This is a genomic window from Streptomyces sp. PKU-EA00015, assembly GCF_013387495.1.
In the GTDB taxonomy this organism is placed as follows: domain Bacteria; phylum Actinomycetota; class Actinomycetes; order Streptomycetales; family Streptomycetaceae; genus Streptomyces.
On sequence record NZ_JABZEE010000017.1, the window covers coordinates 1 to 46,169 of the forward strand.

The window sequence follows — 46,169 nt, forward strand, 5'->3', positions numbered from 1 at the left end:
CGTCCCGGCGGAGCGCGCGGCCTCCGAGACCACGCCTCCCGCCGACGCGACGGCGTCCGCCGCGCGCAGCGGGGCCGTCATGGCCGCCGGGTCCGTCGTGTCGCGGGCCACCGGGTTCGTGCGGTCCGCCGTCGTCGCCGCCGGGCTCGGGGTCGGGGCCGCCGCCGACGGGTACGCCGTCGGCAACTCCGTCCCCACCATCGTCTACATGCTCCTCCTCGGCGGCGCCCTCAACGCCGTCTTCGTGCCCGAGCTCGTCAAGGCCGCCAAGGAGCATCCCGACGGCGGCGCCGCCTACACCGACCGGCTCCTCACCGTCTGTGTGCTCGCCCTGCTCGGCCTCACCGCCGCCGCCGTGTGGGCCGCACCCGCGATCGTCGACGTGTACACGGACTACCGCGGCGAACAGGCGGCCATGACCGTCGCGTTCGCCCGGTACTGCCTGCCGCAGATCTTCTTCCTCGGCGTGTTCACCCTGCTCGGGCAGGTACTGGGCGCCCGCGGCCGGTTCGGTGCCATGATGTGGACGCCCGTCCTCAACAACCTCGTCGTCATCGCCGTCTTCGGCCTGTACCTCGCGGCCGGCGACGGCGGCACGCTGACTCCCGCCGAGACCGCCCTCCTCGGCTGGGGCACCACCGCGGGCATAGCCGTCCAGGCGCTCGCCCTGCTGCCGTTCCTGCGCGCCGCCGGGTTCCGGTTCCGTCCCCGCTTCGACTGGCGCGGCAGCGGACTCACCCGCCCCCTGCGCTCCGCGGGCTGGCTCGTCCTGCTCGTGCTGACCAACCAGGCCGCCTACTGGGTCACCACCAGACTCGCCACCGCCGCCGGCGCGCGGGCCGCCGCCGCGCACATCGACGGCGCCGGGTTCAGCGCGTACAACAACGCCTACATGCTGTGGGCCGTGCCGCACGGCATCGTCACCGTCTCCCTCGTGACCGCGCTCATGCCCCGTATGAGCGGCTCCGCCGCCGACGGCGACACCGCCGCGGTGCGCCGGGACGTCGCGTACGCGCTGCGCACCAGCGCCGCCCTGATCGTCCCCGCCGCGTGCGCGCTGTTCGCCCTCGCGGGGCCCGTGATGACGCTCGTCTTCCAGTACGGCGCCGTCGAGGCCGACGACACCGCCGTCATGGCGGGCATCCTGATGGCCTTCGCACCCGGACTCGTCGCCTTCTCCGGCCAGTACGTCCTCTCGCGCGCCTTCTACGCCCTGTCCGACACCCGCACCCCCTTCCTCCTCAACCTCGTGATCGCCGGCCTCAACGCGGCACTGTCCGCGACCGCGTACGCCCTGCTGCCCGCGCGCTGGGCCGTCACCGGTATCGCCGGTGCGTACTCGCTGGCCCTGTTCACGGGCTGGGCCGTCACGGCGTACGTCCTGCATCGCAGGCTCGCGGGCGGCAGCGGCGCCCTGTGGCGTTCGGCGACCCTGCGCGGGCAGCTGCGGCTGCTCGCCGCCGCCGCGCTCGCCACGGCCGCCGCTCATCTCGCCGTCCGCTGGGCCGCCCCGGCCGGCGCGCTCGCCGCCACCGGCGCGGGCGTCCTCGTGATCGCGGCCGTCATCGTCCTGCTCGCCCGGCCCCTGCGGCTGGACGCGACCACCGCGCTGCTGGCCGGGGCCACGGCGCGGCTCCGCCGCCGCACCGTCCGACGCTGACCACGACCTGGAGACACCCCGCCCATGCCACGCGTCCTCCTCATCGAAGACGATCCCTCGGTACGCGAGGGGGTCGAACTCGGGCTGCGCCGCCGGGGCCACGAGGTCCGCACCGCCGCCACCGGCGAGGCCGGACTCGACGCCCTGCACGCCTTCCGGCCCGACCTGCTGCTGCTCGACCTGATGCTGCCCGGCATGAACGGCGTCCAGGTCTGCCGCCGCGTACGGGAGAACAGCCAGCTGCCCATCATCATGCTCACCGCCCGCGGCGACGACTTCGACGTCGTCGTCGGCCTGGAGGCGGGCGCGGACGACTACATCGTCAAACCGGCCAGGACCGAGGTGATCGAGGCCCGCATCCGGGCCGTGCTGCGCCGCATCGAGGGGCCGGGGGCCGGCAAGCCCGCCGTCGAGTCCCACGGCGAACTCGCCATCGACCGCGCCGGTCTCACCGTCACCAAGGCCGGCCGGCCGCTCGCCCTCGCCCCCTCGGAGCTGAAGCTGCTGCTCCACCTGTCCGCGGCCCCGGAGCAGGTGTTCAGCCGCCAGCAATTGCTGGAGCACGTGTGGGAGCACAGCTACCACGGCGACGCACGGCTCGTCGACGCGTGCGTACGGCGGCTGCGGACCAAGATCGAGGACGGCTCGGGCGCCCCTCGGTACATCCAGACCCTGCGGGGCTTCGGCTACCGCTTCGGGCCCCTGTGAGACGCCCGGGGAGCGGCGGCCGGGGCCGTATCGCCGCGTTCGGACTGCGTACCCGGCTGGTCATCGCCTTCCTGCTGGTGGCCGTCGTCAGCGCCGGGACGACCGCCGCGCTCACCTACCGCGAGGCGCGCAACGCGGTCCTCGCCAGCGCCCAGGACACGGCGGTGGAGTCCTTCCGCGAGCAGGTCCAGACACTCGGCGTCGGGCTGCCCATGGACCGTACCGTGCTGCAGGAGCTGCTGCGCGGAATCGCGCGCAAGGCCAAACCGCACCCCTGGGTCGTCTTCGCCGAGTACGGCTCGCTGCGGGCCTCCTCCGGCACGAGCCCCACCTCGACCGTGATCACCGAGGAGCTGCGCCGCACCGCCCGCGAAGGCTCCCCGCACGGCAGCTTCGAACGCGTCGTCAAGGACGGAGTGCCGTACCTGACCATCGCCATGCCCGTGGTGGTGAAGGTCGGCGCGGGCGGAACGCTGCCCACCGGGTTCGTGCTGTACGCCGTGATGCGGATGTCGGACGAACAGGCGAACATCGACGCCCTGGTCGCCGCGGCCCGGGACGGCGCACTGCCCGGCCTCGCCATCGCGCTCGTACCCGCGCTGATCGCCGCGCGCAGCGTCCTGCGGCCGGTCCGTGAACTGCGGGAGGCCGCCCGCTCCATGGGCAGCGGCCGGCTCGACACCCGCATCCGCGCCCGGGGCCGCGACGAACTCGCCGACCTGGCGAGCACGTTCAACGAGTCGGCGGCCCAACTGGAGAGATCCGTCGACGAACTGCAGAAGGCCGAGGCGCGCGCCCGCCGCTTCGCCTCCGACGTCTCGCACGAACTGCGCACCCCGCTCGCCGGGATGCTCGCCGTCACCGAGGTTCTCGACGAGGACGCGGACACCCTCGACCCGGACACCGCGCGGGCCGTGCGGCTGATCAGCGCGGAGACGGGCAAGCTCGCCGTCCTCGTCGAGGACCTGATGGAGATCTCCCGCTTCGACGCCCGTGCCGCCGAGCTCCACACCGACGAGGTCGACGCCGCGGAGACCATACGCAAGACCCTGCAGAACCGGCACTGGACCGACCGGGTCCGCACCGACCTGCCCGACGGCATCCGCTTCCGCCTCGACCCCCGCCGCTTCGACGTCGTCGTCGCCAACCTCGTCGGCAACGCGCTGCGCCACGGCGGCGCGCCCGTCACCGTGGCGCTTCGGACCACGACGGCGGCGGACGGCACACCGCTGCTGGTCACCGAGGTCACGGACAGCGGGCCCGGTATCCGCCCGGACGCGCTGCCGCACATCTTCGACCGCTTCTACAAGGCGGACGCGGCCCGTACCCGGTCGGCGGGCAGCGGACTGGGGCTCGCGATCACCCAGGAGAACGTACGGCTGCACGGCGGCACGATCCGCGCGGCCAACGGACCAGGGGGCGGGGCGGTGTTCACCGTCGAGATCCCGGCGGACCACGGAAGGCGGGGGTGAGGGCATGAGCACGGGGAAGCGCGTACGCGCCGCCCTGGCGGGCCTGGCGGCCGCGGTGTCGCTCACGGCATGCGGCATCCAGGAGTCCGACGTCATCGAGGCCGGCGGCCCGGCGACCGTCGACGTGCTTCCCGCGCGCGAGGTGCGGATGCTCCTGTTCTTCTACTCGCCGGAGGGCACGCTGATGCCGGTGAGCCGTTACACGGGCGAGGCCTTGGGCGACTCCGCCGTCGAGCGCACCCGGGTGTCGACCGCCAAGACCGTCGCCGCGCTGCTGGACGGACCGAACGCGGAGGAGGACGGGTACGGGCTCCGCAGCGCCGTTGCCCTGCCGGCCCTCGCGCCGAAGGTCGAACCGGGCCGGGGCACGGTGGCCGTCACGATGGCCGCCCCCGTCCGCGGCCTGACCGGGCCCGCGCGGCGGCAGCTCGTCTGCACGATCGCCTATGCCGAGGACGCCGACGGGCAGACGGAGGTGACCCTGCGGGGAGTGGACGGCACGCTCGATCCGGCCCGCTGCGACGCGGGGTCGGGCCCCGTGGCGACGGACGAGCCGCGCGGGGCGGACCCCGAACCGGAGCAGGACCCCTGGGGCTCGGTCCGCCGGAGCACTCCTGCCGGCGAGACCCCCGCGGCCACCTCTAGCGACGCACCTCCGCCAGCACCGCGTCCGTGAACGCCGGCCACGCCTCGATCGCCCAGGGCCCGAACGCCCGGTCCGTGAGCGCCACGCACGCGGCCCGCGCGTCCGGGTCGATCCACAGGAAGGTGCCGGACTGGCCGAAGTGGCCGAAGGTGCGCGGCGAGGACGAGGCGCCCGTCCAGTGCGGCGACTTGGAGTCGCGGATCTCGAAGCCGAGGCCCCAGTCGTTGGGCTTCTGGTGGCCGTAACCCGGCAGGATCCCGGACAGCCCCGGGTGCACGACCGACATGGCCTCCAGGACCGTGCGCGGATCCAGCAGCCGCGGCGCCTGCACCTCGGCCGCGAACCGCACCAGATCGTCGACCGTCGAGACGCCGTCCTTGGCCGGCGAGCCCTCCAGCGTGGTGGACGTCATGCCGAGCGGCTCCAGCACGGCCTGGTGCAGATACTCGGCGAACGGGATCTCGGTCGCCTTGGCGATGTGGTCGCCGAGCACCTCGAACCCCGCGTTCGAGTAGATCCGGCGCGTGCCGGGCGCGGCCGCCGCGCGGTGCTCGTCGAAGGCGAGCCCCGAGGTGTGGGCGAGCAGATGACGGACGGTCGCGCCGTCGGGCCCGGCCGGCTCGTCGAACTCGATCGCGCCCTCCTCGTACGCGACCAGCGCCGCGTAGGCCGCGAGCGGCTTGGTGACGGAGGCGAGCGGGAAACGGCGGTCGGTCGGGCCGTGGGAACCGGCCACGGTCCCGTCGGCGCGCACGACGGCGGCCGCCGCGGTCGGTACCGGCCAGTTCTCGATCATCGCCAGGCTCTGCATGCGTACGAGCCTAGACGGTGCTACATGCTGAGCCGCATGGCCGGGTCCGGAGTGCGGACGAAGCCGAGCGACGCGTACAGCGGCTCGCCGTCCGAGGAGGCGCGCAGATCGATCTTGCGCACGTCCCGCTCGCGGAACCAGCCGAGCAGGCCCTCCATGCAGGCGCGGGAGAGGCCGCGCCGGCGCATGTCCTCGTCTGTGGCGACGCTGAACACGTAGCCGGTGGTGCCCTGAGGGTTGCCCGGACCGCCCAGCCTGTACTCGATCGTGCCCACCGCACAGGCGGCGAGCCCGCCGCCGGGCCGGTCGACGACGTACGCGGCCAGGTCGCCGGACCGGTCCGCCAGCCGGTCGCGCAGCGTCGCCACGGCGGCGGGCTGCCAGCTCACATCCGGGTTCGGGCCGTGGCAGGAGTCCTGCATCACCTTGCGGAGGCGGACCAGTTCTTCGGCGTCGGCGGGGACGGCGGGGCGTGCGGGGCTCATGGTCCGGGAGGCTAGTGCGGGCTCCGTCCGGATCGCCACGGGATTGTGCTTGCTTCGAGTGCACTCCAGGGTTTTAGCGTGGAGCGCATGACGGTGATCGAGAGCACGACCCCGACCGCCCGGACCGATCTCTGCAAGGCCCCACCCCGCGCGCATCCGCGCCCCGACGGCCACGACCGCTACACGATCAGCGAGGTCGTCTCCTTCACCGGACTCAGCGCGCACACCCTGCGCTGGTACGAGCGGATCGGACTGATGCCGCACGTCGACCGCTCGCACACCGGGCAGCGCCGCTTCAGCAACCGCGACCTGGACTGGCTCACCTTCGTCGGCAAGCTCCGGCTGACCGGGATGTCCGTCGCGGACATGGTCAGGTACGCCGAGCTGGTCCGCGAGGGCGAGCACACCTTCGAGGCCCGCGCGGAGCTGCTGGAGCGCACCCGTCGTGACGTCGTCGACCGGATCGCCGAACTCCGGGACACGCTCGCGGTGCTGGACCACAAGATTCACTTCTACGCGGACGCCCGCACGGCGTCGGAGAGGGACTGACCCCGATGAGCAACAACAGGATCCCGCAGGTGCCGCTCGGGACGGACGGCCCGCTGGTCGGCGTCCAGGGCCTCGGCTGCATGGGCATGAGCGAGTTCTACGGCGACACGGACGAGGCCGCGGCGCGGCAGACCCTGGAGGCGGCGCTCGCCGAGGGCGTCACGCTCCTCGACACGGCGGACGTGTACGGGCGGGGCGCCAACGAGGAGTTCCTCGCCCCGTTCGTCGCCGCGCACCGCGACGAGGTCACGCTGGCCACGAAGTTCGCGATCGAGCGCACCGACGACCCGCACTACCGGGGCATACGCAACGACCCCGCGTACATCCGGCGTGCCGTCGAGGACAGCCTGCGCCGGCTCGGCGTCGACGTCATCGACCTCTACTACATGCACCGCCGCGACCCGGCCGTGCCGCTGGCCGAGTCCGTCGGCGCGATGGCGGAGCTGGTGGAGCGCGGCTTTGTCAGGCACCTCGGCCTGAGCGAGGTCACCGGTGCCGAGCTGCGCGAGGCGCACGCCGTGCACCCCATCGCCGCGCTCCAGTCCGAGTGGTCGCTGTTCAGCCGGGACGTCGAACGCAGCGCGGTCGGCGCGGCGGCGGAGCTGGGTGTGGCGCTCGTGCCGTACTCGCCGCTCGGACGGGGCTTCCTCACGGGCGCGTTCACGGACGCGGGCGCCCTGTCGGAGGGGGACTTCCGCCGGCACCAGCCGCGCTTCACCGGCGAGAACGCGCGGACGAACGCGGCGCTGCTGGAGCCCGTCCACAAGATCGCCGCCGCGCACGGGGTGACGGCGGCGCAGGTGGCCCTGGCCTGGGTCCACCAGCGCGCCGAGGTCCACGGACTGACGGTGATCCCGATCCCCGGCACGCGCCGGACCACGCGCCTGCGGGAGAACCTGGCGGCGGTGGGGCTGACGCTCGGTGCGGAGGAACTGGCGGCACTGGAGCCGATCGCGGGGCGGGTGGCGGGGGACCGCTACCCGGACATGTCGTCGACGGCGACGGTACGGGAGTGACGGGCGCGGGCTCTTCGCCTACCCGCCCCTTCCCGAACTGGGGCTGTGCCCCGGACTCCGTACCGTGCTTCGCGCTGTGTCCTCAATCGCCGGACAGGCTGCCCAGCAGCCCCGCCGGCGTCTGAGGCGCGGGGGCGGAGCCCTGACGAGGCCGGCACGCTCAGAGCTCCGCCAGCAGCTCCGCCTTCTTCTTCGTGAACTCCTCGTCCGTCACCAGTCCCGCCAGGTGCAGGTCCCCCAAGTGCCGTATCCGGTCCGCGATGTCCGCCGGGTCGCGGCGGGCAGGGGGCGCCGTCAGGGCGGGAGCGGGGGACTGGGCGCGGACGGACTCCAGTACCGCCGCCGCGAACGGCAGCGACTCGTGCACCGGGCCGTAGCCCAGCCCGAACACCACGGCCGCCGGATCCTGGTCCGCCTGCGAGGCGGGCGGGGCCGCGGGGGCGCACGCGCCGGGGCGCGGCAGCAGGCGCAGATAGCCGTCGAACGCCTCCGGGGAGCGCCACTCCACCCCCGTCAGCTCGGACACCGCGAAACTCTGGTCCCCCGCGTTCCACTTGGCCGTCGACGCCGCCGTGCGCGACCAGCGGAATCTCACGCGCGAGCCGTCGAAGGACGCCTTCCCGTCGTACGCCTTGAAGCCCAGCGGCGCCGGGGGCGCGGTGACCGTGTACCGCTCGGCGGGACGGTCCGCGTCCGGGCCGAGCGCCTCGCGCAGCGCGTCCGCGTAGTACTCGGCGAGCGTCTCGCGCTCCGCCGGCAGCACCAGCCGGTACGGATCACTGGCGTCCTTGAGCTGACCCGCCGCCGCGTCCATCAGCGGGTCGGCCCCGGGTCTCGGCACGGCATGCAGGACGACGGTCCCGGCCTTGCCGGGCGTGAGCGTCACCGCGGCCAACGCCTCGTGGGGGACGCGCCGTTCACGCAGGGCGGAGAAGAGCTTCGGCCTGCGGATCCCCCGATCGAAGCGGATGAGCACGGAGTCGGTCTCGAACTCCCAGGTGGCTTGAATACCCGCCAGCACATCACCCATGTGCCTCATCGTATGCGGCCGACGCCTGTCCGTCGCCCCTCGGTCACAAGCCCGTTCCCCGACGCTCTACGCGCGTTGGCCCGCGCCCTCGCCGTAAATACCACTGCGGCACGTGTCGGTGTCGCCTGTGCAGCTGATGCCCTCGTACGAACCCACGCCGATCTCGGCGAAGTTGTCCACGCTCTCCGTACCCGGCTCGAAATAGCCGGTGTGTCCCGTCGCGCGCTCCGCGGAGACGACCCGCGCCCCGAACTCCGGCACCACGGGGTCCTCGCCGTGCCCGAGCCCGCCGACCGCCAGGTGCGGCACGTCCTGGATCCAGTCGTCGCTGTCGCGCGTGGCCCAGACACGGGCGCTGGTCCCGAGCTCGGAGACGTTCTGGGCGCGCATCCCGGGGCTGCCGGCGACCGCGATGTCCTCGACCCGCTCGGGCAGGTTCCGGGCGGCGACCCCGCAGACCACGGAGCCGTAGCTGTGGCAGAACAGTGCGACCCTGGAGTCGCCGGGCAGCGCTTCGGTGAGGGCGTTCAGCCGCACGGCGCCGCTCTCGGCGAGCCGCCCGATCGCGGAGTCCATGCCGACGCCGACCGGCGAGGTGTAGTCGGCCCAGGCGACGACGGCGGTGCGCACGCCGGGCGCGGCGGCCCGCTGGGCGGCGTACAGCGACTGCGCCATGCCGACCGGCGCGGTGTACTTGCGGGCCGTCTTCTGGAACGTGAGCAGGTTCGTGTCGACGCCGGGGACGATCACCGACACCCGCTCGGCGCGGTCGAGGTCGCCGAAGACCTCGGCGACCCGGCCCGGTCCCGTCGGGTCGAAGGCCAGGATCTGCCGGCCGGTGTCCATCAGCGCGCGGAACCGGTGCATCCGCCGGACCGCCTCGTGATGGCCTTCCGCGGTGAGTTCCGGGTCGGCGACCCGCCGCCGTTCGGCGGCCAGGGACGTGGCGAGCGCCTGCCGGTTCGCCCGGTAACGCAGGGTGACAGGCGCGCCGTTGAGATTGCCCACCACATGGGGGAAGTCGGCGGCGAGCCGCTTGCCCCGGGCGCTGCCGATCGACGCGAAGAACGCGGCGAGCCGGGCGGGCGCGGAGTCCGGCGCGGGCAGCGCCTCGGCTCCGATCCGGGCCTTGCGCCAGCCCGCCAGTTCGGCGGCCAGCGCGGTGCGCGGGCCGCCCTGATCTCGTATGGCGGTCCATCCGGTGGTCGCGAGCATCATGAAGACCACCATCAGGGCGAGCAGGGCACGCCAGACGGTCGGGGCGGGGGAGGCGTCGAAAGAAGTCACTGCGGGACACCCTAGGAGAAGGGTGGCCGCGGGCGCGAAGAGGGTGAGGCAGATCACGTGTGAAGGGGGAATGAAGGGGCACGAGGGTGACGTTCCGTGCGCGCGGCGTACGCATCGACGCAACTCGCGCGCCCTCGCGCCTGGTTGACGCGCCCCGCGCCGGACCCGGCCGAGCCCGACACCGTGCCCCGCGCCCGCGCGTGCCACCGGACACCCGCTGTCCTGCCGGGCGTTGCGCCATGTCGCGCCGAGCGCCACAGGCGCCGCTGTCCCGCCGGCCGTGTGCCCCCATGCGCCGCGAGCCGCCGCACACCGGGCCCACTGCCCCGTCGGTGGCGCGTGCACCCATCTGCCGCCCCTGCCTTCGGCGGTCTCGTGCGTGCGCCGAGCATCGCGCCGCGAGCCGCCGCCCGCCGGGCGTCGCGCCGTGCCCGGTGGAGTGGGCCGCCAGGTGCACCAGGGCGCCCGTGCGGGCAGTTCAGGCGCCGGTGCGCCAGTTGCCCGCCAGGGACGGGCCCAGGTGGTCGAGGTAGGCCTCGGTCAGTGCGCGGATCGCCTCCACGCTCGGGTCCTCGCCCCGGCCCCACAGGCGGCCGGTCACCCGCATGACCCCGCCGAACGCCGCCACCGCCACCCGCGGCCGCGGATCGGCGTCCACGTCCAGACCCTCGCGTTCGGCGATCAGCCGGGCGAGCAGGTCCTCCATGTCCGCGGAGCGCCGCAGGTGGGCCGCGAGCAGCGCCGGGGTCGACTCGATCATCAGGAAGCCGCGCATGTACAGGTCGAGCGGGACGATCTCCTCGATGGCGAGCCCGATGGTGTCCCAGGACGCGGAGACGGCGTTGCGCATCGCCTCGAACGGGCCTTCCTCGGCGGGTCGTTCGCGCAGGGCGGCGACGTAGTGCGACTCCGCCAGCTCCTGGACGGCGAACGCGACCTCCTCCTTGCTGGCGAAGTACCGGAAGAAGGTGCGCTGGGACACCTCGACCGCGTCGACGATCTCGTCGACCGTCGTCCTCTCGTACCCCTGCGTGGTGAACAGCTCGAGGGCCGCGCGCACCAGGGCGTCGCGGGTGCGCTGCTTCTTGCGGGCGCGCAGTCCGGTCGGCTCGACCGTCACGTCATCGTCCTCTTTCCCCAGCGTTCGTCCAGCTCAGCGTACCTGCGAGCGGTGTGACAGCTACCGACTGGTGAACTCGTTTGTCAACTGTCAGTCGCTGACATTAGCCTCGCCGTATGACTAGTCAGACCACCGTCGCAAAGGCGCCGAGAGACCCCGGAGGTCCCCAGGACTCCGCCCAGGCGCCCGTCAAGGGGCTGCGCGGCCACCCCTGGCTGACCCTGTTCGCCGTCGCCATCGGTGTGATGATGGTCGCGCTCGACGGCACGATCGTCGCGATCGCCAACCCGGCGATCCAGAAGGACCTCGGCGCATCCCTGTCCCAGGTCCAGTGGATCACCAACGGCTACCTGCTCGCCCTCGCCGTCGCTCTGATCACGGCGGGCAAGCTCGGTGACCGCTTCGGCCACCGCCAGACGTTCCTGATCGGCATCGCGGGCTTCGCCGCGGCCTCCGCGGCGATCGGCCTGTCCGACTCCATCGCCCTCGTCATCCTGTTCCGCGTCTTCCAGGGCCTGTTCGGCGCGCTGCTCATGCCGGCCGCGCTCGGCCTGCTGCGCGCCACGTTCCCCGCCGAGAAGCTGAACATGGCCATCGGCATCTGGGGCATGGTCATCGGCGCCTCCACGGCGGGCGGCCCGATCCTCGGCGGTCTGCTCGTCGAGCACGTCAGCTGGCAGTCGGTGTTCTTCATCAACGTGCCCGTCGGCGTCGTCGCCCTCGTCTTCGGCCTGGTGATCCTCAGGGACCACCGCGCCGAGAACGCGCCGCGCTCGTTCGACATCCCCGGCATCCTGCTGCTCTCGGGAGCCATGGGCGCGCTGGTCTACGGCCTGATCAAGGCGGGCGAGTCCTGGGGCTGGGGCGGTGGCCGGACCTGGCTCTGCCTCGGCGGCGCGATCCTCCTCTTCGCCCTCTTCGCCTTCTGGGAGACGAAGGTCGATGAGCCGCTGATCCCGCTCGGCCTCTTCCGCTCCGTCCCCCTCGCCGCGGGCACGGTCCTGATGGTGCTGATGGCCTTCGCCTTCATGGGCGGCCTGTTCTTCGTGACGTTCTACCTCCAGGGCGTCAAGGGCCTCAGCCCGGTCGACAGCGGCCTGCGGCTGCTGCCCCTGACGGCGATGATGATCGTGTCCTCGCCGCTGGCGGGCGCGCTGATCACCAAGTTCGGACCGCGCGTCCCGCTTGTCGGCGGCATGGTCTGCACGGCGGTCGCGATGTTCGGGATGACCGCCCTGACCGAGGGCACCGGCACGTTCGTGATGTCCCTCTGGTTCGCCCTGCTGGGTCTCGGTCTCGCGCCGGTCATGGTGGGCGCCACCGAGGTCATCGTCGGCAACGCGCCGCTGGAGCTCTCCGGTGTCGCAGGCGGCCTCCAGCAGGCGGCCATGCAGGTCGGCGGCGCGCTCGGCACCGCCGTACTGGGTGCCGTCATGTCCTCCAAGGTGAGCGCCGAGTTCGCGGACAACTGGCGGGGCGCGGGCATCCCCGTCCCGCCGGACCCGCGGCTGGAGGAGGCCGCCGAGTTCGGCGCCGTCCCCGCGGAACTGGCGAAGGCGCCCGGCATGACGCCGGATCTCGTCACCAGGATCGGTGACGTCATCCATGACACGTTCATGTCCGGCATGGGCCTGGCGTTCACCGTCGCCGGTGCCGTCGCGGTCGTCGCCGCCCTGGTCGCCACGCTCACCAAGCGCGGCGAGAACGCGGAGGCCGGTGCGGGCGGCGCCCACATCTGACGTCAACGCGGCGCCTGCGAGAGCCCCGACCGACAGCCCCGCCGGGGCTCTCGCCTATCCGGGTGATCATGCGACCGCCCTCTTCCGTTGGCGTGTCACCGCAGGTCAGGCTGCGGCCAAGTGATCCACACGACACGGGGGACGATCCGTATGCGTACGACTGTGTTCGCGGCGGCCGCGCTGGCCGCCACCGCCCTGCTCGCACCTGCCGCCGCGTCCGCGGCCCCGGCGGCAGCGCCACCGCGTCTCGGGGCCTGTGCCGCCGGTGAGTTGTGCCTCTGGGCGAAGAGCGGCTTCCAGGGCGCCCGCGCGGCCCATGAACTCGCCGGCACCGACATCGACAGCTGTGTGCCGCTCCCGGCCGGCACCACCGCGGTCTCGCTCGCCAACCGGACGGGCCGCCCGGTGACCACGTACCAGTCCGCGGAGTGCGCGGAGACGGGCGAGTTCGAGACCTACCCCGGCGGCGGCACCTGGGTGCCCGAATCGCCGTACCGGGTACGGGCGTTCAAGATCTGGGAGAACTAGAGGGAGCGGCTGCCTGCCCGGGCACGGAAGCACCCGCCTCCGTGCCCGACAGCCGCGCCACCTCCGCGCGGAGCTGCTTCACCTCGGTCGTCAGCGCCTCCAGCAGCGCGGTCTGCCGGCGCTCCTCGGCGTCGTCCCTCTCGAAGCGGGAGATGAACCAGGCCGCGATGTTCGCCGTCACCACACCGAGCAGGGCGATGCCCGAGATCATCAGTCCGACCGCCAGCAGCCGGCCGAGGCCCGTCGTCGGCGCGTGGTCCCCGTAGCCGACCGTCGTCATCGTCGTGAACGACCACCACACCGCGTCGCCGAGCGTCTTGATGTTGCCACCCGGCGCGTCCCGCTCCACCCGCAGCACGGCGAGCGAGCCGAACATCATCAGCCCCACCACCGCTCCGCCCACATAGGTCGTCAGCGTGATCTGCGGGGCCATCCGGGCCCGCCGCCCCACCAGCAGCAGCGTGGAGACCAGCCGCAGCAGCCGCAGCGGCTGCACCAGCGGCAGGGCCACCGCGAGCAGGTCCAGCGGGTGGCTGCGCACGAACAGCCACCTGCCCGGCGCCAGGGCCAGTCGTACGAGATAGTCCGCCGCGAACGCCGCCCACACGGCCCACTCGGTCACCGTGCACAGCCTGTGCACCCACGTGTCCGCGCCGGGCGCCACGATCGGCACCGAATACGCGACGGCGAACGCCACGGCGAGACTCAGCAGCGGCCCCTGGGTGCGCGCCTCCCAGCGCATCTGCGCCGTTCGTTCCTTCATGGGGCGCATCGTAAAGGGGGTGCGCGGGGACGAACCCCGCACACCCCCAGGAACGGGAGCGGCTACGCGTCGCCGCCGGCCGCGCCGGGGTCCGCCGCCGACACGTCGAGCAGCTGGTAGCGGTCCACCGCCTGCTTCAGCACGCTGCGGTCCACCTTGCCCTCACGCGCCAGCTCGGTGAGCACCGCCAGCACGATCGACTGCGCGTCGATGTGGAAGTACCGGCGGGCCGCACCGCGCGTGTCCGCGAAGCCGAAGCCGTCGGCGCCCAGCGAGGAGTACGTGCCCGGCACCCAGCGGGAGATCTGGTCCGGTACGGAGCGCATCCAGTCCGAGACCGCGACGAACGGACCCTCGACGCCGGACAGCTTCTGCGTCACGTACGGAACGCGCTGCTCCTCCTCGGGGTGGAGCAGGTTGTGCTCCTCGGCCGCGACGGCGTCGCGCCGCAGCTCGTTCCACGAGGTCGCCGACCACACGTCGGCGCGTACGTTCCACTCCTCGGCGAGGATCCGCTGCGCCTCGACCGCCCACGGCACGGCCACACCCGACGCCATGATCTGCGCCGGGATCGCGCCCTGCTCGCCGCGGCGGAAGCGGTGGATGCCCTTGAGGATGCCCTCGACGTCCACGTCGGCCGGCTCGGCCGGGTGCTGGATGGGCTCGTTGTACACGGTGAGGTAGTAGAAGACGTCCTCGCCGTGCGGGTGCTCGGCGTCGCCGCCGTACATCCGGCGCAGACCGTCCTGGACGATGTGCGCGATCTCGAAGCCGAACGCCGGGTCGTAGGCGACACAGCCCGGGTTGGTGGACGCGAGCAGCTGGGAGTGGCCGTCCGCGTGCTGCAGGCCCTCGCCGGTCAGCGTGGTGCGGCCGGCCGTCGCGCCCAGCACGAAGCCGCGCGCCAGCTGGTCGGCCATCTGCCAGAACTGGTCGCCGGTGCGCTGGAAGCCGAACATCGAGTAGAAGACGTAGACCGGGATGAGCGGCTCGCCGTGCGTCGCGTATGCCGAACCGGCCGCGATGAGGGAGGCCGTGCAGCCCGCCTCCGAGATGCCGTCGTGCAGCATCTGCCCGGTCGGCGACTCCTTGTACGCGAGCAGCAGCTCGCGGTCCACGGCCTCGTACTGCTGGCCCAGCGGGTTGTAGATCTTCGCGCTCGGGAAGAAAGAGTCCATGCCGAAGGTGCGGTACTCGTCGGGCGCGATCAGCACGAACCGCTTGCCGATCTCCTTGTCCCGCATGAGGTCCTTCAGCAGCCTGACGAACGCCATGGTGGTGGCGATCGACTGCTGACCGGAGCCCTTCTTCACAGCCGCGTACGTCTTGTCGTCGGGCAGCACGAGCGGCTGGGAGCGCACGACGCGGGTGGGCACGTAACCGCCGAGCGCCTTGCGGCGGTCGTGCATGTACTGGATCTCCTCCGACTCCGGGCCCGGGTGGTAGTACGGCGGAAGGCCGGACTCCAGCTGGGCGTCGGTGATCGGGATGTGGAGGCGGTCGCGGAAGCCCTTGAGGTCGTCGACCGTCAGCTTCTTCATCTGGTGCGTGGCGTTGCGGCCCTCGAAGTTCGGGCCGAGCGTCCAGCCCTTGACCGTCTGGGCGAGGATCACGGTCGGCTGGCCCTTGTGCGCGCGCGCCGCCGCGTACGCCGCGTAGATCTTCCGGTGGTCGTGGCCGCCGCGGCCCAGCATGAGGATCTGGTGGTCGCTCATGTTCTCGACCATGGCGCGCAGTCGGTGGTCGTCGCCGAAGAAGTGCTGCCGGATGTACGCGCCGGTCTCGGTGGCGTACGTCTGGAACTGGCCGTCCGGCGTGGTGTTCAGCTTGTTGACCAGCACGCCGTCGCGGTCCTGCGCGAGCAGCGGGTCCCAGGTGCGGTCCCACACCAGCTTGATCACGTTCCAGCCGGCGCCGCGGAACTGCGACTCCAGCTCCTGGATGATCTTGCCGTTGCCGCGGACCGGGCCGTCGAGGCGCTGCAGGTTGCAGTTGACGACGAAGGTCAGGTTGTCCAGGCCCTCGCGGGCGGCGATGGACAGCTGGCCCAGCGACTCGGGCTCGTCCATCTCGCCGTCGCCGAGGTAGGCCCACACGTGCGAGTCGGAGGTGTCGGCGATGCCGCGGGCCTCCATGTAGCGGTTCATCCGCGCCTGGTAGATCGCGCCGAGCGGGCCGAGGCCCATCGAGACGGTCGGGAACTCCCAGAAGTCCGGCATCAGCCGCGGGTGCGGGTAGCTGGACAGGCCGTACGGCGCCTTCGACTTCTCCTGGCGGAACGCGTCGAGCTGCCGCTCGGAGAGCCGGTCCAGCAGGAACGCGCGGGCGTAGATACCGGGGGAGGCGTGCCCCTGGAAGAAGATCTGGTCACCGCCCTTGCCGTCGTCCTTGCCGCGGAAGAAGTGGTTGAAGCCCACGTCGTACAGGGAGGCGGAGGAGGCGAACGTGGCGATGTGGCCGCCGACGCCGATGCCGGGGCGCTGCGCGCGGGAGACCATCACCGCGGCGTTCCAGCGCGTGGCGTTGAGGATCTTGCGCTCGATCTCCTCGTTGCCGGGGAAGAACGGCTCGTCCTTGGTGGCGATGGTGTTGACGTAGTCCGTGCTGCGCATCTCGGGCACGGCCACGCGCTTCTCGCGCGCCCGCTCGATCAGGCGGAGCATCAGGTAGCGGGCGCGCTCGCGGCCCCGCTCGTCGACGGCGGCGTCGAGAGAGTCCAGCCACTCCTTGGTCTCTTCGGGATCGAAGTCCGGGACCTGGCTGGGAAGGCCGCCAATGATGATCGGGTTGCGATCGGATCCGGAAGCCACGCTATTCCTTCGCTGTTCGGGGGTCTGCCGCGACGAGATGACGGGAAGACGCGCTGACGTGATGTCGGGGAAGCTGTCGCACCGCCTCCATCGTGTACCGCAGGGAGGCGTACGTCACCTCTACCGAGGGGTAACCCCCGGACTTCGTGACATCGGGCCAGGACCCCGGGTGCCGGCCCGGCCAAATCGCAACCATACGCTCAACCCGTCCAAGCGTTTCGTTCGGTCGTTCGGTTCGATTGTGGGATCGAGGGTAGGAATGCGGCAAAGATGGCCAAAAGGCGTGGCACCCTTCATGCACGGGTCACCGGGCGCTGCCTGGAGTTGCGCCGAGACGGCCGCAAACGTCACCGTTTCGGCGGTCCGTACGGCCGGGTACTTGCGCGATCCGTCCCGCCCGTGTGGACTACGGCCAATGCCACGCGTGCGCGCGTGGCCTCAAGGCATTCCCAAAGAACAAGATCAGGAGGCAAGCCGTGAGCGCGACCGCGGACCACGCGGAGACGAACCTGGCCGCAAGGCTGGGTTTCCAGCCCGACCAGGTGGTCCAGGAGATCGGCTACGACGAGGATGTCGACCAGGAGCTCCGCGAGGCCATCGAAGAGGTCACCGGCACCGAGCTCGTCGACGAGGACTACGACGACGTGGCCGATGCCGTGGTGCTCTGGTTCCGTGAGGACGACGGGGACCTGACCGATGCGCTGGTGGATGCCATCGCGTACATGGAGGAAGGCGGCCAGATCCTGCTGCTGACGCCGAAGACCGGCCGCGACGGCTACGTCGAGCCCAGCGAGATCGGCGAGGCTGCCACCACAGCGGGCCTGTCGCAGACCAAGAGCATCAGCGCCGGCAAGGACTGGGCCGGCACCCGTCTGGTGACGCCGAAGGCCGCGGCGAAGAAGCGCTAGCCGCGAGGAAGCGCCGGCCGCGGCGCCGGGTGCGATCCGACACAGCATCGCGAGGCCCCCGCCGACCACCTCCCACGACCCGGTGGGAGCAGTCGGCGGGGGCCTCGCGCATGGGGCCCGCGCCTTCTGCGTAGGGTGGTCGTTCACCTGACCGGCTCACAGAAGGGATGCGTTTTCCATGGCCATCGAGGTCGGTGACAAGGCTCCGGAGTTCGAGCTCAAGGACAACCACGGGCGCACCGTCACGCTGTCCGAGTTCCGCGGCGAGAAGAACGTGGTGCTCCTCTTCTATCCGTTCGCCTTCACCGGCGTGTGCACCGGCGAGCTGTGCGCCCTGCGCGACGAGCTGCCGACGTTCGTCAACGACGACACCCAGCTCCTCGCGGTCTCCAACGACTCGATCCACACCCTGCGCGTCTTCGCCGAGCAGGAGGGGCTCGAGTACCCGCTGCTGTCCGACTTCTGGCCGCACGGCGAGACCTCCCGGGCCTACGGCGTCTTCGACGAGGAGAAGGGCTGCGCGGTGCGCGGCACCTTCATCATCGACAAGGAGGGCGTCGTGCGCTGGACCGTGGTCAACGCCCTGCCCGACGCGCGCGATCTGAACGAGTACGTCGAGGCCCTCGGCGCGCTCTGAGGCCCTCCCGGCGCACCGGCCGCCGCGAACGCAGGGGTTTCCCGGCCATCGCCCGGAAATAGCACAGCGGCCGGGAACCGGTCACTAGGATCCTTTCGTTGATCCCAACAGCAACGAACGACGGGGGCGCTGCCCCTGAACATCCAATGGAGGGACTCGTGGGAGTCAGCCTCAGCAAGGGCGGCAACGTCTCGCTGACCAAGGAGGCCCCTGGCCTGACCGCCGTCACCGTCGGTCTGGGCTGGGACGTCCGCACCACCACCGGCACCGACTTCGACCTCGACGCCAGCGCCATCCTGGTCAACGCGGAGGGCAAGGTCCGCAATGACCAGGACTTCGTGTTCTTCAACAACCTGAAGAGCGCCGACGGCTCGGTCGAGCACACCGGTGACAACCTCACCGGTGAGGGCGAGGGCGACGACGAGCAGGTCAAGGTGAACCTGGCCGGCGTCCCCGCCGACGTCGACAAGATCGTCTTCCCGGTGTCGATCTACGACGCCGAGACCCGCCAGCAGTCCTTCGGCCAGGTCCGCAACGCCTTCATCCGCGTCGTGAACCAGGCCGGCGGCGCCGAGATCGCGCGGTACGACCTCTCCGAGGACGCCTCCACCGAGACGGCGATGGTCTTCGGCGAGCTCTACCGGCACGGTGCGGAGTGGAAGTTCCGCGCCGTCGGCCAGGGTTACGCCTCGGGCCTGCGCGGCATCGCGCAGGACTTCGGTGTGAACGTCTGAGCCCAGCAGTTCCCATGCCCGGCGCCGCACTCCTTCTGGTGCGGCGCCGGACGTGCCTCGCAACCAAGCCCACCCAGGGGAGGACTCACCATCATGGGCGTCACGCTCGCCAAGGGAGGCAATGTCTCCCTCTCCAAGGCCGCACCCAATCTCACCCAGGTCCTCGTGGGGCTCGGCTGGGACGCACGCTCCACCACGGGAGCCCCCTTCGACCTCGACGCCAGCGCCCTGCTCTGCCAGAACGGCCGCGTCCTCGGCGACGAGTGGTTCATCTTCTACAACCAGCTCACGAGCCCCGACGGCTCCGTCGAGCACACCGGGGACAACCTCACGGGTGAGGGCGACGGGGACGACGAGTCGCTCCTGGTGGACCTCTCCAAGGTGCCGGCCACGGTCGACAAGATCGTCTTTCCGGTCTCCATCCACGACGCCGACAACCGCGGCCAGACCTTCGGCCAGGTGAGCAACGCCTTCATCCGCGTGGTCAACCAGGCCGACGGCCAGGAGCTCGCGCGCTACGACCTCAGCGAGGACGCCTCGACCGAGACCGCGATGATCTTCGGCGAGCTCTACCGCTACGGGGGCGAGTGGAAGTTCCGGGCCGTAGGACAGGGGTACGCGTCGGGCTTGCGGGGCATCGCTCTAGACTTCGGGGTCAACGTTTCGTAAAGCCGCGTGCGGCGCGGGGGAGACCCTCCCTCGGGCATCGCCCGGGGGACCATTACACGATTGGGTAGCCAGTGGTTCTGAAAACCTTCGGCTGGTCGTTCGCCGTCACGGCGCTCGGCCTCGCATTCGCCGCCTGGCAGTGGGGCTGGGAGGCGTTCGGGATCGTACTGATCCTGTCGATCCTCGAGATCTCGCTGTCGTTCGACAACGCGGTCGTCAATGCCGGAATCCTCAAGAAGATGAACGCCTTCTGGCAGAAGATCTTCCTGACCATCGGCATCCTGATCGCCGTCTTCGGTATGCGACTGGTCTTCCCCGTCGTGATCGTCGCCATCAGCGCCAAGGTAGGACCGATCGAAGCGGTCCAGCTCGCCATGGACAACCCCGGGCGGTACGAGGACCTCGTCACCGACGCGCACGCGGCCATCGCCGCGTTCGGTGGCATGTTCCTGCTGATGATCTTCCTGGACTTCATGTTCGAGGAGCGCGAGCACAAGTGGCTGGCCTGGCTGGAGCGCCCGGTGGCCAAGCTCGGCAAGGTCGACATGCTGTCGGTCTGCATCGCGCTGATCGTCCTGATGATCACCGCCATGACCTTCGCCACCCAGGCACACACCAGTACCGGGCACGCCGACAAGTCGGCCACCGTGCTGCTGTCCGGTGTGGCGGGTCTGATCACCTACCTGGTCGTCGGCGGCCTCTCCGGCTACTTCGAGGACAAGCTCGAGGAAGAGGAGGAGCGCGAGCACGAGGAGGAGGAGCAGGCCAAGCGCGAGGGCAAGCAGGTCTCCGCGGTCGGCCTGGCCGGCAAGGCGGCGTTCTTCCTCTTCCTGTACCTCGAGGTCCTCGACGCGTCCTTCTCCTTCGACGGCGTCATCGGCGCGTTCGCCATCACCAACCACATCTTCTGGATGGCGCTCGGCCTCGGCATCGGCGCGATGTACGTCCGGTCGCTCACCGTCTACCTGGTGCGCCAGGGCACGCTGGACGACTACGTCTACCTGGAGCACGGCGCGCACTACGCGATCGGCGCGCTCGCGGTCATCCTGCTCGTCACCATCCAGCACGAGATCAGCGAGATCATCACCGGCCTCGTCGGCGTGCTCCTGATCGCCGCCTCGTTCTGGTCCTCGCTGCGGCGCAACAAGACGCTCGCGGCGGCCGAGGGAAAAGCTGACTCGGGCGACAAAGCCGGAGTGTCGTCCGGGGTGTGACACCCTCCGAGGGGAGGGAACGCTCTGAACGGGGCGGTCACGAGGTTCTCGAGCCTCGGGGCCGCCCCGCGGCATGACGCGGGGACTTGACGACCGAGTGTGGGGTGGGGCATGGCCTTCTGGGACAACCTGTTTCGGGGGAGCGCGGCGCAGTTCGATTCCGGCAGCGCCGCGACCAACTCCATAGAGCTGACCAAACGGCGCCCGACGGTCTCGCTCACCAAACAGGGCGCTGCCACCGGCAATCTGCGCGTCAACCTCTCCTGGCGGATGCGCACCTCGGACATCGAGGGGCGCTCACGCCAGGGCGGCCGGCTCCTGCGCCACCCGTTCAAGCTCTTCCAGCCCGACGTGGTCCAGGCCCACACCCAGGGCGTGGTCAACGTGGACCTGGATCTCGGCTGCCTGTACGAGCTGACGGACGGCAGCAAGGGCGTGGTGCAGCCGCTGGGCAGCTTCTTCGGCAGCCTGAACGAACCGCCGTACGTACGCCTCAGCGGCGACGACCGGTTCGGCGCCCCCTCCGGCGAGACGATCTTCGTCAACCTCGACCACCGGGACGAGATCAAGCGCCTGCTCTTCTTCGTCTACATCTACGACCAGACGCCCGCCTTCGACCGCACGCACGCGCACTGCACGCTCTACCCGAGCAACGGGCCGCGCGTGGAGATCGAGCTCGACGAGCGCGCGCCCCAGGCCCGCTCCTGCGCCGTGTTCTCCGTGGAGAACGTCAAGGGAGAGCTGGTCGTGCGCCGCGAGGTGAAGTTCGTGTACGGCTTCCAGGCAGAGCTCGACCGGCTGTACGGATGGGGGCTGCAGTGGGGCCGGGGCTACAAGAGCAGGGTCTGACGAGGGCGCCGGGCGGCCGCGCCCGGTCCTGGTCAAGTGCTTCGTACAGGGCCCCGGAGGACCTACGGCCGCAGGAACTGCGGGCCCATCGGAGGCAGCCGGAAGCTCGGGTCGGGCGCGTGCGCGGCCAGGGGAGCGGGCTGCGGATAGCCGTACCCGGAGGCGGGCGGCGCCGTCTGCGGCGGGGGCGGGGGCGGGGCGGTCTGCGGGTAGCCGTACGCGGGCCGGGTCGCGTCCGACTGCGGATACCCGTAGGCGGGCGCAGGCTGCGCCGGCGGGGGCGGAGCCGCCTGGGTCGCTGTGGCGGGTTCCGCGGAGGGCTCGGCGGACGGTTCCGCGGCCGCCTCTGCCTCGTCCACCGAGATGCCGAACGCGGTCGCGAGCCCCACGAGGCCCGTCGGATAGCCCTGCGCCACCGCGCGGAACTTCCAGCCGTCCCCGCGCCGGTACAGCTCGCCGCAGATGATCGCCGTCTCCTCGCCGGTCTCCGGCTTCACGTCGAAGACGGCCAGCGGCTCCCCGTCGGGCGCGGCCGCGTCGTGGAGCAATATGCGCAGATCCCGTACATGCTCGAAGGTGCCGCCGTCGGAGGAGGCGGCGATCACGACCTGATCGACGGAGGTGTCCAGTGCCCCCAGGTCCGCCTCGACGGTGTCCGTCAGGTGCTCGGCGATCCGCTTCTTCGGCAGCCGGCGCACCAGACCCGAGGGATGGCGCGGCTGGTTGTAGAAGACGAAGTCCTCGTCGGAGCGCACACGGCCGTCGGCGCCGAGCAGCAGCGCCGACGCGTCCACGTCCGGAACCCCGGCGTCCGGGGTCCAGCGCAGCACGGCCCGTACGGCCGTGGCATCGAGAGGGACGTTCGAGCCCTTCAGCATCGCGTGCGTCATGCCCGTCATCCTGCCTGCCCGAGGCCGCGCGGGACAACGCGGGGCCCTGTTGCGGGCCCCTGTGCGTACCTGTCCGGCAGGCCGGGCGACACGGGTGCGAAGCGGACGAGTTACCTGCATTTCATGCACATGGGGAACTCTCGACACCCGCGCTTACGTACTATTACCGGCCACATGTTGTCAGGGCCGTCGAGGCAGTACGGGGGATGTAGATGCGTCATTTCGGGCAGGTCCCGCCCGCGGTCCAGGCGAGACTCTTCCACCAGCAGCCGTGCGAATTCGACGCCGGCTCTCCGGCCAGGATGCTCGCCGCCGGCCTCGGCGCCACGCTCTACAGCCCGGCCACCCGCCCGCGGCTCGCCGACGACGTGGTCAAGCAGGCCGGCCGGGGCGTCGTGTCCATGGTGCTGTGCCTGGAGGACTCCATCGACGACGCGGACGTGGAGGCGGCCGAGGCCAACCTGGTCCGCCAGTTCACCGACCTCGACGCACGCGGCGGCGAGGTGCCCCTGCTGTTCATCAGGGTCCGCTTCCCGGAGCAGATCACCGACCTCGTGAAGCGTCTGGGACCCGCGGGACGGCTGCTGACCGGATTCGTACTTCCCAAGTTCACCGAGGAGCGCGGCGTCCCCTTCCTGGAGGCGCTCGCCACCGCCGAGGCCGCCTGCGGGCGCCGGCTGTTCGCGATGCCCGTCCTGGAGTCGCCCGAGCTGCTCTACCTGGAGAGCAGGACCGACACGCTCGTCGGCATCTCCCGCACCGTCGACAAGTACCGCGACCGCGTCCTCGCCCTGCGCCTCGGCGTCACCGACTTCTGCTCCGCGTACGGACTGCGCCGCTCGCCCGACATGACGGCGTACGACGTACGGATCGTCACCTCCGTCATCGCCGACGTGGTCAACGTGCTCGGCCGCTCCGACGGCACCGGGTTCACCATCACCGGCCCGGTGTGGGAGTACTTCCCCACCCAGGAGCGCATGTTCAAGCCCCAGCTGCGCCGCAGCCCCTTCCTCGAAGGGCGGGCCGAGGAGCTGCGCACCGCGCTCATCGAGCACGACATGGACGGCCTGCTGCGCGAGATCGAGCTCGACCGGGCCAACGGCCTGCTCGGCAAGACCTGCATCCACCCCTCCCATGTGCTGCCCGTCCACGCCCTGTCCGTGGTCAGCCACGAGGAGTACAGCGACGCCTGCGACCTCCTGCGCCCCGAGCGCGGAGGGGGCGGCGTGCTGCGCTCCGCGTACACGAACAAGATGAACGAGGTGAAGCCGCACCGCGCCTGGGCGGAGCGGACGCTCCAGCGCGCCGAGGTCTTCGGCGTCGCCAAGGAGGACATCGGCTTCGTGGACCTGCTGCGGGCGGGAGTCGCGGACTCATGACGAAGGAGGAGGACGGCGTGGTGTGGTCGGGCAGCTGGGTCGCGGACCGGCTCGGAGTCGGACTCGACGGGGACGAACGGCTGCCCGAACTGCTGGGCCTCGCCCTGCGCCGCAACCCCAAGCGGGCACACCTGCTGGTGTCCAACGTGCTGGGCAAGCACGTGCCGCAGAACCCGCGCGTGGTCTGGCAGTGCGGATACGACCTCGGCCGCCGCGTGCGCGAGCTGCTCGGCGACGCCGCGTCCCGCCGCGCGGTCGTCCTCGGCTACGCGGAGACCGCGACCGGCCTCGGCCACTCCGTCGCGGACGGTGTGGCCCTCGCGCCCTATCTGCACTCCACCCGGCGCCCCGTCGACGGCGTCGCCCGCGCCGGCGGGTTCGAGGAGTCCCACTCGCACGCCACCACGCACCTGCTGCTGCCGGAGGACCCGCGGCTGCTGGCGGGCGACGGCCCGCTGATCCTCGTCGACGACGAGTTCTCCACGGGCAACACCGTTCTCAACACCATCCGCGACCTCCACGAGCGCTTCCCGCGCAAGCGGTACGTGATCGTCGCGCTCGTCGACATGCGCGCCGAGGCGGACCGGCGGCGCTTCACCGCCTTCGCGCAGGAGATCGGCGCGCGCGTCGACCTCGTGTCCCTCGCCTCCGGCACCGTCCGCCTGCCGGAGGGCGTCCTGGAGAAGGGCCGGGCGCTCGTCGCGGAGCACGAGCCCACGGCCCCCGCCACGAGCCCGGCCCCGGCGCCCGCCGGCCGCCTCACCCGCATCGACCTGGACTGGCCCGCCGGCGTCCCCGACGGCGGACGCCACGGCTTCACCCCCGAGCACCGGCGCGCCCTGGAGGCCGAACTGCCCGCCATGGCGCTGCGGATCGCCGACGCGCTCGGCGAGGCCTGCGGCACCGGCCGCCGCGTGCTCGTCCTCGGCTTCGAGGAGCTGATGTACGCGCCGCTGCGGATCGGCGTCGCCCTGGACCAGCACGCCGACGCCGACGTGTCCTACTCCACCACCACCCGCTCGCCCGTCCTCGCCGTCGACGACCCCGGCTACGCGATACGGACCCGGCTCGTCTTCCCGGCCCACGACGACCCCGCCGACGGCCCCGGCGAGCGCTACGCCTACAACGTGGCGGGCGGCGGCTTCGACGCCGTCGTCGCGGTGGTCGACTCCACCGCCGACACCGCCGAGCTGCACGGCCCCGACGGGCTACTCGCCCGCCTCGCGGCCCACACACCGCACGTGCTGCTCGCGGTGGTCCCCTCGTACGTCCCCCCGGCACCCCCGGCACCCGAAAGGGCCTCCATGCTGCCCGAGCCGCTCCGCGGACCCGCCTTCTCGTCCTACGCGCCCGAGGAGGTCGGCTGGCTGCTCCAGGACCTGTCGGACGTCGAACTGGAGGCGCCCACGGAGGAGCGCGAGGAGGCCATCCAGAGCGGCGGCGCGCACTACGCCGAGTCCCTGCCCGTCGAGTACCAGCCGAGCGAGGAGTACCAGGCGCTGTTCAAGGCCGCGCTCGAGACCTCCGCGGCCCGGATCGCGCGGGCCGTCGGCACCGTCACCGAGACCGTCCTCGCGGAGCTCCCCCAGCGCCTTCGGCCCGGGAGTCACCCCCACGAGCGGACGGGGAGGCACCCTCACGAGCGCCGCCCCGTCCTCGTGTCCCTCGCCCGCGCCGGTACGCCCGTCGGCGTCCTGATGCGCCGCTGGGCGAAGCACCGGCATGGCCTCGACCTCCCGCACTACGCCGTCTCCATCGTGCGCGGCCGGGGCATCGACGCCAACGCGCTGCGCTGGCTCGCCGCCCACCACGACCCGGCCGACGTCGTGTTCGTCGACGGCTGGACCGGCAAGGGCGCCATCACCCGCGAACTGGCCGAGGCACTGCGCGAGTTCGACGGCTTCGACCCCGACATCGCCGTCCTCGCCGACCCGGGCGGCTGCGTGCGCACCTACGGCACCCGCGAGGACTTCCTCATCCCCTCCGCCTGCCTCAACTCCACCGTCTCCGGCCTCATATCCCGCACCGTGCTCCGTGCGGACCTGGTGGGACCCGACGACTTCCACGGCGCGAAGTTCTACCGCGAACTGGCCTCCGCCGACGTCTCCGGCCATTTCCTCGACACCGTCGCCGCCCGCTTCGACGAGGTGATGGACGCCGTCGACGCCGACGTCAAGGAACTGCTGGCCGCCGACCGCGCCCCCACCTGGGAGGGCTGGGCGGCCGTCGAGCGGATCAGCGAGGAGTACGGCATCCACGACGTGAACCTCGTCAAGCCCGGCGTCGGCGAGACCACGCGCGTCCTGCTGCGCCGCGTCCCCTGGAAGATCCTCGCCCAGCGCGGCGCGGGCGCCGACCTGGATCACGTACGACTGCTCGCCGAGCACAGAGGCGTACCGGTCGAGGAGGTCGACGACCTCCCCTACACCTGCGTAGGGCTGATCCACCCCAAGTACACGCGGGGCGCCACCGGCGCCGACGGCAGGGCGGTGACCGGCCAGTGAGCGTCCTCGTCGCCAGCGACCTCGACCGTACGCTGATCTACTCCAACGCGGCCCTCGCGCTGACCATGCCCGACGCGGAGGCGCCACGGCTGCTGTGCGTCGAGGTGCACGAGCGCAAGCCCCTGTCGTACATGACCGAGACGGCGGCCGGTCTCCTCGCCCGCCTCACCGAGGACACGGTCTTCGTCCCCACGACCACCCGCACCCGCAAGCAGTACCAGCGCATCAGCCTGCCCGGTGCCACGCCGCGGTACGCGATCTGCGCCAACGGCGGGCACCTGCTCGTCGACGGCGTCAGCGACCGCGACTGGCGCGACGCCGTCGACATGCGGCTCGCCGACGAGTGCGCGCCGCTGGCCGAGATCCGCGCCCACCTGTCCGCCGCGTCCGACCCCACATGGCTGAGGAAGGAACGGGTCGCGGAGGACCTGTTCGCCTACCTCGTCATCGAGCGCGCGCTGCTGCCGGAGGGCTGGCTCAAGGACCTGAGCGGCTGGGCGGAGGAACGGGGCTGGTCCGTGTCGCTCCAGGGCCGCAAGATCTACGCGGTCCCCAAGCCGCTCACCAAGAGCGCGGCGGTCCGCGAGGTGGCACGCCGCACCGGCGCCCGCCTCACCCTGGCCGCGGGCGACTCCCTGCTCGACGCGGACCTCCTCCTGTGCGCCGACCGCGCCTGGCGCCCGGCCCACGGCGAACTGGCGGAAGCCGGCTGGACGGCCCCCCACGTGGAGGCGCTCCCCGAGGCGGGAGTGGCGGCCGGCGAGGAGATCCTGCGCCGCTTCGGGGGACACGCCCGGCTGACGGCCGGGTAGGCGTCAAGCCTGAGGGACGGACGCCGACGCCCGGTGCCGGACGCCGGGTGCTGGACGCCGGGTGCCGGACGCCGGGTGCCGGCGGTGCTGCGTCGCTGGGCCCCGGGCCGCGGCTTTGACCACGCGGCCGGGAGGGCCCGTTGGCGGCAGCCGGGGCGAGCGGTGTCGTGGATCGTCTCGGCGTCAGCCGCAGCAGCCGCCGCCGCAGCACCCACCGCCGCCGCCCGCGCCACCGGCGCCGGGCGGCGGTCCTGCTGACCTCGTGCCGCCCACGGCGACCGCGGACAGCAGCTTGACCGTGTCGTCGTGCCCGGCCGGGCAGCTGGCGGGAGCGGACGACTCGGCCATCGGCCGGCTCACCTCGAACGTGTCGTCGCAGGACCGGCAGCGGAATTCATAACGCGGCATGCGCTCAGGTTACCGGGGCCCGCGGAGCGGCGGCTGCGGCCGCTGCTCAGCGAGTTCACGGCGGCGCCTGGCCCGCTGTTCGCGTTCGGCCTCCTCCGGGTGGCGGGCCTTCCAGTACGGGTTGTCGTGCGGCAGGGTCGCGCTGACCCTTCCGTACATCCCGAAGAACATGAGCATCACGCCCACCACGAAGCTGAACATCACGTTCTGGATGCGGAAGGCGAGCGGGTTGAAGCTGCGGTCGAGGAGGGCGAGGTTGACGAACCCGCTGGCGATGAAGAGCACGCCGAGGACCATGTTCACGGTCGAGGCGAAGTTGCCGCCGACGACCATGCCGACGAAGAGCAGCAGCCCGACCGCGACGGACAGCACGCTCAGCGCGCCGTTGGTGTTCAGACCGGCGACGGTGTCCCCGCGGGTGTCGAAGAAGCCGATCCGGTCGATCAGCCCCAGGATGCCGAAGGCCACCAGCAGGAGACCCATGAGCCCGGCGCCGATGCGGTAGAAGCGGCTCAGCCGGTGGTCGACGGGCAGATGCTCGTCGAGCTTGATGCGGTTGCGGCGGTGGGCCCGGTCTCCGGCTCTCGGGTGCAGTACGTGTCCTGCGGCCATCACCGGCCTCCTTCGTCCGTACGCGTGCCCCGGCTTTCAGGATCCGCCCGGGTCGCGGGCGCTACAAGCCCGGGCCCCGGGCGGGCGCGTACGCGGCCGGGCACCTTCCGTCGCCGGCCGTGGGCGAGCGGCGCTAGGGTCGGACGCGGGTTGGTGCCGGGCCCCTTACGCTGCCGCCGCCGGCCGTGGGCGAGCGGTGCTCGGGTCAGAGGCGGCCGGTGCCGCCGCCGCGCTCCTCGCGGATCCGCTCGACGACATGCGCGACCGTGCGCCGCACCGCCTCCGTCTCCTGCAGAAAGTGCCAGTAGTCGGGGTGGCGGCCCTCCAGCCCGGAGACCGCCTGCTCCAGGCGGGCTACCGAGTCGTCCAGGGGCCGGGCGTGGCGCGGGTCCGGGGTGTTCCGACCGGTCATGGCCAGCCGCTGGGCGTCACGGATCGCGAACCGGGTCCGCTCGATCTCCTGCTGCGGATCCTTGGCGACGGCGTTGAGCCGCCGAAGACGGCCGCCGGCCGCGGAGACGGCCTCGTCCGTGGCGTTGAGCAGGGCGCGAACCGTGCTGAGCAGGGCGGTGGCGTCGGGCCAGCGCTGCTCCTCGCGCGCCTTGCCGGCCTCCTTCAGCTTCTCCTCCGCCCGGCGGAGGCCGACGGCGGCCTGCTCGGTTACGGGCTGGAGGTCCTGCCAGCACTCCGCCGAGAAACGGCGCCGCAGCTCGCTGAGGACGGGCTTGACGGAATCGGCGCGGGTGCTCAGGGCCTGGGCACGCGTGCGCAGGGACACCAGGCGCCGGTCGATCTCGGCCGCGCGCTCGGGCAGCCGCTCGGCCTCGGCCCGTACCGCCTCGGCATCGCGCAGCACGCGGTCGGCGCGCTGGAGCGTTTCGGTGACGCCGTGCCGGCCGGCGCCCTCGTTGAGCTTGGTCAGCTCGGGGCCGAGGGCGGCGAGCCGGCCGGCGAGGTCGTCCGCTCTCAATCCGGAGCCGCGCACCGAATCGAGAGCATTGCTCGCGGAGAGGAGCGCCTGTCGCGCACGCTCCACGGCGGGCGCGAGCCGGGCGAGCTGCGTCTCCGCCTTGTCGAGCAGCGGCCCGAGCCCCTGCGCGAACCGGTCGAGCTCGCCCTTGACCCGTACGAGCTCGTCCTTGGCCCGGTGAAGCTCCGTACGCGCCCGGGCGGCGACCGACGCCTCCAGATCGTCCCGGTCGAGGTCATGCGCGTCGACGGCGGTGATGTAGGTGTGGCTCACCTCGTCGATACGGCGCCCCAGCGAGGCGAAGTCGTCCACCGCGCGGCGAGCACCCGGCGAACTGTCCACGGCGCTGATCGTCTCGATCGAGATCCGCAGGTCGCGCTGGGCGCTGTCCAGTTCGTAGAACGCAGCCGCCGCCGCGTCCTTCGCGGCCTGGGCGTCGGCCCGCTGGCTCTCGCCGCGCCCGCCGAACCAGCGCCGCGTGCCGCCCGCGGCGAAGGCCGCCGGCAGCGCGGCGGCGAGGAGCGGCAGCGGCAGCAGCACCAGCGCGAGGGCGTCCCGCACGTCCCGGACGGCGTTCGCTCGCGCCTTGCGGTGCGGCCGCGCGTGTCTCGCCGTCACATGCCTCTCCCGTGCCGTGTCCGCCGTGCCCGTTCCGGTCAATACTCCCACCAGAAGGACGAACACACGGGCCCGTTAGTTCATGCTGCGCACCACGACTTTCCCGTTGTCGCTGCGTGCCGTGACGATGTGCCTGCTGTCGTCGTCGGTCGGCACGGCGATGTCCACGTCGCCGTTGCGGCTCTCGGCCCTGACGGCGTACGGAGCGCCGGAAGCGGGCAGCTCGATGTCGATGCGTCCGTTGTCGCTCACGGTCTCGACCCGCTCGGGCACGGCGCCGAGCCCGAGCCGTACGGACCCGTTGTCGGACGTGGCGGTGACGGTCCTGGAGGTGACACGCTCCGTGACGATGGAGCCGTTGTCGCTGCCGAGCGTGAGCGGCCCGCTGGAGTCGCGTACGGTCACGCTGCCGTTGTCGGAGGTGATCTTCAGCGGGGTGGTGAACCCGTCGGCGGTGACGCTCCCGTTGTCGTCGACGACGGTGACGGCGACGTCACGGGGCACCTTGACGCTGTGCCGTGCTTCGCAGTCACTGGCGACTGCCTCGCAGGTCACCTCCAGCGTCAGCGTCCCGTCCCGCATGCCCCACGAGGCCGAGGGCCCGCTGCCGAACATCACCCACCCGTCGACCTGCCGGGTGACCCGCACGTCGTCGATGTCGGCGGGCACGATCTCGAGTGCGGAGTCGTCGGCGTCGATGGTCAGCGCCTTGCCCCCGAAGGCGAACGCCTTCCGCTCCACGGGCGCCTCCTTCGCATCGGCGCTCCCGCACCCACTGACCCCGAGGATGCCGACGAGAACGGCCACGCCGGCGAGCGCGACGCGGGCAGGGCGATGACGGATGACGGACATGGCGATCGTTCCCCCAGGTGGCACGGCTGATGCGCCCACGCTACGAGCCCTCCGCCCAGGTCTCGATGCGGCGGCCCACCGCGTCGATGGTGGGGCTGGCCCCCGGTCGCCCATGGGTTTGGAGGTGGGGGGTGTGCGCAAGGTAGGCTGTGGCCTCATCCACGGGTGCGTAGCTCAGGGGTAGAGCGCTGCTCTTACAAAGCAGATGTCGGCGGTTCGAAACCGTCCGCGCCCACCAGCCGAAACGCCCCCGCAGCGAGCCGCTGCGGGGGCGTTGACGGCAGGATTTGACGGCAGTCCCTCAGCCTGACCGGCGGCGACGTCGCAAGAGCCGGTCCATGTGACCCATCGCCTCGCGCCGGTTGTCGTCCGACACGTGGGTGTAGATGTTCATCGTGACGGCGATCTGTGAGTGCCCCAGGATCTCCATCACCACTCGCGCCGGCACCCCAGCGGCGAACAGCAGCGTGGCGCATCCGTGCCGGGCGTCGTGCAGCCGGATGCGGGGGAGCCCTGTGTCATCTGAGATGCGCTCGAACGATCGGCTGAGGTTCCTCGGCTCCACCGGGCGTCCGGTGCGAGTCGTGAACACGTAGTCGCTGTCGTGCCAGCTCTGCCCGGCGGCGAGGCGTTGTGAGGCCTGGCGCAGCCGCTGCCACCGCAGCGGAGCCACGCACATCAGCGGGATGGGGATGACTCGTGTACGGCGGTTCTTGGTGCTGTCCTCGTACAGCTCCTTCTGCACGCGCTGGAGCTGATTCCGCACGGTGAGCGTCCGGCGTTCGAGGTCGATATCCGACCAGCGCAGCCCAAGGATCTCTCCCCGCCGCAGCCCGAGCGCGACTGCAAGGACGAACGCTGTGTACAGCGGATCCTTCCTCGCGGCCTCCAGGAAGGTCGTCGTCTGCTCCAGGTCCCACGGCTTGAGCTCCCGCGGCTGTACCCGCGGCGCGGGGACCAGCTTGACCACGTTCCTACTGATCAATTCCTCTCGGCAGGCGGCCGTCAACGCGCTGCGCAGGACCCGGTGGGACTCCTTGGCCGTGGCCGCCGACGTCTGTGTGGTTACAGCCGTGAGCATGCGACGTACGTCCGCTGCTCCAAGGGTCTCCAGGCGCTTGGAGCCGATGTGCGGGATGAGGTAACGCCGGACGTGCGTCTCGTACTTGGCGTACGTCGTCTTCTTGCGGTCGTTCCTGACGAACTCCTCCAGCCAGTACGGCAGCCACTCGGAGAGCTTGGCCGAGCGCGTCGGTGTGGGCACACCTTGCCGGTCCCGCAGGACCAGCTCCTGCCGCTTGGCGTCGCACTCGTCCCAGGTGGCTCCGTAGACCGTCTTACGCCTGCGGGTTCCGTCAGGCTGGGGGACGTACACCCGGGCCTCGTACCGCCCGTCCTTGCGCTGCCAGATGCTGCCGGCGCCGTTCGGGTTCCTCTTGCGTGCCATCAGGCAGCTTCCTCCAACTGGTGCTCGATGAAAGTGCGGAGTGCGTCGGCAGGAATGCGCCGGGACCGGCCGATCTTGATGCTCTTGAGTTGGCGTGAGCGGATGAGGTCGTAGACCTTGAAGCGGCTCAGGTGCAGGGCGTCCATGACTTCCGGGACCGTGAGCGCTCGGTGAGTGGCGGGCAGGACAGAACTCACTGCTGCCTCCGGGGCGGTGGCGCGGGGCGTGGGCTTCCTTCTGGGGAATCCGCAACATCCGCCACGCCGCAACATTGCTGGTCAGCGGCTCGAATCTGTGGCGGATGGCGGTCATGTTGCGGATAGGTGCCGCCGCGCGGGGCGCGGCGGCACCTATCGGGCGCGGCTGGTCAGCCGACGATGCGCAGCTGGCGTGTGTCGGTTTCCGCGAGCATGTGGCGGCTCTCGGAAGGGTCTTCCGCCACAGATTCACTCCCGTTGACCTGCGGTGTTGCGGATGTTGCGGATGTTGCGGACTTTTCGGGGGGAGGGGGGCAGTAGCGGGCCCAGGCGTCGCTCAGGTCTTCCGCGTAGTAGCCCTTCGGGGTGCCGCTGCCGACGCGGATTCCGCGTGGTCGGATCGGAGTGTTGTCGGGTCGGACGTACTGGCTCAGGAGCTTGGACAGGCCGCGGGCAGTCAGCGCCTTGCCGTCGTCGGTCAGGTCCGCCCACGGGGAGTCGTCCAGTCCGAGAAGGACTTCGAGGATGGCGGCGGTGGGCATGCGGTCTGCGCCGCAGAACACTCGGTCGCGCAGGTCGGTCAGGAGCCGTACCCCGAGGGAGGCTTCGTTGCCTTCCTGGGCGGACTTGATGAGTGCGACGCAGGCGGCGCGGGCGCGCTCGGGCCAGTGGCCGCCGGCCGCGTCGGCGACCGCGAGCAGCGGCTCCCACACGTCCGCCGGCCGGTCGGTGACACCCTCGGGCATCTCCGGCCACGCCTCGGCGATCTCGTCGTGGATGGTGGCCGTCCAGTCAGCGAGCCGGTCGCGCAGGGCGTGGCCCTGCTTCTCGTGGACGCGGCGGCGGTACGGTTCGGCCTTCTCGTTCGGGGCCTTCTTGCGCATCCGGATGATGACCGACCGGGTCAGGATCGTGTCCGGCAGCGAGCCGAGCCCGGCCATGGCGACCGCGCAGAACGAGGAGAACCATTCCGCGTTCTGGTTGGAGCCGTCCCCGACACAGCGCAGGGACTTGCCGCCGCGCCGGTAGCCGGAGTTGAGGAACCCGCGGACCTCTTCGTTGCCGCCGGCCTTGGGGCCGAAGACGGTGTCGATCTCGTCGAAGAGCAGCGTGGGAGGCCCTCCGTCCGCCTCCACGAGCCGGAACAGCGCGTTCGCGGAGGCGTTGACGGTGGTCGCCGCGCGCGGGGTGAGCGTCTCCACGATCTCCAGCGCGCGAGACTTCCCGGAGCCCGGCTCGGGGCTGAGGAAGGCGAGGCGTGCGGTGCCGTCGAACGCGTCGATCAGGTGAGCATGCGCGTCCCACAGCGTCACGGCGACGTAGGCGTGTTCGGTCGGGAAGACGTTGAAGCGCCGGTGGAACGCTTCCACCTCGTCGAGCAGCGCTGCTCCGTCGATGGACGGCGCGGGCGGGGTGTTGCTGGTCATGCGGCGGTCCTCCCTTCCTGGAAGCTCCGGAGCGGGCAGAGGTATCGGTGGGCGGCGTGGTCGGCGATCAGCTCGTGCACCTTGCGGTGGCCGACCGCGCTGCGGTCCCGGCCGCACGCGCACTTCGAGGTGGCGGTGGGGATCGCTCCGCGTCCGGGTGCAGTGATGTGCAGCCACGCGACGGGGTACCGGGCGTCTCCCGCGTGCTGGTCAGGGCGAACAGCAGAATGGACGCCCTGACGGGCGACGACCTTCGGCGCACCACCGCCGGGCGCGGCGGCGGCCGGTTCGGCGGCTGTCGGGCCGGAGGGGTGACCGGTGAGGCTTTTCAGGGGGGCGTCGGGCTGCGCGGTCATGCCGTCTCCCGCGGTCGGGCGGTGCGGATGGACCAGTTCAGGGCGCTGCGGATGGTGGCGCGGCACTCGGACGGTTCGAGGCCGGCCGCCTCGCCAGCCCCCTGAAAAGCCTCCTCGACCACGTGCCGGGGCAGGTCGCCCCATGCGATGAAGCGGCCCACGGCGCGGGCGCTGGTCAGGAGCTGGGTGTTCCGGCCGCCTTCTGGTGAGGTCGCGACGGCGGCGGTCTCGCGCTCGAGTACTGCGTCTGCGAGCCGGTTGCCGCAGCGCGGAGCGGCGAGCCGTACCGGCTGCGTGGCCCGTGCCGGGGTGAGGGCGTCCAGCAGCCATCCCGGCAGTGGTGCGACAGGCGCGTCGGTGGCGACCTCGTAGATGCCCTGCGGAGTGGTGCTGCCGGGGGCGACGACGTAGCCGCCCCAGGCGCGGGTGTCGATGTTCGGCCCGAGCGCATTCTGCGTGTTCCGCAGCCGGATGCCGTCCGGCGCGAGGAAGTACAGGTGCAGCCCGCCGCGCGCGGTCCGGACCGTGCGGGTGGTGGGGACGGGCTGCCCGGCGCGCTCGCAGAGCGCCTCAAAGGTCGTCACGCCGCAAGGCGTGTCCGAACTGCTCTTGTCCTTGGGCATGTCGAGGTCGACGACGAGCAGCCCGGCCGGGCCGGTCGCGATGCCGACGTTGAACGCGGCCACGGCCCAGCAGCATTCGATGCGGGCGCGGTCGGTGGTGGCCCGCTGCTCCCACTTCACGTGCCCGCTCGCGCAGTGGCCGCGGCCGGTGCACGCGTTCTCACCGTGCAGCGCGGGGCGCTTGCCGTGCGGCCGCAGGGGATGGACGGGCCAGCCCCGTGCGGCGGCGTCCAGCGCTGCGGGCAGCAGCGCGGATCGGGGGTCATGGGTCATGCTGGATGTCTCCAGTTCTGTGATGAGTGCTGGTAGGCGAGGGCGGCCCCGAACTTTGGCGAGGGATGGGGCCGCCCTCTGCGGTGGGTGGTCAGTCGGTGCAGTCGCAGTCGTCGGGCTGCTGCTGGCAGTAGGGGCAGTGGGGGCAGTCGCATCCGCAGGCGTGCAGGGTGCCGGTGCAGTAGCAGATGCAGTGCCCTTCGCCGCAGGCGAAGTCGTCGTCATCGGTGTCGTTGACCATGTGGTGTTCTCCTCTGTGGATCGGCGAGTGGTTCACGGGTGGGGGATGGCGTTGATGACGGCTGCGGCGAGCTGGTTGATGAGTTCGGCGGCGCCGGTGGAGGCGAGGAAGAACCCGAACCCGGCCGCTATGAAGGCGGAGCCGCAGCCGAGGGTCCTGGAGCGGAGCAGGGCGAACAGCCAGAGTCCGAAGAGGACGACGAGCGAGACGGTCACGGCCATGCCGAAGCTCCCTCAGTGGTGGTTGATGGTGCCGGTGGCTTTGCCGAAGAGGCCGGTGGCGGTGATGTTCTGCGTGATGCGCGCCGGTGCCGCCCGGCCGGTGCTGCGTCGGCCGATGCCGAGCAGCAGGGGCAGGGCGATGGCTCCGGCGGCGATGAGGGCGACGGCGGCCCACAGGGCTTGGCTCATGGCGATCAGTCCCGGTGCGGCGTAGGAGAGGCCGATGCCGGCGGCGGCGACGCCGCCCCCGATCGTCGGTGTGAGGAGTGCGGTGGTCTTGGCCCACGTCGGAATCGGCGCGGCGACCGGTATCGGCTGCGGCGCGGGTACGGCGGGCGGCTGGGTGTAGGCGAGGGTGCGGATGCCGCCGGGCAGGGTGACGAGCTGGACCCCGGGCGGGATCTCGTGCGGCAGCATCGCCCCGTGCGTCGGAGACGGCTGGAGCGGGATGGTGGTGATCTCGTACGCGGTTTCGGAGTGCACAACGGGGTCCCTTCAACGACGGCGGGCAGCACCCCTGGGGCGGGGTGCTGCCCGGTGCCTTGCTTGTCGTGGCGCTTGTCGTCTGTCTTGTCGTGCGGCTTGTCGCTTGTCTTGTCTTGTCGCTTGTCGCCTTGCAGGTCACAAGCCGTTTCCGGCCCTCACAGAGCCGTCCAGGGGCCTTCTCACGGGCGGCACGACAAGCGACAAGCGCTCACGCCTGGGGGGCGTGGCGGTGGTGGACGTAGCGCGCTTTGGTGCCGGTGCCGACGCGGACGGCGGTGCCGTCCTCGGTCCATGTCTTGAGCCATCCGACGACGGTCTGCCGGGTAGTGCCGTGCTCGTCCGCGAGCGCGCGGGCGATCGCGGATGCCCCGGTCCCGTCCGGCCCGGCGGCGAGGAGCAGCGCGAGCGCCGCGTTCCGCGCGGCGTTGTCCTCCTCGCCGCGTAGGGCGGACAGGTTGAGCCCTGCTGTCGTGGGCAGCTGCTCGGTGCCCGCGTCCGGTTCGGTGGCGCCGGGTTCGGGGGCGGTGGCGAACTGGGCGTCGATCTGCTCGCGGAACTTCCGCGCGAGCGCGTCCTCGTCCAGCGGCCCGGCCGGCCGCTGCTCGCTGCGTAGGGCGGACAGGTTCAACCCCTGCGCCGCCGTGCCGGTCTCGGCGCTCCGCCCTTGGGGGGCGTCGTCGCGCATCCATGCGGTGCGGGCGCTGTCCCAGCGCCGTGCGTAGTCCGGTCCGGCTGCCTTGGCCGACGTGGCATCGAGCGTGGGGTGCCGGTCGGAGGTGGCGGCGACGATGTCGCGGATCTGGTTGGGCAGGATCCGCCACGATTTGAACAGCGCGGCCGGGGACTCTGGGGTGCCCATGAACCCGGCGCCCTTGTACGGGGCCTGGTCGATGCGCAGGCCGCGGGAGCCGGGGAACTGCTTGCCCAGGTCCATGCCCTCGGTCTCGCCGCCGGTCAGCGCTACGCGGACCTTGGCCTCGCGGCGGATCATCAGGTTTCCGAGCACGGCCCCGGTGGCTCCGAGGGCGGTCAGGACGGTGCGGATGCCCATGGCACGGGCGATCCGGATCACTTCCAGGATCTTCGCGGCCAGGGCCTTGGACGGGCGGTCGGTTGCGGCAAGGATCTCCGCGCCCTCATCGATCACGATCTCGATCTGGGGAATCTGCGCGCTGATCGGCAGCAGGTCCGTGTTCGCCTTGGACAGCAGGTCCTGGTAGGCCATCTTGCGGTGCTTCGCGATCCGCACCGCCGCATCGAGCATCAGCGCGGCTTCCTCGTGCGTGGAGGCGAGCCAGTCCACACCCGGCCGCATCCCGTCCGTGGTCTGCCCGCTGCTGTCGAGCGCGGGGCGGATCCAGGGCAGGCCGGCGGATCCGGCGTTGAGGTCGATCACCCAGGTCAACACGTCGGTGGCGCGGGCGAACCCGGCGAGGATCGTGTGGACCATGTTCGTCTTGCCGGAACCCGTGGGCCCGACCACGAGGGCGCACTGCTCGCGCAGGTAGGCGCGGATCTCGTCCGCGTTCGTCCGCAGCCCCCACGGGATCCCGGTGTGCAGGGACAGGGGGCCGTAGTCGGTGGGGTAGGTGACCTCGGCGGCCAGGACGTTGACCGTGGTCACGTCGATGAGGACGCGGCCCTGGTCGATGCCCTGGGAGGCGGTGGCGGTGCAGCCGTGCGGGAGTCGCGCGTCGGCGGAGAGTTGCGCGGCGTGCTGTGCGATCTTGTCGTAGGTGGTGCCGCCGGGCGGGAGTTCGGCGTCGATGGTGAACCCGGTGCCGGCGGGCCACTGCTCGACCGCGAGCACGCGTACGGTGATGCCGCACACGCGATGGATCCGGTCGATCCATTCCGCGGCGATCGCCCGCCGCTCCGCGGACAGCTCTCGGGCGACCTGCCGCTCATGGACGGCGATGGCCTCCAGCTCGATCGCCTCTTCGCGCAGGAGGGTGGCGCGGGCGGCGGCCCCCAGCCCGACGCCGAAGGTGGCGAGCGACCCGAGTGCGGCCCATGACAGCGGGCCGGTGGTCATGGCCCAGGTGGTCCACCCGGCACCGACGAGCCATGAGGCGGCGCGCATGCCGATGGTGCGGGCGGAGAGGCGGTCGCGCAGGCTGGTGACGGTGTGGCCGATCGCGCCGGCCGCGCCGATGGCGAGTGCCCAGCCGGGGGGCATGCCGGTGGCGGCTCCGGTGGTGGCGACGGCGAGGCATCCGGTGGTGGCGGACATGGCGCCGGTCACGGGTCCGTGACCGGCCGCCCAGTCCCACACCGGCCCCGACTTGGCCTGTGTGGTGGCACTCATGTCAGACGTTCCATCCCTTCTCGGCCTCGGGCCCGTTGCGGGGGTCCTCGTGGCGGGCGATGTCCTGCTCGTGGGCCTGCCGGAACAGCGGGCCCATGTCCTCCGCGACCGCGACAGCGCTCATGACGGCGCCGAAGATGTCGTTGAAGCCGTCCGCGACTTCCTTCTCCAGCGGGAACTCGGAGTCGGCGCGCTCGGCGAGGATCCGCATCACGTTCGCCACCGAGGTCAGCGCCGCGGGGAGCCCTTCGACCATGGCGAGGATCTCCATGGCGCTTTCGGGGTCGTACTGCTGAGCGGCGGATTCCATCTCCGCCGCGTAGTCCTCGAACCGGAAACCGGACACGATCTCTCCCTCACTCGTCGTGCTGCTTTTGGGTGCGGCGGGCACGACACCGGCCGGGCGCTCGACCTGGTCCCCGATCTGCTCGGTGCCGTCGCTGTTCTCGGCCGCCGCATCGGCGGCGGCCTCGTCGTCCTGCAGGGCGGCGCGAATGGCCTCGTCGCGGGCCGTGCGCTGCTCGTCGGCGGTGCGCATCAGCCGGGCGTAGAGGCGGCGGCCGGGATGGATGAGCCACGGCAGCCCGAGCTTGCAGCCGATCGGGGACGTGATCAGCCCGACCAGCCCGAGCGCACCGGCGAGCAGCGCGGCCAGAAGGCGGCGGCGCTGGAACCGGGCCGCCGACCGCAGCAGCGCCTTGCGCGCCTTCTTGCGGGCCGGTGCCTTACGCGCCTGATCGCGCTCGGCGGCGACCTGCCCGGCCGCCCGCGCGTCGCGCGCCTTCCGGGCCCGCTCTATCGCCGCCCCGCGTGCCTTCCCGACGCGGCCGGCCGCCTTGCCCACGGCCCGGCCGATCGGGCCCTTACCAGCCAGGCTCCCGGACCGACGGTCGGCCTTGGCCTGACGTCGCGCGTCGGCGAGCGAACGGCGGGCGCCGGTCGTCTCGTTGCGGCGGGCGGCCCGCGATGGCGAGGACTGGCGTGCAGCTTCCCGCAGTGCCTTGATCTGGTCCACCGTGCCGCGTGCCTTGCCCGACGAGGCGGACGGCGACCCGGCGGATCCCTTACGGCCGGTACGGTTCAGTCCCTGCGTCCGCCCGGCGGATGCGGCGGCGGAACCGGTGGCGCTGCGGGGCGACTTGCCCCGGCCGCGACCAGCGGCCTTCGTGGTGCCGGCGTTCCCGTGACGGGACTGCCCAGGCACCCGCCCGCCGCTGGGGCGGGAGCTGCTGCCGGGCGCAGTTGCCTCGGCCTTCGTGCTCGTCCGGGCAGCGTTCCGGGTCTTTGCCTGGCCACGCTGGTCACGGCGGTTGCGGGCGGCGGCTGCCGTGCCGAGGACGACCGCGCCGGTGGCGGCCACGGCGAGAGCGGCCGGGCCGCCGACCAGCGCGGCAGCGGCCAGCAGGGACGTGGTGGCGTTCGTGCCGGTCACCGCGAGCGGGACGACCGGCCAACCGCCCGGCGTGTGCTCCACCTCGGCAGCCGAGGTGTTCGTCTGGTCCGGCGTCGCGCGGGGTGGTGTGGGCTCTGGGGCGGCCTCGGTGGCCGCTTCCGGAGTGATGGTGGTGTCCGTCATGCTAAGTGCACTCCTTCACGGGAGATCAGCAAGCCCCGGACGCTGCCGGCCAAAGCAACGCGTTCGGGGCTTGCGCATGTGGTCAGGCAGCGCGCTGTTCCTCGTGGTGGATGCAGGTGCCGCACATGCCGTGCGAGCGCGGGATGCGATAGCCCACATCCCGGCGGCAGTTGGGGCAGATGAGCTGTGCGGCGTTCGCCTTCGCCAAAGCGGCCCGTTTCGCTGGCGTCATGGGCCGGACTGGCTTGGCCTGGTCGATCCGGTACAGGTAGGCGACCAGCGGGCCCCGGCGGCGGCGAGGGTGCTGCAACTCGGCGGCGACGTCCTGCCCGCCGGGCCGCAGCCCGAGGGCGCGCAGCTGGCGGTAGGTGGCGTAGCCGTCCGGGGCGAGCCGCCACCGGTAGACCGGCAGCGCGGCCATCACCCGAGCCGGTGGTAGGCGGCCCGGCAGGCGGCGGCGTGCTTGTTGGCCTTGGCGCGGGTCATGAACAGGCTGTCCAGCAGGGGGAACTCGGACTGCTCGCCGCAGCCGTGGCAGTCCCAGCGCGATGCCTGGCCGTGCTGGCGGCCGGTGACGTCGACGGCGGCGCCGAACTGGTTGTGCAGGCGGATCAGCAGGTCACCTGGCTCGACCGGGGCGGTGTTCGGGGAGAGCTTCACGAGGCGGCTCCTTCCAGAGCACGCGGGCCGGTCGGGGTGGTGTCGCGCAGTTCCTGGTAGCGGGTGGAGACCCAGCCGATGGACCAGCCGCACAGCTCCGCGGCCGTGCGCACCGGCAGCCCGGTGGCGTAGGCGGCGTGGACGATCTGCCGGGCGCGGCCCTCGGGCAGCTTCTCCGTGGCGGGCCCGGCGGCGAGCAGTGCGGCGCGTTCACGCTCGGCCCGCTCCTGCCGCTCCCGCTGTTCACGGCGGACGGCATCCTCGCGCTCCCGACGCTCGGTCTCGCGGCGCTGAGCGGCCTCCCGTTCACGGCGTTCACGCTCGCGCTCAAGCTGTTCACGCTGCCGTTCAGCGTGTTCACGGGCCTCCCGCTCGGCCCGCTCCCGCGCCTCCCGCTCCGCGCGTTCCTCACGCCGTGTCCGCTCCTCGCGTTCAGCGTGTTCACGGGCGAGCGCTGCTTCGTGCTCGCGCTGTTCCCGCGCCAGCAGCGCGGCGTGCTCGCGCTCCTCGCGGGCCCGCTTCTCGGCCGCCTCACGTCGCTCGGCAGCGGCCCGCTCGCGGGCTTCCCGCTCCGCGCGCTGCTCGGCCTCCAGCCGCGCCACGGCAGCGGTGATGGCCCGCCGGTAGGCGAGCCCGGTCTCTGCTGTGACGATCAGCAGCAGCGGCGCGACCGCGTGCACGGCCACGCCGACCAGGTCTTTCCTCAGCGCGGAGTCGGCGATGTTGAGGGCGAGGGTCATGCAGCCGGTCATCCAGCGCAGCACGGCCGGCCACCGGCCGCCGTGCCCGCCCAGGCGGGCCAGTACCGAGTCGAGGCGGACCACGATGACGACCGCGGCGTCCACGACGATCGGCAGAATCGGGGCCGTCCAGTCCCACTTCTTGGGCGTGTGCGCCGCCATGAGCGGGGTCACCGTGAGCACCGAGTAGAGCATCGCCCCGGCCACGATCAGCCACGTGCCGACCGATAGAGCCTTCTCCGCTGAACGGATCTGAACACTGTTCACGGGCCGACCTCCGCCCGTGAACGCACCACCGGAGAGGCGGGAATCTTGGTGTAGCCGACCAGCCGCAGCCGGGCGCCGGCGTAGTCGGTCTCCGTCTTCAGGACGCGCGTGTGAACGCCCTGCTCGTGGTAGCTCACAGACTCGGGCGCGATCCCCAGGGCCTCCCGCCAGGCCTCGAACCCGGCGAAGTCGCCGTGGAAAGACAGCTCCAGCCGCTCCGGGTAGACCGTGGACACCGACACTCCCGGCGCCGGGAGATGCGGGTACTCCGCACTGAACATCCGCAGGACGACCAGCGGAGCGTTCAGGGCCGCGAGGGTGGAGGCGCTCATGCGGCACCACCCGTCAGCGCCGTCGCGGCGCGATTCGTGAGGTCCCGGCGGGCCGCGAGGACCCGCTTACGGGCCCGGCGGACCCGCCGCTCGTCCAGCACCGTGGCCGCCCGGTCGAGCAGACCGATCTGGACGTCGAGCAGGTCGACCTCCGCCACGATGAGCGGCATCTCCCGCTCGATCGCGTCCAGCTCCGCAGCCGTCGGCTCACGGTCGAACTCAGCGGCGGTAACAGCCGCCTGAAGTGCAGCGATGTGCTTCATGAGTCGTGTTCTCCCTAGCAGGTGGACGGCTCGACAGCGCCCCCGGAGCTGCAACTCCGGGGGCGCACGCCGTTGTCGGGAATCAGGGACTTCGGATCAGTTCAGCGGCCGCCGGCCGCCGCATGCGGATGCGGACGCGGGGGCCGCACCGGAAGCGGCGGACGCTCGTCCCGCTCGTGCTCGCCGCTCACCGGCGGCCCTGCACACGGGCGTTGTCCGCACTGCGCTTGTTCGCCTCAGCGGCCTTCCGGGCCAGCTCGGCCCGCTCCGCCTCTGTCAGACTGGTGAACACAGGGACCTCCACACAGGTGCCTGTAAGGCGCCGCCCGGAGCTCCAACTCCGGGCGGCGCGGTCATGTAGAGCCAGCGGATTCCAGCTCCCCACGCCCCGCCCGTACGGCAAAGAGCCGGCCGGGCGGGGGAGGCAACCGGCCGCCGTCGGCAGACGGCGGATCAGCTGGGGTGGTGCGTCAGACCTCCGATTCGCGTGGTGCCGCTGGCTCCGGGGAGGTCTGGTTCCCGGGGCGTTTTGCGGCGTCAATGTCGGCCACGCGGTTCTTTAGAGCCGATGGCGTGTCCCCCTGCGCGGGGTGTGGGGCCCGGTTGTGACGCGGGTCCGGTCTCGGTCGGCTGGTCTCCACTCGCCTCGGCCGACGTCTTCACGACCGTGGTACTGCGGCGGATCACGCTGTCGAGTTGTTGAGCAGGCTCCCGAGCAGCCCAAAGAAGGCCCCTCGGGTGTGGTTGAGAACCGCAATCGACCTGCGAGCCGATGCAGTACCTCTATTACAGGTACTGCATCGAGTTCCGTCAAGCTTGACGGCGAACTCGCCGATCTTCGCGCCGGGACTTCTTGGCGCACCATCAGAATCCATGCAGGTGAGGGGCGTTGTTCACCTCGCCCGTGGACACCTGAGGGTCATCTCGCTACGGTCAGGAAGTCCCTAGACGTCCCACCGGGGGTTGAGATGTCCAACGAGCGCTTACGGTCCGCCCTCTTGGCCCAGGGCATGACCGTGCAGGACCTGGCCGAAGCGATCGAGGTCAACCCGAAGACGGTTGAGCGCTGGATCACGCAGGGGAAGGTCCCGTACCGGCGGCACCAGTACGCGACCGCCTCCGTGCTCAAAGTCGAGGTGACGACCCTGTGGGAGGACTCCCGCACGGTGGAAAGCGCGTCTGACCTGAGCAAGGCGGAGATCGTGACGGTCTACCCGCATCGGCACATGGTGCCCACCGGCCTGTGGCGGGAGATCTACGGGCGGGCCCAGTCGCACATCGACGTGCTCGTCTACTCCGGTCTGTGGCTCTCGGAGGATCCGCTCTTTCACGACCTACTCAAGGCCAAGGTGCAGGGGAACGCCCAGGTGCGCATCCTGCTCGGGGACCCCCACTGTGCCGCAGTGCGGCAGCGCGGCATAGACGAGGGACACCAGATCATGGACGGCAAGATTCGCAACGCACTGATGAACTACCGCCCGTTGTTCAAGAGCCACCCGGACATCGGCTTCCGGCTCCACGACGCGACGCTCTACAACTCACTGTTCCGGGCCGACGACGAGATGCTCGTGAACACCCACGTCTACGGCATCGGCGCGTACATGGCGCCCGTCCTGCACCTGCGGCGCCTGCCGGGCGGCGGCCTCTTCGACACGTACGCGAATAGCATCGAACAGACTTGGGGACGCGCGCGCCAGGTGACGGATCACGACCTCACGGGAGCTTGAGCATGGGACGCATTGACTACCTTCACGACCCCGACGCCCCGCCGGCCAACTCAGTCGTGCCGTCCGTCGTGGCGTTCGTGCAGAACGACGCAGGCGAGGTGCTGGTCATCCAGCGGTCCGATAACGGCCGTTGGGCGCTCCCGGGCGGAGGCCACGACGTCGGAGAGTCCATCAGCGACACGGTCGTGCGCGAGGTCTGGGAAGAGACCGGCATCAAGGCCGAAGTCGTCGACATGTCCGGGATCTACACCGACCCGGGTCACGTGATGCTCTACGACGACGGCGAGGCGCGCCAGCAGTTCAGCATCTGCTTCCGCGCCCGGCCCATCGGCGGGGACGTGCGCACGAGCAGCGAGACGACGCAGGTCCGCTGGGTTGCTCCAGCGGACCTGGCAGGACTCGACATCCACCCCACGATGCGGCTCCGTATCGAGCACGCCATGGACCGGACGCGGACGGCTCCCTACATCGGCTGACGCTTCACTACAGCGACCCGTTCGAGCACGCGGGCGGTACAGGCCAGGATCTCCGGTTCGGCGCGCCGGATGAACATGCCGATGAGGCTGTCGGGCCCGTACCGCCCCGCGATCTCGTTCACGCGGTCGACGGGATTCGTCGGAGTCCCGTCCGGCGTCGTATTCATGTCGCAGAAGCAGAGCGCGTCGGAGAGCTCCGTGCGCTCGCGGGGGAACTCGGATTCAAGCTCCTCACGCAGTCCGCGGGCCTCAGCCTCCATCCAGGCACAGGAGTGGTGGGCCACGAGACGGATCACGCGAACGTCGGCATTGGCTACGTCCCGCAGGTACCGGGCGCCGTCGAGGGGATGGAAGCCGGTCTTGGCGAGGTCGGGTGAGTAGCCGATGTCGTGAAGCACCGCCGCGGCCTCCAGCAGCTCGGCATCTTCGCCCAGGATTGGGGCGATGATTCGAGCCCGCTCGGCGACCCCGAGCGAGTGCGCCCACCGCCGGGGTAGCGGCTCGGCGAGCAACGACTCCGCGAGAGGGTAGGCCCAGTCGGTCAGTCCCGTGCTGCTCACGCTACGAAGGCTCCTCTCGGCCAGGCAGGGCCAGTACGGTTCGCTGCTTTCCTTGCTGGCTCGCCGACAGCAGGCCGGCTGCCTCCAGCCTGTCGAGCGCTTTGGCCACCGTCGGCCGTGAGACGCCGAAGCGCTCGGCCAGAGCGCTCGTGCTGGGAAACTGCGCCCCCACCGTGAGCTCGTCGGTGCGGATCACGTCTGCGATCTGCTCGGTCAGTGGCCGGCGGTCCCGTTCCCGGCCCGGCCGGACGACGCGCCACCGCCCCCCAGGCACCCGCTCGGCACGCCCCTCCTTCTCCAGGACGCCAAAGACACGCAGCGCGACCCCGCGTGAGACCCCGTGGTCCCGCATGAGCTCCGCCGCTGACGGCAGCTGGACCATTTCGGGGTTGGCGTCGATCTCCGACTTCACCGCATCGGCGATCCTCAGGAAGGTTCCCCGAGGGCTGGCCTCCTGCGTCACCTGGTCTCCCTTCTCGTGCTCATGTTCACGGACAAGCGTCCCACGGCATCGTTTCGGCTCCCGGGGCCGAAGGGGTCGGGCATTCGTAAACTCGCACTTTCCCTACATGATCAAGGTGCCGCGCAAGCGCGGCGCGCGCCGCTGCCACCGGCTCGGGGCAACCCCTGTCTTCGCCCGGCTGCCCCCGGCCGGGCGGCGGCGCACCGAGCTCAAACGCCAAAGCGTCAGGGAAAGGCCGGCAGGGGCTGGGGCGGTCGGCCCCACGGCTCCAGCCACCTCGCCTGCTCGGGTCCCGCGTCGAGTAAGACCAGTGGCCACTCGGACACAATTCGGGCAGGGGACAAGCCTGCCCGAATTGCTGCCAAGCGTGCGGCCGCCTGATCACGCTCGACCCCAAACCGGGCAGAACACCGGCCAAAGTCGGTACACCGCCCGGGCGTTCCCGGTACGTTCTCGGCATGTCCGACCGGCCGTACCGATGGCGCCGGGGAGACAGGGCTGAGCCGCCAGTTGAAGGAGAGGAAATGGCAGAAACTATTCTTCACGGTTTTGGGCTTATGGGATACAGGAGCTTCGGCGATGAAATGCAGTTTAGTGGGCGCCTGGGCCCCGTAACTCTTTTGGCGGGTCAGAATAATTCTGGAAAGTCCAACTTTCTGCGGTTGCTTACAAAGGTCGCTTCGGGGAGGGTTGAACTCACGGATCTTGACAAGCATCGCGGGCGTGAGGCCAGCTGTCGTTATGCGCTCGCCTTCGACTGGGATACCCAAATCCTTCCCATCCTAGAAGCGAAGAGCTGGCATGGTGAGGTTAATCAAACGGTAGAGAGGCTACTGAAGCATCCCA

49 protein-coding genes and 1 tRNA gene are annotated in these 46,169 nt (G+C 71.3%); 21 read left to right on the top strand and 29 right to left on the bottom strand.

The features are described from left to right. From murJ to HW130_RS14475, 4 genes are all read left to right on the top strand, one after another. Positions 1-1,660, top strand: a 1,660-nt coding sequence (gene murJ / locus HW130_RS14460) for a murein biosynthesis integral membrane protein MurJ (protein WP_375256534.1), incomplete at its 5' end; no start/stop codon positions are given. A 24-nt stretch (positions 1,661-1,684) separates the two neighbouring features. Beyond that, entirely contained in the window at positions 1,685-2,368 is a 684-nt protein-coding gene (locus tag HW130_RS14465; protein WP_177149962.1) for a response regulator transcription factor, read from the top strand. Further along, positions 2,365-3,840, top strand: a complete 1,476-nt coding sequence (locus HW130_RS14470) for a HAMP domain-containing sensor histidine kinase (protein WP_177149963.1) — start codon at positions 2,365-2,367, stop codon at positions 3,838-3,840. The genes HW130_RS14465 and HW130_RS14470 overlap by 4 nt, the downstream gene beginning before the upstream one ends. 4 nt (positions 3,841-3,844) lie before the next feature. Further along, positions 3,845-4,516, top strand: coding sequence for a hypothetical protein (locus HW130_RS14475; protein WP_177149964.1), 672 nt, complete (start codon positions 3,845-3,847; stop codon positions 4,514-4,516). On the opposite strand, the gene HW130_RS14480 is transcribed toward HW130_RS14475, so the two are convergent. Continuing rightward, positions 4,482-5,297 carry a serine hydrolase gene (locus tag HW130_RS14480; RefSeq protein ID WP_177149965.1) on the bottom strand — a complete coding sequence of 272 codons (816 nt, stop codon included), beginning with the start codon at positions 5,295-5,297 and terminating at the stop codon, positions 4,482-4,484. The two genes, HW130_RS14475 and HW130_RS14480, sit on opposite strands and share 35 nt — an antisense overlap. A gap of 20 nt (positions 5,298-5,317) precedes the next feature. Further along, positions 5,318-5,782 (bottom strand): GNAT family N-acetyltransferase, encoded by a 465-nt coding sequence (locus HW130_RS14485; RefSeq protein WP_177149966.1) that lies wholly within the window; start codon positions 5,780-5,782, stop codon positions 5,318-5,320. Between the two features lie 87 nt (positions 5,783-5,869). On the opposite strand from HW130_RS14485, the gene HW130_RS14490 reads away from it, so the two are divergent. Both HW130_RS14490 and HW130_RS14495 read left to right on the top strand, forming a co-directional pair. Then, on the top strand, positions 5,870-6,331 hold the full coding sequence (locus HW130_RS14490) for a MerR family transcriptional regulator (RefSeq protein ID WP_177149967.1): 462 nt from the start codon (positions 5,870-5,872) through the stop codon (positions 6,329-6,331). 5 nt (positions 6,332-6,336) lie between these two features. Then, a complete protein-coding gene (locus HW130_RS14495; RefSeq protein WP_177149968.1) occupies positions 6,337-7,347 on the top strand; it encodes an aldo/keto reductase in 1,011 nt (336 codons plus the stop codon). A 160-nt stretch (positions 7,348-7,507) separates the two neighbouring features. On the opposite strand, the gene HW130_RS14500 is transcribed toward HW130_RS14495, so the two are convergent. The 3 genes from HW130_RS14500 to HW130_RS14510 form a co-directional block, all read right to left on the bottom strand. Beyond that, positions 7,508-8,377, bottom strand: a complete 870-nt coding sequence (locus HW130_RS14500; protein ID WP_177149969.1) for a DUF4429 domain-containing protein — start codon at positions 8,375-8,377, stop codon at positions 7,508-7,510. A gap of 66 nt (positions 8,378-8,443) precedes the next feature. Further along, positions 8,444-9,664 carry an alpha/beta hydrolase gene (locus HW130_RS14505; protein WP_177149970.1) on the bottom strand — a complete coding sequence of 407 codons (1,221 nt, stop codon included), beginning with the start codon at positions 9,662-9,664 and terminating at the stop codon, positions 8,444-8,446. A 478-nt stretch (positions 9,665-10,142) separates the two neighbouring features. Then, positions 10,143-10,784: a TetR family transcriptional regulator gene (locus HW130_RS14510; RefSeq protein ID WP_177149971.1), complete on the bottom strand. Its 642-nt coding sequence runs from the start codon at positions 10,782-10,784 to the stop codon at positions 10,143-10,145. A gap of 116 nt (positions 10,785-10,900) precedes the next feature. On the opposite strand from HW130_RS14510, the gene HW130_RS14515 reads away from it, so the two are divergent. Both HW130_RS14515 and HW130_RS14520 read left to right on the top strand, forming a co-directional pair. Next, positions 10,901-12,523, top strand: a complete 1,623-nt coding sequence (locus tag HW130_RS14515; protein WP_177149972.1) for an MFS transporter — start codon at positions 10,901-10,903, stop codon at positions 12,521-12,523. A 150-nt stretch (positions 12,524-12,673) separates the two neighbouring features. Then, a complete protein-coding gene (locus HW130_RS14520) occupies positions 12,674-13,051 on the top strand; it encodes a peptidase inhibitor family I36 protein (protein WP_177149973.1) in 378 nt (125 codons plus the stop codon). On the opposite strand, the gene HW130_RS14525 is transcribed toward HW130_RS14520, so the two are convergent. Both HW130_RS14525 and aceE read right to left on the bottom strand, forming a co-directional pair. After that, on the bottom strand, positions 13,032-13,814 hold the full coding sequence (locus HW130_RS14525) for a potassium channel family protein (protein WP_177149974.1): 783 nt from the start codon (positions 13,812-13,814) through the stop codon (positions 13,032-13,034). The genes HW130_RS14520 and HW130_RS14525 overlap by 20 nt on opposite strands. A gap of 62 nt (positions 13,815-13,876) precedes the next feature. After that, positions 13,877-16,624 carry a pyruvate dehydrogenase (acetyl-transferring), homodimeric type gene (gene aceE / locus HW130_RS14530; protein WP_177149975.1) on the bottom strand — a complete coding sequence of 916 codons (2,748 nt, stop codon included), beginning with the start codon at positions 16,622-16,624 and terminating at the stop codon, positions 13,877-13,879. A 476-nt stretch (positions 16,625-17,100) separates the two neighbouring features. Between aceE and HW130_RS14535 the strand changes: the two genes are divergently transcribed. The 6 genes from HW130_RS14535 (at position 17,101) to HW130_RS14560 (ending at position 21,635) form a co-directional block, all read left to right on the top strand. Beyond that, entirely contained in the window at positions 17,101-17,532 is a 432-nt protein-coding gene (locus HW130_RS14535) for a DUF3052 domain-containing protein (RefSeq protein WP_177149976.1), read from the top strand. A gap of 178 nt (positions 17,533-17,710) precedes the next feature. Continuing rightward, positions 17,711-18,169: a peroxiredoxin gene (locus HW130_RS14540; protein WP_177149977.1), complete on the top strand. Its 459-nt coding sequence runs from the start codon at positions 17,711-17,713 to the stop codon at positions 18,167-18,169. A gap of 158 nt (positions 18,170-18,327) precedes the next feature. Beyond that, a complete protein-coding gene (locus HW130_RS14545) occupies positions 18,328-18,903 on the top strand; it encodes a TerD family protein (RefSeq protein WP_177149978.1) in 576 nt (191 codons plus the stop codon). Between the two features lie 93 nt (positions 18,904-18,996). Beyond that, complete coding sequence (locus HW130_RS14550; RefSeq protein ID WP_177149979.1) at positions 18,997-19,572, top strand: TerD family protein; 576 nt, start codon at positions 18,997-18,999, stop codon at positions 19,570-19,572. Between the two features lie 71 nt (positions 19,573-19,643). Next, the gene (locus HW130_RS14555; protein WP_177149980.1) at positions 19,644-20,786 is read left to right on the top strand and encodes a DUF475 domain-containing protein; all 1,143 of its coding nucleotides are present in this window, start codon (positions 19,644-19,646) and stop codon (positions 20,784-20,786) included. Positions 20,787-20,897: 111 nt separating this feature from the next. After that, positions 20,898-21,635 carry a Tellurium resistance gene (locus HW130_RS14560; protein ID WP_177149981.1) on the top strand — a complete coding sequence of 246 codons (738 nt, stop codon included), beginning with the start codon at positions 20,898-20,900 and terminating at the stop codon, positions 21,633-21,635. 62 nt (positions 21,636-21,697) lie between these two features. Here the strand turns inward: HW130_RS14560 and HW130_RS14565 are convergent, their stop codons facing one another. After that, positions 21,698-22,534 carry a TerD family protein gene (locus HW130_RS14565; RefSeq protein WP_177149982.1) on the bottom strand — a complete coding sequence of 279 codons (837 nt, stop codon included), beginning with the start codon at positions 22,532-22,534 and terminating at the stop codon, positions 21,698-21,700. Between the two features lie 203 nt (positions 22,535-22,737). On the opposite strand from HW130_RS14565, the gene HW130_RS14570 reads away from it, so the two are divergent. From HW130_RS14570 to HW130_RS14580, 3 genes are read left to right on the top strand one after another with little or no spacing between them, the layout of a single operon-like run. After that, positions 22,738-23,904, top strand: coding sequence for an HpcH/HpaI aldolase/citrate lyase family protein (locus HW130_RS14570; protein WP_177149983.1), 1,167 nt, complete (start codon positions 22,738-22,740; stop codon positions 23,902-23,904). Beyond that, positions 23,901-26,408, top strand: a complete 2,508-nt coding sequence (locus HW130_RS14575) for a phosphoribosyltransferase (RefSeq protein WP_177149984.1) — start codon at positions 23,901-23,903, stop codon at positions 26,406-26,408. The genes HW130_RS14570 and HW130_RS14575 overlap by 4 nt, the downstream gene beginning before the upstream one ends. After that, a complete protein-coding gene (locus HW130_RS14580; protein WP_177149985.1) occupies positions 26,405-27,220 on the top strand; it encodes an HAD family hydrolase in 816 nt (271 codons plus the stop codon). The genes HW130_RS14575 and HW130_RS14580 overlap by 4 nt, the downstream gene beginning before the upstream one ends. A 183-nt stretch (positions 27,221-27,403) precedes the next feature. Here the strand turns inward: HW130_RS14580 and HW130_RS14585 are convergent, their stop codons facing one another. From HW130_RS14585 to HW130_RS14600, 4 genes are all read right to left on the bottom strand, one after another. Further along, a complete protein-coding gene (locus HW130_RS14585; RefSeq protein WP_177149986.1) occupies positions 27,404-27,628 on the bottom strand; it encodes a zinc ribbon domain-containing protein in 225 nt (74 codons plus the stop codon). 9 nt (positions 27,629-27,637) lie between these two features. Continuing rightward, a complete protein-coding gene (locus HW130_RS14590; RefSeq protein ID WP_177149987.1) occupies positions 27,638-28,240 on the bottom strand; it encodes a DUF4383 domain-containing protein in 603 nt (200 codons plus the stop codon). A gap of 205 nt (positions 28,241-28,445) precedes the next feature. Continuing rightward, complete coding sequence (locus tag HW130_RS14595) at positions 28,446-29,828, bottom strand: hypothetical protein (protein WP_177149988.1); 1,383 nt, start codon at positions 29,826-29,828, stop codon at positions 28,446-28,448. A gap of 75 nt (positions 29,829-29,903) precedes the next feature. Further along, positions 29,904-30,680: a DUF4097 family beta strand repeat-containing protein gene (locus tag HW130_RS14600; RefSeq protein ID WP_177149989.1), complete on the bottom strand. Its 777-nt coding sequence runs from the start codon at positions 30,678-30,680 to the stop codon at positions 29,904-29,906. Positions 30,681-30,843: 163 nt separating this feature from the next. Here HW130_RS14600 and HW130_RS14605 point away from each other — a divergent pair. Continuing rightward, positions 30,844-30,918 (top strand) — tRNA-Val (locus HW130_RS14605). A gap of 63 nt (positions 30,919-30,981) precedes the next feature. Here HW130_RS14605 and HW130_RS14610 read toward each other — a convergent pair. From HW130_RS14610 to HW130_RS14680, 15 genes are all read right to left on the bottom strand, one after another. Further along, positions 30,982-32,127: a site-specific integrase gene (locus HW130_RS14610; protein WP_177149990.1), complete on the bottom strand. Its 1,146-nt coding sequence runs from the start codon at positions 32,125-32,127 to the stop codon at positions 30,982-30,984. Then, the gene (locus HW130_RS14615) at positions 32,127-32,324 is read right to left on the bottom strand and encodes a helix-turn-helix domain-containing protein (protein ID WP_177149991.1); all 198 of its coding nucleotides are present in this window, start codon (positions 32,322-32,324) and stop codon (positions 32,127-32,129) included. Before HW130_RS14615 ends, HW130_RS14610 begins: the two co-directional genes overlap by 1 nt. A 170-nt stretch (positions 32,325-32,494) precedes the next feature. Then, a complete protein-coding gene (locus HW130_RS14620) occupies positions 32,495-33,751 on the bottom strand; it encodes a DUF3631 domain-containing protein (protein ID WP_177149992.1) in 1,257 nt (418 codons plus the stop codon). Beyond that, positions 33,748-34,107: a hypothetical protein gene (locus HW130_RS14625; RefSeq protein WP_177149961.1), complete on the bottom strand. Its 360-nt coding sequence runs from the start codon at positions 34,105-34,107 to the stop codon at positions 33,748-33,750. The genes HW130_RS14620 and HW130_RS14625 overlap by 4 nt, the downstream gene beginning before the upstream one ends. Then, positions 34,104-35,003: a bifunctional DNA primase/polymerase gene (locus tag HW130_RS14630; RefSeq protein ID WP_177149993.1), complete on the bottom strand. Its 900-nt coding sequence runs from the start codon at positions 35,001-35,003 to the stop codon at positions 34,104-34,106. The genes HW130_RS14625 and HW130_RS14630 overlap by 4 nt, the downstream gene beginning before the upstream one ends. A gap of 91 nt (positions 35,004-35,094) precedes the next feature. Continuing rightward, positions 35,095-35,244: a hypothetical protein gene (locus tag HW130_RS14635; RefSeq protein ID WP_177149994.1), complete on the bottom strand. Its 150-nt coding sequence runs from the start codon at positions 35,242-35,244 to the stop codon at positions 35,095-35,097. A 32-nt stretch (positions 35,245-35,276) separates the two neighbouring features. Continuing rightward, positions 35,277-35,465, bottom strand: a complete 189-nt coding sequence (locus HW130_RS14640; protein ID WP_177149995.1) for a hypothetical protein — start codon at positions 35,463-35,465, stop codon at positions 35,277-35,279. Between the two features lie 12 nt (positions 35,466-35,477). Continuing rightward, positions 35,478-35,948, bottom strand: coding sequence for a hypothetical protein (locus tag HW130_RS14645; protein WP_177149996.1), 471 nt, complete (start codon positions 35,946-35,948; stop codon positions 35,478-35,480). Positions 35,949-36,159: 211 nt separating this feature from the next. Continuing rightward, complete coding sequence (locus HW130_RS14650; RefSeq protein ID WP_177149997.1) at positions 36,160-38,259, bottom strand: hypothetical protein; 2,100 nt, start codon at positions 38,257-38,259, stop codon at positions 36,160-36,162. Between the two features lies 1 nt (position 38,260). After that, positions 38,261-39,835: a hypothetical protein gene (locus HW130_RS14655; RefSeq protein WP_177149998.1), complete on the bottom strand. Its 1,575-nt coding sequence runs from the start codon at positions 39,833-39,835 to the stop codon at positions 38,261-38,263. Between the two features lie 82 nt (positions 39,836-39,917). Next, on the bottom strand, positions 39,918-40,256 hold the full coding sequence (locus HW130_RS14660) for an RRQRL motif-containing zinc-binding protein (protein WP_177149999.1): 339 nt from the start codon (positions 40,254-40,256) through the stop codon (positions 39,918-39,920). Next, positions 40,256-40,495 (bottom strand): hypothetical protein, encoded by a 240-nt coding sequence (locus tag HW130_RS14665; RefSeq protein ID WP_177150000.1) that lies wholly within the window; start codon positions 40,493-40,495, stop codon positions 40,256-40,258. Before HW130_RS14665 ends, HW130_RS14660 begins: the two co-directional genes overlap by 1 nt. Further along, entirely contained in the window at positions 40,492-41,502 is a 1,011-nt protein-coding gene (locus HW130_RS14670; protein ID WP_177150001.1) for a DUF2637 domain-containing protein, read from the bottom strand. Before HW130_RS14670 ends, HW130_RS14665 begins: the two co-directional genes overlap by 4 nt. Continuing rightward, complete coding sequence (locus HW130_RS14675; protein ID WP_177150002.1) at positions 41,499-41,834, bottom strand: hypothetical protein; 336 nt, start codon at positions 41,832-41,834, stop codon at positions 41,499-41,501. The genes HW130_RS14670 and HW130_RS14675 overlap by 4 nt, the downstream gene beginning before the upstream one ends. Then, complete coding sequence (locus HW130_RS14680; protein ID WP_177150003.1) at positions 41,831-42,097, bottom strand: DUF6284 family protein; 267 nt, start codon at positions 42,095-42,097, stop codon at positions 41,831-41,833. Before HW130_RS14680 ends, HW130_RS14675 begins: the two co-directional genes overlap by 4 nt. A gap of 968 nt (positions 42,098-43,065) precedes the next feature. Here HW130_RS14680 and HW130_RS14685 point away from each other — a divergent pair. Beyond that, entirely contained in the window at positions 43,066-43,824 is a 759-nt protein-coding gene (locus HW130_RS14685) for a helix-turn-helix domain-containing protein (RefSeq protein WP_177150004.1), read from the top strand. A 2-nt stretch (positions 43,825-43,826) separates the two neighbouring features. Further along, complete coding sequence (locus HW130_RS14690) at positions 43,827-44,300, top strand: NUDIX hydrolase (RefSeq protein WP_177150005.1); 474 nt, start codon at positions 43,827-43,829, stop codon at positions 44,298-44,300. Here HW130_RS14690 and HW130_RS14695 read toward each other — a convergent pair. Both HW130_RS14695 and HW130_RS14700 read right to left on the bottom strand, forming a co-directional pair. Next, positions 44,288-44,860 (bottom strand): HD domain-containing protein, encoded by a 573-nt coding sequence (locus HW130_RS14695; RefSeq protein WP_177150006.1) that lies wholly within the window; start codon positions 44,858-44,860, stop codon positions 44,288-44,290. The genes HW130_RS14690 and HW130_RS14695 overlap by 13 nt on opposite strands. 1 nt (position 44,861) lies before the next feature. After that, positions 44,862-45,323, bottom strand: a complete 462-nt coding sequence (locus HW130_RS14700; RefSeq protein ID WP_177150007.1) for a GntR family transcriptional regulator — start codon at positions 45,321-45,323, stop codon at positions 44,862-44,864. Between the two features lie 524 nt (positions 45,324-45,847). Here HW130_RS14700 and HW130_RS35375 point away from each other — a divergent pair. Next, a partial coding sequence (locus tag HW130_RS35375; protein ID WP_218183527.1) for a hypothetical protein occupies positions 45,848-46,169 on the top strand: 322 nt, incomplete at its 3' end.

Excerpts from the sequence above, each read along its gene's own strand:
- HW130_RS14465 (WP_177149962.1), top strand. The coding sequence starts at position 1,685 with ATGCCACGCGTCCTCCTCATCGAAGACGATCCCTCGGTACGCGAGGGG.
- HW130_RS14475 (WP_177149964.1), top strand. The coding sequence starts at position 3,845 with ATGAGCACGGGGAAGCGCGTACGCGCCGCCCTGGCGGGCCTGGCGGCC.
- HW130_RS14480 (WP_177149965.1), bottom strand. The coding sequence starts at position 5,297 with ATGCAGAGCCTGGCGATGATCGAGAACTGGCCGGTACCGACCGCGGCG.
- HW130_RS14485 (WP_177149966.1), bottom strand. The coding sequence starts at position 5,782 with ATGAGCCCCGCACGCCCCGCCGTCCCCGCCGACGCCGAAGAACTGGTC.
- HW130_RS14490 (WP_177149967.1), top strand. The coding sequence starts at position 5,870 with ATGACGGTGATCGAGAGCACGACCCCGACCGCCCGGACCGATCTCTGC.
- HW130_RS14495 (WP_177149968.1), top strand. The coding sequence starts at position 6,337 with ATGAGCAACAACAGGATCCCGCAGGTGCCGCTCGGGACGGACGGCCCG.
- HW130_RS14500 (WP_177149969.1), bottom strand. The coding sequence starts at position 8,377 with ATGGGTGATGTGCTGGCGGGTATTCAAGCCACCTGGGAGTTCGAGACC.
- HW130_RS14515 (WP_177149972.1), top strand. The coding sequence starts at position 10,901 with ATGACTAGTCAGACCACCGTCGCAAAGGCGCCGAGAGACCCCGGAGGT.
- HW130_RS14520 (WP_177149973.1), top strand. The coding sequence starts at position 12,674 with ATGCGTACGACTGTGTTCGCGGCGGCCGCGCTGGCCGCCACCGCCCTG.
- HW130_RS14525 (WP_177149974.1), bottom strand. The coding sequence starts at position 13,814 with ATGAAGGAACGAACGGCGCAGATGCGCTGGGAGGCGCGCACCCAGGGG.
- HW130_RS14540 (WP_177149977.1), top strand. The coding sequence starts at position 17,711 with ATGGCCATCGAGGTCGGTGACAAGGCTCCGGAGTTCGAGCTCAAGGAC.
- HW130_RS14550 (WP_177149979.1), top strand. The coding sequence starts at position 18,997 with ATGGGCGTCACGCTCGCCAAGGGAGGCAATGTCTCCCTCTCCAAGGCC.
- HW130_RS14560 (WP_177149981.1), top strand. The coding sequence starts at position 20,898 with ATGGCCTTCTGGGACAACCTGTTTCGGGGGAGCGCGGCGCAGTTCGAT.
- HW130_RS14565 (WP_177149982.1), bottom strand. The coding sequence starts at position 22,534 with ATGACGGGCATGACGCACGCGATGCTGAAGGGCTCGAACGTCCCTCTC.
- HW130_RS14570 (WP_177149983.1), top strand. The coding sequence starts at position 22,738 with ATGCGTCATTTCGGGCAGGTCCCGCCCGCGGTCCAGGCGAGACTCTTC.
- HW130_RS14575 (WP_177149984.1), top strand. The coding sequence starts at position 23,901 with ATGACGAAGGAGGAGGACGGCGTGGTGTGGTCGGGCAGCTGGGTCGCG.
- HW130_RS14585 (WP_177149986.1), bottom strand. The coding sequence starts at position 27,628 with ATGCCGCGTTATGAATTCCGCTGCCGGTCCTGCGACGACACGTTCGAG.
- HW130_RS14590 (WP_177149987.1), bottom strand. The coding sequence starts at position 28,240 with ATGGCCGCAGGACACGTACTGCACCCGAGAGCCGGAGACCGGGCCCAC.
- HW130_RS14600 (WP_177149989.1), bottom strand. The coding sequence starts at position 30,680 with ATGTCCGTCATCCGTCATCGCCCTGCCCGCGTCGCGCTCGCCGGCGTG.
- HW130_RS14610 (WP_177149990.1), bottom strand. The coding sequence starts at position 32,127 with ATGGCACGCAAGAGGAACCCGAACGGCGCCGGCAGCATCTGGCAGCGC.
- HW130_RS14620 (WP_177149992.1), bottom strand. The coding sequence starts at position 33,751 with ATGACCAGCAACACCCCGCCCGCGCCGTCCATCGACGGAGCAGCGCTG.
- HW130_RS14625 (WP_177149961.1), bottom strand. The coding sequence starts at position 34,107 with ATGACCGCGCAGCCCGACGCCCCCCTGAAAAGCCTCACCGGTCACCCC.
- HW130_RS14630 (WP_177149993.1), bottom strand. The coding sequence starts at position 35,003 with ATGACCCATGACCCCCGATCCGCGCTGCTGCCCGCAGCGCTGGACGCC.
- HW130_RS14635 (WP_177149994.1), bottom strand. The coding sequence starts at position 35,244 with ATGGTCAACGACACCGATGACGACGACTTCGCCTGCGGCGAAGGGCAC.
- HW130_RS14640 (WP_177149995.1), bottom strand. The coding sequence starts at position 35,465 with ATGGCCGTGACCGTCTCGCTCGTCGTCCTCTTCGGACTCTGGCTGTTC.
- HW130_RS14650 (WP_177149997.1), bottom strand. The coding sequence starts at position 38,259 with ATGAGTGCCACCACACAGGCCAAGTCGGGGCCGGTGTGGGACTGGGCG.
- HW130_RS14655 (WP_177149998.1), bottom strand. The coding sequence starts at position 39,835 with ATGACGGACACCACCATCACTCCGGAAGCGGCCACCGAGGCCGCCCCA.
- HW130_RS14660 (WP_177149999.1), bottom strand. The coding sequence starts at position 40,256 with ATGGCCGCGCTGCCGGTCTACCGGTGGCGGCTCGCCCCGGACGGCTAC.
- HW130_RS14675 (WP_177150002.1), bottom strand. The coding sequence starts at position 41,834 with ATGAGCGCCTCCACCCTCGCGGCCCTGAACGCTCCGCTGGTCGTCCTG.
- HW130_RS14680 (WP_177150003.1), bottom strand. The coding sequence starts at position 42,097 with ATGAAGCACATCGCTGCACTTCAGGCGGCTGTTACCGCCGCTGAGTTC.
- HW130_RS14685 (WP_177150004.1), top strand. The coding sequence starts at position 43,066 with ATGTCCAACGAGCGCTTACGGTCCGCCCTCTTGGCCCAGGGCATGACC.
- HW130_RS14690 (WP_177150005.1), top strand. The coding sequence starts at position 43,827 with ATGGGACGCATTGACTACCTTCACGACCCCGACGCCCCGCCGGCCAAC.